This is a genomic window from Enterococcus sp. RIT-PI-f (assembly GCF_001297065.1).
GTDB lineage: Bacteria > Bacillota > Bacilli > Lactobacillales > Enterococcaceae > Enterococcus_D.
On the sequence record NZ_LHOX01000005.1, the window covers coordinates 115,344 to 172,876 of the forward strand.

Annotated in this window: 56 protein-coding genes, 1 tRNA gene, 2 pseudogenes and 1 other annotated feature (1 of these 60 only partly in view); of the genes and pseudogenes, 15 read left to right on the top strand and 44 right to left on the bottom strand. The window is 42.0% G+C overall.

Annotated elements, in window-relative coordinates; genetic code table 11:
* From AEQ18_RS02050 to rplU, 19 genes are all read right to left on the bottom strand, one after another.
* Window positions 1–999: the 5' portion of an anti sigma factor C-terminal domain-containing protein gene (locus tag AEQ18_RS02050; RefSeq protein ID WP_054114710.1), read on the bottom strand. It extends 45 nt beyond the left edge of the window; 999 of the gene's 1,044 nt are visible here — the first part of the coding sequence; it begins with the start codon at window positions 997–999; its stop codon lies beyond the left edge, outside the window.
* Window positions 983–1,489: an RNA polymerase sigma factor gene (locus AEQ18_RS02055; RefSeq protein ID WP_054114711.1), complete on the bottom strand. Its 507-nt coding sequence runs from the start codon at window positions 1,487–1,489 to the stop codon at window positions 983–985. Before AEQ18_RS02055 ends, AEQ18_RS02050 begins: the two co-directional genes overlap by 17 nt.
* 103 nt (window positions 1,490–1,592) lie before the next feature.
* On the bottom strand, window positions 1,593–1,832 hold the full coding sequence (locus AEQ18_RS02060) for a GlsB/YeaQ/YmgE family stress response membrane protein (RefSeq protein WP_054114712.1): 240 nt from the start codon (window positions 1,830–1,832) through the stop codon (window positions 1,593–1,595).
* Window positions 1,833–1,906: 74 nt separating this feature from the next.
* Window positions 1,907–2,272 carry a DUF956 family protein gene (locus tag AEQ18_RS02065; protein WP_054114713.1) on the bottom strand — a complete coding sequence of 122 codons (366 nt, stop codon included), beginning with the start codon at window positions 2,270–2,272 and terminating at the stop codon, window positions 1,907–1,909.
* Window positions 2,273–2,382: 110 nt separating this feature from the next.
* Window positions 2,383–3,294 carry a PTS system mannose/fructose/sorbose family transporter subunit IID gene (locus AEQ18_RS02070; RefSeq protein ID WP_054114714.1) on the bottom strand — a complete coding sequence of 304 codons (912 nt, stop codon included), beginning with the start codon at window positions 3,292–3,294 and terminating at the stop codon, window positions 2,383–2,385.
* A gap of 20 nt (window positions 3,295–3,314) precedes the next feature.
* Window positions 3,315–4,118 carry a PTS mannose/fructose/sorbose transporter subunit IIC gene (locus AEQ18_RS02075; protein WP_054114715.1) on the bottom strand — a complete coding sequence of 268 codons (804 nt, stop codon included), beginning with the start codon at window positions 4,116–4,118 and terminating at the stop codon, window positions 3,315–3,317.
* Between the two features lie 30 nt (window positions 4,119–4,148).
* Window positions 4,149–5,141 (bottom strand): mannose/fructose/sorbose PTS transporter subunit IIA, encoded by a 993-nt coding sequence (locus tag AEQ18_RS02080; protein ID WP_054114716.1) that lies wholly within the window; start codon window positions 5,139–5,141, stop codon window positions 4,149–4,151.
* A 68-nt stretch (window positions 5,142–5,209) separates the two neighbouring features.
* Window positions 5,210–5,704, bottom strand: coding sequence for a PTS system mannose/fructose/N-acetylgalactosamine-transporter subunit IIB (locus AEQ18_RS02085; RefSeq protein ID WP_200908888.1), 495 nt, complete (start codon window positions 5,702–5,704; stop codon window positions 5,210–5,212).
* Window positions 5,705–5,922: 218 nt separating this feature from the next.
* Window positions 5,923–8,697, bottom strand: coding sequence for a sigma-54-dependent transcriptional regulator (locus AEQ18_RS02090; protein WP_054114761.1), 2,775 nt, complete (start codon window positions 8,695–8,697; stop codon window positions 5,923–5,925).
* 210 nt (window positions 8,698–8,907) lie between these two features.
* Complete coding sequence (locus tag AEQ18_RS02095) at window positions 8,908–9,453, bottom strand: GNAT family N-acetyltransferase (protein WP_054114718.1); 546 nt, start codon at window positions 9,451–9,453, stop codon at window positions 8,908–8,910.
* Between the two features lie 92 nt (window positions 9,454–9,545).
* On the bottom strand, window positions 9,546–10,460 hold the full coding sequence (locus tag AEQ18_RS02100) for a diacylglycerol/lipid kinase family protein (protein ID WP_054114719.1): 915 nt from the start codon (window positions 10,458–10,460) through the stop codon (window positions 9,546–9,548).
* Window positions 10,461–10,580: 120 nt separating this feature from the next.
* Window positions 10,581–11,372 (bottom strand): phosphonate ABC transporter, permease protein PhnE, encoded by a 792-nt coding sequence (gene phnE / locus AEQ18_RS02105; protein WP_200908887.1) that lies wholly within the window; start codon window positions 11,370–11,372, stop codon window positions 10,581–10,583.
* Complete coding sequence (gene phnE / locus AEQ18_RS02110; protein WP_054114720.1) at window positions 11,369–12,151, bottom strand: phosphonate ABC transporter, permease protein PhnE; 783 nt, start codon at window positions 12,149–12,151, stop codon at window positions 11,369–11,371. The genes phnE (AEQ18_RS02105) and phnE (AEQ18_RS02110) overlap by 4 nt, the downstream gene beginning before the upstream one ends.
* Window positions 12,148–12,936, bottom strand: a complete 789-nt coding sequence (gene phnC / locus AEQ18_RS02115) for a phosphonate ABC transporter ATP-binding protein (RefSeq protein WP_054114721.1) — start codon at window positions 12,934–12,936, stop codon at window positions 12,148–12,150. Before phnC ends, phnE (AEQ18_RS02110) begins: the two co-directional genes overlap by 4 nt.
* A gap of 88 nt (window positions 12,937–13,024) precedes the next feature.
* Window positions 13,025–13,957 carry a phosphate/phosphite/phosphonate ABC transporter substrate-binding protein gene (locus tag AEQ18_RS02120; RefSeq protein WP_054114722.1) on the bottom strand — a complete coding sequence of 311 codons (933 nt, stop codon included), beginning with the start codon at window positions 13,955–13,957 and terminating at the stop codon, window positions 13,025–13,027.
* A 333-nt stretch (window positions 13,958–14,290) separates the two neighbouring features.
* The gene (locus tag AEQ18_RS02125) at window positions 14,291–14,740 is read right to left on the bottom strand and encodes a GNAT family N-acetyltransferase (RefSeq protein WP_054114723.1); all 450 of its coding nucleotides are present in this window, start codon (window positions 14,738–14,740) and stop codon (window positions 14,291–14,293) included.
* A 95-nt stretch (window positions 14,741–14,835) separates the two neighbouring features.
* Entirely contained in the window at window positions 14,836–15,129 is a 294-nt protein-coding gene (gene rpmA, locus AEQ18_RS02130; protein ID WP_003126181.1) for a 50S ribosomal protein L27, read from the bottom strand.
* A gap of 12 nt (window positions 15,130–15,141) precedes the next feature.
* A complete protein-coding gene (locus AEQ18_RS02135) occupies window positions 15,142–15,486 on the bottom strand; it encodes a ribosomal-processing cysteine protease Prp (protein WP_054114724.1) in 345 nt (114 codons plus the stop codon).
* Between the two features lie 26 nt (window positions 15,487–15,512).
* A complete protein-coding gene (gene rplU / locus AEQ18_RS02140) occupies window positions 15,513–15,821 on the bottom strand; it encodes a 50S ribosomal protein L21 (protein WP_054114725.1) in 309 nt (102 codons plus the stop codon).
* A 19-nt stretch (window positions 15,822–15,840) separates the two neighbouring features.
* Window positions 15,841–15,911 (bottom strand) — a sequence feature (ribosomal protein L21 leader region).
* Window positions 15,912–16,051: 140 nt separating this feature from the next.
* On the opposite strand from rplU, the gene AEQ18_RS02145 reads away from it, so the two are divergent.
* Window positions 16,052–16,732: a uracil-DNA glycosylase gene (locus tag AEQ18_RS02145; protein WP_054114726.1), complete on the top strand. Its 681-nt coding sequence runs from the start codon at window positions 16,052–16,054 to the stop codon at window positions 16,730–16,732.
* On the opposite strand, the gene leuD is transcribed toward AEQ18_RS02145, so the two are convergent.
* From leuD to AEQ18_RS02165, 4 genes are read right to left on the bottom strand one after another with little or no spacing between them, the layout of a single operon-like run.
* Complete coding sequence (gene leuD / locus AEQ18_RS02150) at window positions 16,692–17,279, bottom strand: 3-isopropylmalate dehydratase small subunit (RefSeq protein WP_054114727.1); 588 nt, start codon at window positions 17,277–17,279, stop codon at window positions 16,692–16,694. The genes AEQ18_RS02145 and leuD overlap by 41 nt on opposite strands.
* A complete protein-coding gene (leuC, locus tag AEQ18_RS02155) occupies window positions 17,257–18,660 on the bottom strand; it encodes a 3-isopropylmalate dehydratase large subunit (protein WP_054114728.1) in 1,404 nt (467 codons plus the stop codon). The genes leuD and leuC overlap by 23 nt, the downstream gene beginning before the upstream one ends.
* Window positions 18,641–19,705 carry a 3-isopropylmalate dehydrogenase gene (gene leuB / locus AEQ18_RS02160; protein ID WP_054114729.1) on the bottom strand — a complete coding sequence of 355 codons (1,065 nt, stop codon included), beginning with the start codon at window positions 19,703–19,705 and terminating at the stop codon, window positions 18,641–18,643. The genes leuC and leuB overlap by 20 nt, the downstream gene beginning before the upstream one ends.
* Entirely contained in the window at window positions 19,702–21,219 is a 1,518-nt protein-coding gene (locus AEQ18_RS02165; RefSeq protein WP_054114730.1) for a 2-isopropylmalate synthase, read from the bottom strand. The genes leuB and AEQ18_RS02165 overlap by 4 nt, the downstream gene beginning before the upstream one ends.
* 584 nt (window positions 21,220–21,803) lie before the next feature.
* On the opposite strand from AEQ18_RS02165, the gene AEQ18_RS02170 reads away from it, so the two are divergent.
* The 3 genes from AEQ18_RS02170 to AEQ18_RS02180 all read left to right on the top strand — a co-directional run bounded on the left by AEQ18_RS02170 (window position 21,804) and on the right by AEQ18_RS02180 (window position 24,886).
* Window positions 21,804–22,505 (top strand): O-methyltransferase, encoded by a 702-nt coding sequence (locus AEQ18_RS02170; protein WP_054114731.1) that lies wholly within the window; start codon window positions 21,804–21,806, stop codon window positions 22,503–22,505.
* Between the two features lie 96 nt (window positions 22,506–22,601).
* A tRNA-Arg gene (locus AEQ18_RS02175) sits at window positions 22,602–22,675 on the top strand.
* A 759-nt stretch (window positions 22,676–23,434) separates the two neighbouring features.
* Window positions 23,435–24,886: a helix-turn-helix domain-containing protein gene (locus tag AEQ18_RS02180; RefSeq protein ID WP_054114732.1), complete on the top strand. Its 1,452-nt coding sequence runs from the start codon at window positions 23,435–23,437 to the stop codon at window positions 24,884–24,886.
* A 33-nt stretch (window positions 24,887–24,919) separates the two neighbouring features.
* Here AEQ18_RS02180 and AEQ18_RS02185 read toward each other — a convergent pair.
* Window positions 24,920–27,488, bottom strand: a pseudogene (locus AEQ18_RS02185) (HAD-IC family P-type ATPase).
* A 213-nt stretch (window positions 27,489–27,701) separates the two neighbouring features.
* On the opposite strand from AEQ18_RS02185, the gene AEQ18_RS02190 reads away from it, so the two are divergent.
* On the top strand, window positions 27,702–28,043 hold the full coding sequence (locus AEQ18_RS02190) for a RidA family protein (protein ID WP_268760908.1): 342 nt from the start codon (window positions 27,702–27,704) through the stop codon (window positions 28,041–28,043).
* Window positions 28,044–28,113: 70 nt separating this feature from the next.
* Here AEQ18_RS02190 and AEQ18_RS02195 read toward each other — a convergent pair whose 3' ends face one another.
* The 5 genes from AEQ18_RS02195 to AEQ18_RS02215 form a co-directional block, all read right to left on the bottom strand.
* A complete protein-coding gene (locus AEQ18_RS02195; protein ID WP_054114734.1) occupies window positions 28,114–29,238 on the bottom strand; it encodes a glycerate kinase family protein in 1,125 nt (374 codons plus the stop codon).
* 218 nt (window positions 29,239–29,456) lie between these two features.
* Window positions 29,457–30,092, bottom strand: coding sequence for a YitT family protein (locus tag AEQ18_RS02200; protein ID WP_054114735.1), 636 nt, complete (start codon window positions 30,090–30,092; stop codon window positions 29,457–29,459).
* Between the two features lie 123 nt (window positions 30,093–30,215).
* A complete protein-coding gene (locus AEQ18_RS02205) occupies window positions 30,216–30,755 on the bottom strand; it encodes a hypothetical protein (protein ID WP_054114736.1) in 540 nt (179 codons plus the stop codon).
* On the bottom strand, window positions 30,756–31,172 hold the full coding sequence (locus AEQ18_RS02210; RefSeq protein ID WP_054114737.1) for a MerR family transcriptional regulator: 417 nt from the start codon (window positions 31,170–31,172) through the stop codon (window positions 30,756–30,758).
* A gap of 53 nt (window positions 31,173–31,225) precedes the next feature.
* Window positions 31,226–32,206 (bottom strand): aldo/keto reductase, encoded by a 981-nt coding sequence (locus tag AEQ18_RS02215; protein ID WP_054114738.1) that lies wholly within the window; start codon window positions 32,204–32,206, stop codon window positions 31,226–31,228.
* 160 nt (window positions 32,207–32,366) lie between these two features.
* On the opposite strand from AEQ18_RS02215, the gene AEQ18_RS02220 reads away from it, so the two are divergent.
* Window positions 32,367–32,741: an HIT family protein gene (locus AEQ18_RS02220; RefSeq protein ID WP_054114739.1), complete on the top strand. Its 375-nt coding sequence runs from the start codon at window positions 32,367–32,369 to the stop codon at window positions 32,739–32,741.
* Window positions 32,742–32,827: 86 nt separating this feature from the next.
* Here AEQ18_RS02220 and AEQ18_RS02225 read toward each other — a convergent pair whose 3' ends face one another.
* Genes AEQ18_RS02225 through AEQ18_RS02235 form a run of 3 tightly spaced genes read right to left on the bottom strand, consistent with a single transcriptional unit; the run spans window position 32,828 to window position 37,032 of the window.
* Complete coding sequence (locus AEQ18_RS02225; protein ID WP_054114740.1) at window positions 32,828–33,676, bottom strand: PRD domain-containing protein; 849 nt, start codon at window positions 33,674–33,676, stop codon at window positions 32,828–32,830.
* Window positions 33,677–33,696: 20 nt separating this feature from the next.
* Window positions 33,697–35,160, bottom strand: a complete 1,464-nt coding sequence (locus AEQ18_RS02230) for a glycoside hydrolase family 1 protein (protein WP_054114741.1) — start codon at window positions 35,158–35,160, stop codon at window positions 33,697–33,699.
* Between the two features lie 45 nt (window positions 35,161–35,205).
* Window positions 35,206–37,032, bottom strand: a complete 1,827-nt coding sequence (locus AEQ18_RS02235; RefSeq protein ID WP_054114742.1) for a beta-glucoside-specific PTS transporter subunit IIABC — start codon at window positions 37,030–37,032, stop codon at window positions 35,206–35,208.
* A 231-nt stretch (window positions 37,033–37,263) separates the two neighbouring features.
* Here AEQ18_RS02235 and AEQ18_RS02240 point away from each other — a divergent pair, with 231 nt between their 5' ends.
* Window positions 37,264–38,166, top strand: coding sequence for a dihydrodipicolinate synthase family protein (locus tag AEQ18_RS02240; RefSeq protein ID WP_235505466.1), 903 nt, complete (start codon window positions 37,264–37,266; stop codon window positions 38,164–38,166).
* Window positions 38,163–38,849 (top strand): HD domain-containing protein, encoded by a 687-nt coding sequence (locus tag AEQ18_RS02245; protein ID WP_082348576.1) that lies wholly within the window; start codon window positions 38,163–38,165, stop codon window positions 38,847–38,849. The genes AEQ18_RS02240 and AEQ18_RS02245 overlap by 4 nt, the downstream gene beginning before the upstream one ends.
* A 122-nt stretch (window positions 38,850–38,971) precedes the next feature.
* On the opposite strand, the gene AEQ18_RS02250 is transcribed toward AEQ18_RS02245, so the two are convergent.
* Window positions 38,972–39,670, bottom strand: a complete 699-nt coding sequence (locus AEQ18_RS02250; protein WP_054114744.1) for a sunset domain-containing protein — start codon at window positions 39,668–39,670, stop codon at window positions 38,972–38,974.
* Window positions 39,671–39,854: 184 nt separating this feature from the next.
* Here AEQ18_RS02250 and AEQ18_RS02255 point away from each other — a divergent pair, with 184 nt between their 5' ends.
* The 6 genes and pseudogenes from AEQ18_RS02255 to AEQ18_RS02280 all read left to right on the top strand — a co-directional run bounded on the left by AEQ18_RS02255 (window position 39,855) and on the right by AEQ18_RS02280 (window position 45,240).
* Complete coding sequence (locus AEQ18_RS02255) at window positions 39,855–40,919, top strand: ABC transporter permease (RefSeq protein ID WP_054114745.1); 1,065 nt, start codon at window positions 39,855–39,857, stop codon at window positions 40,917–40,919.
* A gap of 10 nt (window positions 40,920–40,929) precedes the next feature.
* Window positions 40,930–41,646 (top strand): ABC transporter ATP-binding protein, encoded by a 717-nt coding sequence (locus AEQ18_RS02260; protein WP_054114746.1) that lies wholly within the window; start codon window positions 40,930–40,932, stop codon window positions 41,644–41,646.
* On the top strand, window positions 41,643–43,130 hold the full coding sequence (locus tag AEQ18_RS02265) for a phytoene desaturase family protein (protein ID WP_054114747.1): 1,488 nt from the start codon (window positions 41,643–41,645) through the stop codon (window positions 43,128–43,130). The genes AEQ18_RS02260 and AEQ18_RS02265 overlap by 4 nt, the downstream gene beginning before the upstream one ends.
* The gene (locus AEQ18_RS02270; protein ID WP_054114748.1) at window positions 43,120–44,043 is read left to right on the top strand and encodes a phytoene/squalene synthase family protein; all 924 of its coding nucleotides are present in this window, start codon (window positions 43,120–43,122) and stop codon (window positions 44,041–44,043) included. The genes AEQ18_RS02265 and AEQ18_RS02270 overlap by 11 nt, the downstream gene beginning before the upstream one ends.
* Window positions 44,043–44,600, top strand: coding sequence for a TetR/AcrR family transcriptional regulator (locus AEQ18_RS02275; RefSeq protein WP_082348577.1), 558 nt, complete (start codon window positions 44,043–44,045; stop codon window positions 44,598–44,600). The genes AEQ18_RS02270 and AEQ18_RS02275 overlap by 1 nt, the downstream gene beginning before the upstream one ends.
* Window positions 44,601–44,673: 73 nt before the next feature.
* A pseudogene (locus AEQ18_RS02280) lies at window positions 44,674–45,240 on the top strand (TMEM175 family protein).
* A gap of 57 nt (window positions 45,241–45,297) precedes the next feature.
* On the opposite strand, the gene AEQ18_RS02285 reads toward AEQ18_RS02280, so the two are convergent.
* The 8 genes from AEQ18_RS02285 to AEQ18_RS02320 form a co-directional block, all read right to left on the bottom strand.
* On the bottom strand, window positions 45,298–46,299 hold the full coding sequence (locus AEQ18_RS02285) for a sugar kinase (protein WP_152911863.1): 1,002 nt from the start codon (window positions 46,297–46,299) through the stop codon (window positions 45,298–45,300).
* A gap of 2 nt (window positions 46,300–46,301) precedes the next feature.
* Window positions 46,302–47,063, bottom strand: a complete 762-nt coding sequence (dagF, locus tag AEQ18_RS02290) for a 2-dehydro-3-deoxy-phosphogluconate aldolase (RefSeq protein ID WP_054114750.1) — start codon at window positions 47,061–47,063, stop codon at window positions 46,302–46,304.
* Window positions 47,060–48,166, bottom strand: coding sequence for a DgaE family pyridoxal phosphate-dependent ammonia lyase (locus AEQ18_RS02295; protein ID WP_054114751.1), 1,107 nt, complete (start codon window positions 48,164–48,166; stop codon window positions 47,060–47,062). The genes dagF and AEQ18_RS02295 overlap by 4 nt, the downstream gene beginning before the upstream one ends.
* On the bottom strand, window positions 48,150–49,262 hold the full coding sequence (locus AEQ18_RS02300) for an amidohydrolase/deacetylase family metallohydrolase (protein WP_054114752.1): 1,113 nt from the start codon (window positions 49,260–49,262) through the stop codon (window positions 48,150–48,152). Before AEQ18_RS02300 ends, AEQ18_RS02295 begins: the two co-directional genes overlap by 17 nt.
* Window positions 49,255–50,364: a DUF871 domain-containing protein gene (locus AEQ18_RS02305; protein ID WP_054114753.1), complete on the bottom strand. Its 1,110-nt coding sequence runs from the start codon at window positions 50,362–50,364 to the stop codon at window positions 49,255–49,257. The genes AEQ18_RS02300 and AEQ18_RS02305 overlap by 8 nt, the downstream gene beginning before the upstream one ends.
* Before the next feature lie 73 nt (window positions 50,365–50,437).
* A complete protein-coding gene (locus AEQ18_RS02310) occupies window positions 50,438–51,739 on the bottom strand; it encodes a PTS sugar transporter subunit IIC (RefSeq protein ID WP_054114754.1) in 1,302 nt (433 codons plus the stop codon).
* Between the two features lie 393 nt (window positions 51,740–52,132).
* Window positions 52,133–53,443 (bottom strand): PTS sugar transporter subunit IIC, encoded by a 1,311-nt coding sequence (locus tag AEQ18_RS02315; RefSeq protein WP_054114755.1) that lies wholly within the window; start codon window positions 53,441–53,443, stop codon window positions 52,133–52,135.
* A gap of 17 nt (window positions 53,444–53,460) precedes the next feature.
* Window positions 53,461–54,846 carry a glycoside hydrolase family 1 protein gene (locus tag AEQ18_RS02320; protein ID WP_054114756.1) on the bottom strand — a complete coding sequence of 462 codons (1,386 nt, stop codon included), beginning with the start codon at window positions 54,844–54,846 and terminating at the stop codon, window positions 53,461–53,463.
* Window positions 54,847–54,996: 150 nt separating this feature from the next.
* On the opposite strand from AEQ18_RS02320, the gene AEQ18_RS02325 reads away from it, so the two are divergent.
* Entirely contained in the window at window positions 54,997–55,767 is a 771-nt protein-coding gene (locus AEQ18_RS02325) for a MurR/RpiR family transcriptional regulator (RefSeq protein ID WP_054114757.1), read from the top strand.
* A gap of 13 nt (window positions 55,768–55,780) precedes the next feature.
* On the opposite strand, the gene AEQ18_RS02330 is transcribed toward AEQ18_RS02325, so the two are convergent.
* The 3 genes from AEQ18_RS02330 to AEQ18_RS15325 form a co-directional block, all read right to left on the bottom strand.
* The gene (locus AEQ18_RS02330; protein ID WP_054114758.1) at window positions 55,781–56,509 is read right to left on the bottom strand and encodes a MurR/RpiR family transcriptional regulator; all 729 of its coding nucleotides are present in this window, start codon (window positions 56,507–56,509) and stop codon (window positions 55,781–55,783) included.
* Window positions 56,510–56,606: 97 nt separating this feature from the next.
* Window positions 56,607–57,089: a GNAT family N-acetyltransferase gene (locus tag AEQ18_RS02335; RefSeq protein ID WP_054114759.1), complete on the bottom strand. Its 483-nt coding sequence runs from the start codon at window positions 57,087–57,089 to the stop codon at window positions 56,607–56,609.
* Window positions 57,090–57,407: 318 nt separating this feature from the next.
* On the bottom strand, window positions 57,408–57,533 hold a 126-nt coding region (locus AEQ18_RS15325), incomplete at its 5' end, for a zinc ribbon domain-containing protein (RefSeq protein ID WP_152911862.1).

The window sequence follows — 57,533 nt, forward strand, 5'->3', positions numbered from 1 at the left end:
CAACACATTCTCTCCGGTTTCCAACAAAGCGATCAGTTGATCCACATTGATACGTACAGATACCCCATATGTATTGACTCCGTGTTCTCCTACGTATGAAAGTGTGTCAGCAATCTGTTCGGAAGATATGATTTCTCGATCATAGGCTGGTTCAAGTGCCAGAAAGTCAGTTTGCGTCTGTAGAAAATGCAGCATCGATGTGAAATGAGCTGCTTGCTGTTCGGTTTCTGAATAGTTCATTCCTTGTGCATTGGTGGCATTCCCATGTGTGAGAAAGGGAAATTCCTCCAAATAAGATTGGTCAATCTGTCGTTCACTCGGTAAAACGCTGCTATAAACACTGGCAAAACCTAATGGCTGATAATCTTGATTGCTTGTCGGTACTTCGCTGCGTACAGCGGTCCATAACACTTCTCCTTGACCCAAGTTGTACGTTTGCCACTCTGCTAATTCATCTAATGACAAATCGTCGTCAAAAATGACCGTCGCTATGATATCGGTACTTTTTGGCAGTTCTTTGACTTTCGCCAATAGCAGTTCTTTATGTAACTCACTTTCAGTAAACACATCAGATGATGAATCCCGGAAACGCTGCTCAAATAAATAATCAGTCATTTCTGGTATTGATAATTGCGTTTCTTTTAGCTGATTTCGATTGATTGTATAGGTTTTCGTATTTGTTTGATTCTGAGCAAAATTTCGATAAATTTCAGTCACCGCATATTTGCCATACCCTTCTGCGTTGATCTCATAGCGGCTTAGACTTTGATTTTGTGTTGTCAGTTCATTATTGATTTGTCGATTGATAATATAACTATCAACATCCGACAGCTGATTACCGCTTTTGGGATTATAGAAAAAAGAATCGACAAGTCTGGGCGCACCAAAAATAACCGACAAAACGATCAAGGTGATCACACAGACTAGCCCTAAATTGCGGTGCCGCTGTTGTTTTTTGACTTGCAGTTGGATTTCCTTGAAATCAAATGGTTGATTCATGTAATAGTTCCTCCTTTAGTAATCGCCGTCCGCGATATAGCCGATTCTTGGTTTGCGTATAGGTCCATTCTTTATAGCTAGCGATCTCATCAATGGACAATTCCATAAAATAAAAGAGCAGAATCACTTCTCGTGTATCTTCTGGCAAACGATCAATGGATCGAAACAATGACCTTCTTTCTTCTTCTTTGATCATAACGTCCAATTGTGTTCCCTCCGTTTCTGATGCCAGATGTGTGCGTGCTGATCGTTGCCATAACTGATGCCGTTTGTCCTTTCGCTGACCATCAATAAATCGATTTTTGATCGTCTTGAATAAATAATATTTGATTTGATCTTCACGTAAAAAGGGAAGAGCATTAAGGATCGCTAAATAGGCCTGGCTGACTAAGTCTTCTGCTTGGAGAGTGTCTTTAGTGAAATAGAGGGCATACAAATAGCACTCTCTCCCATACAAGTTGTAGATCCCCTCGAATTGATCCAATTTCACCCTACACGCCCCTTCCCTTTTACATTTACTATACGTGCCAGGTGAAAAAAAGTCACAAAAAAAAAGCATTTCATCTTCAAAGATAAAATGCTCTTGCATCAAATTATTTTTTTCGTCCAAAGAAAAATGAAACCACTGCGACGAAAATAACCGCGCCGATAATAGCAGGTACAATGGCCATGTCAGCCACTTGGGGACCCCAATTACCAAATAATGCTTGACCAATAGAAGCCCCTACCAATCCAGCTACGATGTCAAAAATACAGCCGCGTTTTTCACCAGCGATCGCACCACCGACTGAACCGATGACCGCACCGACGATCAATGTCCATAAAAAGTGCATCGGAACACCTCCTTCATTTATACACTCTTAGCGTACCATAGGAAGCGATGATTGAAAAAAATTATGCTTACGTGTTATTTTCTACGTACAAATGCCCGTTTCAGCACATCGAAAAAGCCAAGAGAATGCACCATATGATCCGGATCAACATACACGCGAATGGCACGCAGGACTTTTTTTGGTTCTTTGGAAGAAAAGGTGTAGGTACCGTTTTTCTTCGTTTTTACGGCATAGCGAGGAATCCACCGCCCTTTGAACATGACAGACGCAATCACGTAGTCTACATCTTCCCAAGGGATTTGGATAAATTTTCGTTTGTCACGATCGTTATAAAATTCAAAGGCATTATCACCGATCATGATTTTGCCATATTCATTGATACCTAAAAACGAGGTCGCATTGATTGTCAAATCAACTTTTGTATTCAAAGATTGTACCATCTGTTGTCTGCTCCATTTCTTTGTTTGGCTATATTATACGTGTTTTTGCGTCATTTGGCGAATATGTAAAAAAGTGCTTGGGTCACCCCAAGCACTTCGTTTTGAAAAGATTATAGCAATCCGATCAAGTGTCCACCAATACCGACTAAGAACAAGCCAATGATGATGATGATTGGAGAAACTTTTTTCTTCAATAACCACATGCATAGAAGTGTCAATAGCAAGGCAGCCAAACCAGGAATCAATTGATCCAAGTTATTTTGCAGTGTAGTCACTTTAACATCAGACAACGCGCGACCTTCGGCCACTTGTTCTAAGGCAGTTTTTATGCCTTCTGAACCAGAAGGTAGGTTTGCCCAATCGATGTAGGCACCTTCATCAAGAGGGACTCTTGAAACAACTGGTGCAAAGGATACAGACACCCAACGTTGTACAAGTGAACCTAAGACGAACATCCCTAAAATAGACGCGCCTTTTGTTACATCTTGCAACAATCCGCCTGAAAGGTCATCAGTGATTTTAGAACCGGCACGATAACCGAATTCTTGGGTATACCACATAAATGCCCAACGGATGATATTCCATGCCAAGAAGAAGATGATTGGGCCTAAGATGTTTCCGCCTAAAGCCAGAGAAGCACCTAATGCACCTAACATCGGACGAACTGTAAACCAGAATACTGGGTCACCGACACCGGCTAAAGGACCCATCATCCCAACTTTAACCCCTTGGATCGCTACGTCATCGACTGGCGCACCATTGGCACGTTCTTCTTCTAACGCTAATGTTACACCTAAAATAGGTGAAGCAATATATGGGTGGGTATTAAAGAATTCCAAGTGACGTTTTAATGCAGCGGCACGGTCTTCTTTTGTTTTGTATAATTTTTTGATTGCTGGAATCATTGAGAATGCCCAACCACCATTTTGCATACGTTCATAGTTCCATGAACCTTGAATGAAGGTAGAGCGCCATGCTACGGCTAAACGATCTTTTTTATTTAATTGAATTTTTTCTGCCATTTTTTTCTCCTCCTTCGGTTCTAATAGTCATTCAAGATATCGCCTAGAGGGTCGCCAGTGTTTCCGCCGCCGCCTCCATTAGATGATCCGCCCATTTTGGTAATGTTCAAGTAGATCAATGCGATAGCTACTGCCAATGCACCGATAGCGATCAATGTCAATTGAGAGATTGCCGCAATCACAAAACCAATAATGAAGAATGGCCATACTTCACGAGTTGCCATCATGTTGATAACCATTGCATAACCTACGGCAACGACCATACCACCACCGATAGCCATACCATCAGTTAACCATGCAGGCATAGATTCTAGGAATGTTTGTACTGTTTGTGCAGGGATTGCTAACAATGCTGCTGCAGGAATCGCGATACGTACCCCTTGCATAGCAACTGCAGCGATATGCCACATTTCAATTTTACGGATATTGCCTTCTTCAGCTGCAGCATCCATAAAGTGAACGATTGGCACAGCCAAAGTACGAACGATCATTGTTAAGAACAAACCAGCTACTGCTAAAGGAATCGCAACAGCAATTGCTGTATCAACGCCGGCAGTACCTTGTCCGCCTAATACCAAAATAATTGCAGATGCCACAGATGCTAAAGCCGCATCCGGTGCAACAGCGGCACCAATGTTTGCCCAACCTAAAGCGATCATTTGTAATGATCCACCCAAGATGATACATGCTTCTAAGTTACCGGTTACTAAACCGATCAATGTACAAGCTACTAGTGGTTGGTGGAATTGGAATTCATCCAAGATTCCTTCCATACCAGCTAAAAAGGCAACGAGTACTACTAATACCATAGATATAATAGTCATGATAGACCTCCTATTTAGTTGAATACAATTCTATTTGTTTGCTAATTCATTTTTTGCTTTGCGTAAGATTTCATCCATGTTGTCTTTTGAGTCATTCGGTACTTTACGTACATCGAATTTAATGCCGCGATTTTTTAATTCTTCAAATGTAGCAACATCTTCAGTTCCCATTGACAATACTTTACTTACAACAACTTTACCGACAGAATGCGCCATCGAACCAACATTGACTTCTTGAATATCAACGCCGCCTTCAACTGCACGCAGAACATCTTCCGGATTTTCAAATAATAGCAAAGCTTTTGTATTCCCAAAACGAGGGTCTTTAGAAACTTCAATCATTTTATCTACCGGAATCACGTTTGCTTTCACGCCTGGAGGCGCTGCTTGTTCAATCAATTTCTTACGCAAATCATCTTTGGCAACTGCGTCAGATACAACGATGATTCGTGAAGGATTGACTGATTTTGTCCAAGCTGTCGCAACTTGGCCGTGCAACAAGCGAGAATCGACACGTGCCAAAACAATTTTGACTTTGCCATCACCTAGAACAGTTCCAGGGGGAAGTGAACCTTTTGGTTGGTCATCTTGGACCGCTTTTGGTGCAGCAGCTTCTGCTGGTTCAAGCGCTTCAGGTTTGACCTTGACCCCTTCTTTCGCTGTTTCAACGATATGCGCCGCAATTTCATGGGCTTTATTCATTGAAAAACGTGATGCATACGCTTCGATCACCATCGGTAAATTCATACCTGCCACGATTGCCCATGTTTCTTTGTGGTCTTCAAACAAACTGTTGGCTTGATTGAATGGTGTACCGCCCCATAAGTCAACTAAGAACAATACTTCTTCTTGGTCATCAAATGTAGCGATCGCTTCTTGCATTTTTGCTTTGATGTCATCTGGTCCTTCACTTGGCATCAATGTAACAGCTTTAACGTTTTCTTGTTCGCCGAAAATCATTGAACCGGATTGCAAAATGCCGTTTGCAAATTCTCCATGACTTGCTAGGATAATTCCTACCATCTTTTTACCTCCTATTTCAAAATTGAACATTGTGACACGAATTTGAAAGAAAAAACAACGACGAAAAATTAAGAGTGACTACTTTCTTTTTCTAAAATATCCTTCAAAAAAATTTTGCGGTCAGCTGGAACTTTACGAATCTCGACTTCGATACCTTGCTTTTGTAAATAGAGCAAAGCGTCAAGATCTTGGTCATTGACAGAAACAAAGTTTGTGATCATGCGTTTTCCCATTGAAAAACTCATTCCACCAATATTCACTGAGTGAATTGGAATGCCACCTTTGACGAGGGTCACGACATCTTGAGGGTTAGTAAATAATAACATGACTTTTTGGGTATTAAATAATGTGTTATGTGCTACCTCAAGCATTTTCGTTACCGTTACGACATTTGATTTGATTCCTGGCGGTGCAGCTTCTTTCAAAAGAAACTTACGCAATTGATCATTGGCTACTTCATCACTGACCACGATGATTCGGTTGATACCCGTCAGTTTCGACCATGCTGTGGCGACTTGACCATGAATCAAACGGTCATCGATCCGGGCAAGACGTATATCCATTCCCATTGTAAAACCTCCTACATCGATCCGCTGAACAATTTGAGGATCCGTTCTTTTTTCGATCACCTCCTGTATCCACTTATATATAAGCAAGTTGCGTGCCAACTTTTAACAATACACTAATCTTGTAAAAAGCTTAAGAATCAACAATAGAACAATACACTAAAAAAGATACACTAGAATAAAGTGTATCTTTTTTAGTGTATCTGTATTCTTTTTTATTTCAAATAAAGTTCTTTTTCTTGATGGTTCTTGATGAGGGCCAACAAATAGTATTCCTCTGCATCGGGAATCGCTAAGTTCATCAAGCGTGCAAAAGATTGAACATGTACATGCAGCTGCTCATATTGTGGATGATGATACATGTCTGCTAACTCCTCGGTTGAAACCGTCAATGGTTGACGCAAGACAATGCGTTCCAACATCCCGGCAGTATGCAAAACGAAATTGATTTGGAATCCTTGGCGGGCATCATTCAGCTCTAAGTCACGAATCAACTCGATACTAAACTGCCACAATGGATCAACCACTTTCTTGGCATTGATATAGGTAAAGTTTTCTTCTAAGTAGCCAATACAAATAGCTTTGGACTGTTGGTCATCCAACTGAACCTCATCTTCATAGCTCAACTCATTGTCTAGAAGGATATCATCTAGCAGCTGATCGACATCTTGATCGATAAAGCGTTCCAAGGAAATGAACGGCGCGTCGATATGCGGATCAACGATTCCTGTAGATGCGATCAATTGGTATCGCTGTTGGATACTTTCTAATTCAGAGCGTAAGTCTGCAACAGCTAGTGTCACAACTTCGACAGATTGATTTTGTCTTTTTGACAATGAACTTTGAATCAATTCCTTGATTCTTTGCGCCGTCCCTTTCCCAGAAGCACAAATGGCTAAAATCGCTTTTGGATGATGATTTTGCTGCGCAGGCTCCTCATTCGTCACAACGCCATAGCCGCGAAACTTCCGCAATGAATCATATAGTTGATCGATATCTGTGCCAATCACTGAAGCTTTACGTACCGTTTCTAAAACAATCGATGTAGTGACCATATCGACCGTACGAACCGCGATTCCTGTTTCTCGTTGGATCTCACTGTTAAAGGTTGCCAGTGAGCCCATATCGACCAACAGCATCACACCGCTGCCATCATTGACTTGTTTCACACTTTCTACGATCTTTTTCAAGGCAACCGCTGGCGGCATATCCAATGGCATATCCACAGCTGTGACTTGATCCACTTCCAGCAATTGCTTCACGACTTGAACCATACTGCTGGCGGTACTATTGCCATGAGCGGCAACGACGACACCGATTTTGCCCGATGAGTGCGTCGTTCTCAGTGAAACAAGCAATACAGCTAAATAGTAAGACTCACTTTCAGGGATCGTTACCCGAAAACTTTCGCCAATAAAGGCCCGCACTTCTTTAGCCGCTGCAAATTCTTCGGGGTAATCGGCCACCATTTGCCGAATATTATCATTGGTTTGTCGCTCTTCACCTAAGTGGATTTTTTTCAAGAATGAACTAATATGCAAACTCATAGCATAAATAAAGTTCTGTTGAAAATCTACCTGCAATCGATTCCGGACCATCTCGTAAATTTGGTTCGTCACTGTGATGACCTTTTGATCGACAAATTCACTGAGTTTATTCACTGAATTGAAGGAGAATCCATGGTCTTTGTAAAAAGATTTTAAATGGACATTGATATCTGTTGAAATAAAATGATTGATTGCTTCTTGGTCTAACCCATCCGCTTTTAACAATGCCGCTTTGTCGCCAATAATATCATATAGGTTATACGGCAGCTCATAGGCATCCGATTGAATGTCGTTCAAATTCTCATTTGGCTGTACACTGACCTTCGGCGCCAATGTTTTCGACAACTCCGCCAATTCGTTGCGTCGATTGCCCAAGACGATCAATCCTGAACGAATGCCTTCAGGCAGATCCATCAACTCGATTTCAATTTCTTCGGCTTGCATATGATTCAAAAAACCGCGGGCACAAACCAGTTGGACATTGGACTTTAGTTGGCCGATATTGCCAAAACTGACACTGCCAATCAACGCTTTGACCACGTCTTCTGTCAGTGTGATACTTCTTTGGATACGGGTTGCTTCTTGACCAACCAGTACGCGGACCAATTCGATTTTTTCTGACGCAGGTCTTTTTTCGAAGAATGGCAACTGAATATTGATGGGGATCCTTCGGGTAAATGTATCCAACAATGTCGAATTGGGATCTTCCGTCGTTGCCCCAACGATCCGCACATTGGCTTGGTGATTTTTGCCAGTTTCCCCTAAACGACTGAACGTGCCATGATCCATAAAATAAAAGATCATTTCCTGTCCTTCTGGGGGCAAACGATGGATTTCGTCCAGAAACAGCATACTTTCATCCGCTTGATCGATAATCCCAACTTTTTCTTGTTCAGCACCAGTAAATGCCCCTTTGACATAACCAAACAGATGGCTCATCAACAACTCTGGATTATTGGCATAATCGGCACAGTTGAAGACAATCAGTTCTTTTTCTTCTGCGATCACTTGATTGGTTTTGGCAAATTGGAACATCGCATGGGCAAAATAGGTCTTCCCTGAACCTGTTGGCCCAGTGATCAAGCAATTCAGCCCTTTAGGCGGATATAGAATCGCTGCTTTGGCTTGCTCGACCGCATTCTTCATACTGCCGTTGGCACCAATGATCGTCGAAAAAATATCGCGATTACTTTTGACCGCAGGTACACGTTGCGGATGCGCTTTCTCTCGTTGCGGGCGATTTTCCATATAACTAGGTACGTAGTTCTCAGGCGCTTTTTCATTGACCATCGCCCAATAACGAACAGGCCGTGTGTCACTTTTTTGGACGCGGCCTTCTTTGACGAGCTGATTTAGATCTTTACTGGCATTGCTGCGTTGAATCGCTAAATGATCAGCGACTTCAGATGTCGACAACCCTTTCTTTTCTCCTAAGCCGCTCATTGTATTTTCAACGATAAATTGATAAATACGCTCAATTCGCTTCCCCAACAGCTTCGCCTCCTTGTTTTTTTCCACTTGACTACTTTAATCATTTTTTCTAAAAAAAGCAAATTTTTATATAAAATAGCACATCTATGCTATCTTTCACACGAACAACAACCAACTTAGCCTAAGAATAATGCATTTCAGAAAAAAAAGACACTCATATGTCTATGGGTGTCCTGGCAACGCATGTATTGGTTGAAACGGAGGCACTTCCTCAGGAAATTCTTGCACTATTTTTTGCATCCAGATCACGTCGTGCCATTGATTGAATTTATAACCGACCTTTTTAAAATCAGCTACCCGTTGATAACCGCGTTTTTGATGAAATCCTTCGCTTTGCTGATTGCCTCCAGTGATACAGGCGGTCAAGTTCACGATGTGCTGCGCTTTAAGTATATTTTCTAAGGCATCATATAAAGCAGTACCAATTCCTTTGGCTTGTGCGGACTGATCCAAATAAACAGTGACTTCCACCGTCCAATCATAGGCTGCCCGCCCTTTATAAGCTGTCGCATAGGCATAACCCAATATACGTCCCGCTTCTTCGGCGACCAAATAAGGATATCTGCTTGAGATTGTACGGATCCTTTCACTGAAATCTTCTATCGTTGGTATCTCCGTTTCAAATGTGATTGGTGTATGCAGTACATAATAAGCATAAATGTCTAATAAGCTTTGGGCGTCTGCTATTGTCGCTGAACGTATATCCATGAGATCCCTCTTTTCGTGAAATTTTCAATAGTATACTCTTTTTGAAACAAAAAAACAATCCGACAAAGGGATTGTTTTTTTTCACGGGATATTTATGACACGGCATTTTTTTCTTTCCCGCAATAAACTTGTAAATGTTGCGGCACTATTCGGATGGTCACTGGCAATTCCGGTCCAGCATCTCCATCAACATTGGTTTCGATCGAGCCACTATCTTTGATTGAGATCGTGGCTTGCTCAAAGGTTTCATACCCTAACACTTCATTTGATTCCGACACCCCTTTGAGCAATTCAGGAATGCTCTTGATCGTTTCCCACAAATTGCTGTCTTTCAAATAAATCAAATGCAGTCTGCCATCTTTGGTACTGGCTTTAGGTAACAAGGATTCAAAACCACCCACACTATTCGATGAGCCGATGATCAAGGTACTACTTTCGATCGATACGTGTTTTGTTTCATTTGCTGCCGTCAGGTCGATCTCAAACTGATGACTTTCATTTTTTCGGACTTCACGTAATCCGGAAACAAAATAGGCCATTTTACCTAATTTCGTTTTTTCTTCGACATCCACCTGATTGATAGCTGCCGGGATCATACCAATCGCCACGACATTCATGAAATAGTCGTCATTGATCTGTCCAATATCGATTTTCCGTGAATGCGCAGCGTCAAAAGAATCAATTGCTTCTTGAGGATCTAAGGGAATCGCTAATGCCCGAGCCAAATCATTGACTGTACCCAGAGGAAAGAACCCGAAAGCCGGTCGATCCTCATGGGGAGCCAAACCACTGATGGCTTCATTCACAGTGCCATCCCCGCCCATTGCAAAGACACTGTCGAAAGCACCAACAGCATCAGAGGCAAACTGCGTGGCATCTCCCGCTTTTTCTGTATGCTTGACTTCAACCTCATCAAAAAAAGAAGCCAGCTTATCTTTGGCTTGTTGTTCATATTCCTTTGCCTGTTCTCCGCCAGAACTAGGATTCACGATCAATAGTGCTTTCATAAAAACAACCTCCTTAGAAATAGTATGTGCTACACCAAGTATAGCAAAATCAGCAGCAGCTTGTCTTTTTTGACACCACGAAAAAAGCACATTGGCAACAGCCAATGTGCAAAGTATCGATCAAACCAACCGTTTCCGCAGACGACCAGAAACAAAATCGATCAAAGTCACAGTCACCACGATACCCAATAATATGATCCCCACACGACTCCATGAACGGGCATTGATGGCGAAAATCATCGGCGTACCGATCCCGCCAGCCCCTACGATCCCTAAAATCGAAGCAGAACGAACGGCCAATTCAAAGCGGTACAAGGTGAAGGACAAGAATTCAGGAATCAACTGCGGCAGTGTGGCAAATCCCAGCACGTCCCAACGATTTCCACCAGCACTGATCACAGATTCAGAAGGACCATTGTCCATATTTTCGATGGCTTCACTGTATAGTTTGGCCAACATTCCAATCGAATGGACACTTACTGCCAACACACCGGCAAAAGAACCTGGACCAACAGCTTTGATAAACATAATAGCCAATACGATCTCTGGGAATGTTCGAAAGGCTGTGAGGACGATTTTTCCAGATCCAGACAACAAACGCGGACTATTTTTGCTTCGCGCAGCCCAAAAGGCAAACGGAATACTCAGCAAAGAGGAAATAAATGTCCCCACAAAGGCAATCGCCACCGTTTGAATCATCAAACTGATCAAATCTTCTCCATCGCCGGTATAGACATAATCCCAGTCCGGATTGATCAACCCTTGAAAAATCGACCCAACGATTTGCCCGGCATTGTCTTTGACACCATTAAACGGAATACCCGAAAATGCCCATATATAAATAAGAATCAACACACCAGCAATCAGCCAATTTCTTACCTTCTTTTGTTTTGGTTCAGCAGGTAACATCATATTAATCGCTCCCTTAATCTATTACTGATCGTATCAATCACCAATACAACCGCAAATATCACCAAAACAATAATCGATGTTTGATCATATCTAAACTGACTCAATGAGCGTTGCAAAAAGACCCCAATCCCGCCAGCACCGATATAGCCTAGGATCGTCGATGCACGAATATTGATTTCAAACGCATAGAGCAAGTAGCTCAAGAAGTGGCTCATCACTTGCGGCATCACCGCATAGCGAATAATATCAAATTTTGACCCGCCGGAAGCAGTGATCGCCTCGATAGGCCCCTCATCAATCGTTTCAATCGATTCGTAAAACAATTTCGCGATCATCCCAAATGAGAACACCGAGATCGAAATCACACCGGCTACCGGACCGATCCCAACAATTGCGACAAACAATGCCGCCATCATCAGATCAGGAATCGTACGAATAATGTTCAAAACAAAACGAAAAATACCGCTAATGAAATCATTGGTCATAATATTTCGCGCAGCAAGCAATGAAAACGGCAGCGCAACAATTGCGCCAAAGGTCGTACCAACGATCGCCATTTGAATCGTCTGCAAAATCGGCTCAACGATCACCGAAGCATATGCCCAATCTGGACGCGCCATTTTTTGCAAAATGATATTCATCTGGCCCATGTTGCCAAAAAAGCGCGGCATATCCACACCAGAGATCGACCCACTGACATAAAGAACCATAAGGAAGATTGCCAGCCATAAGACATTTTTCCATAAACCGTTGCGTTTCGGCAACGTGTTGGTCATCATAAAGCTTCTCCTCCTTGTTCTTCCATGATTTCACTGCCATAGATTTCTTTCAAGCGTTGATCTGTAGCTTCACTGACAGGTCCATCAAAGACCAAACTGCCATCGCGCAGTCCAATGATCCGGGTACCATATTGTCTCGCCAATTGCACCGAGTGCAAGTTGACGACGATCGTAATCCCTAAATCTTGATTGATTCGTTTCAAATCATCCATGACTTTTTCTGTTGTCAAAGGATCTAAAGAGGCCACAGGTTCATCTGCCAAAATGATTTTCGGCTCCTGCGTCAATGCCCGAGCAATGGAAACACGTTGTTGCTGCCCACCGGATAATTCATCAGCACGGGTATACACTTTTTCTGCCAAATTGACCCGTTGCAAGGATTGATAGGCCAATTCTTTGTCCGCTTGCGGAAACAACCCAAATAGCATTTTGATCGTCGGATGATAGGCGACCCTTCCTGTCAACACGTTACGTAAGACACTCGAACGCTTCACCAAATTGAAACTTTGGAAAATCATGCCAATGTCTCGTCGAATCAAACGCAGGGATCTTCCTTTGGCTTTCGTGATTGATTGATTATCGATCAAAATTTCACCGCTTGTGATTTCATGCAGACGATTGATCGAACGCAGCATCGTTGATTTGCCGGCACCTGATAAACCAACGACAATCACAAACTCGCCTTTTTTAATATCAATATTCAGATCTTTCAGCCCCAAAACACCATTTGGATATTGCTTCGTCACGTTTTGGAATGAAATAATCGTTTCTTTCTCTACTGCCATGATTCTCCTACTTTCTTTTGTTAAAAAATCGCCTTACATTCGAAAAGGGTACCTCAAGAACCGGCACCCTTTCCGAGCTATGGATAGATTATTGACCTACTTGTTCGGCATACTCTCTGACGATATCGAAGTTGCTGTCTTGTGAAACGACATAGCCTTCGTGTGAATAAATATCAGAGATGATTTGCTTGCCTTCTTCATCTTGACCAATTGCAATGAAAGCATCTTGAATCTTTTTGTCCCACTCTTCGCTCATATCACTGCGGACACTGATCGTATCGTTAGGGATCGGCTCAGTGAAGTACATTGGTTCGACTTCATCCATGATTTCTGGGTAGTCGCTTTTCACCGTATTACGGGCATCTTCAAACACGAATGCTGCATCCACATCACCGTTCAATACAGAAAGAATTGCTTGATCATGTCCTTTGACTTGAACAGTCGTTACATCAGAATTGATATCGATACCAGCTTTCAGCATCTCAGCTACTGGCCATACGTATCCTGCAGAAGAAGTCACATCTTGGGTTGCGATCGTCTTGCCTTTCAAATCTTCAAGATCTTTGATGCCGCTGTCGCTTTTGACAACGATCATTGAACGATAGCTGTCTACCAATTCATCCGTTGCTTCACCGCCAGGTTGTTTGATCCCGTATCTTTGTGCTTGCAACAATACTTTCACATTGCTTTGTTCGTGCGCCAATACATACGCATTTGGCGGCAAGAAACCAACATCCACCTGTTTTGAAGCCATCGCTTCAACGATCGTATTATAGTCGGTCGACACACTTACCGTTACCGGAATCCCTAACTCATCACTTAATAATTGTTCTAATGGTTTTGCTTTGGCTTCTAAAGTTTCAGCCGCTTGAGATGGGACGAATTGAACAGTCAGCTCCTCAGGTACATAACTTTCTTCACCAGAAGCATCTGTAGCAGAATCTCCTGAGCCGCACGCTGCCAATGTCAATGCTGCTGCCATTCCTAATCCAAGTGTTGCCGCTTTTTTCCAAACTTTCATTACTTTTCCCCTTTTCAACTAAAAATAGAACAAAATGAAATACCGAACTTTCCTATCTGATTATAAGGAAAAAAACACAACAAAACAACCGATTTTTATTTTATATCCGTTATATTTTTTTAATCGTTCGTAAAACACGAACGATAACTCGTGTAGTCTTTCTCAATCAAACAGAATCAAACGACCTGATTTCCCATTCGCCCTCACTGAAAATCCTATCAGAGCAATTTGCATTTTAGGTTAGCAACGTGTAAAGGTTCTGTTAAATTCAATTTTTACATTGTGAATAAAAAAACATTCGCGATGATAAATAAACGCGAATGCTTGGCAACATTAAAATTTGCGTAGAAGAACAGTTTCGCCACTTACCTGTTCTCCAGTTTTGACAAAACCATGTTTCTCATACAGTTGTTCTGCAATGATATTACCTGGAACTGAAGAAATACGCAGTTCTTTGGCTTGCACTTGGTCAAGGAACCACTTGATCGAGGCAGTTAACCCTTGGGTGCCAAAACCTTGGTTTTGATACGTTTGACCAATCATAAACCTTTCGATCCACCAAGAATCTTTCGGATAATCTTCATCGGCAGCATAATAACTAAACAACACAAAACCCACCATTTCGTCTTCATTGTATAGACCAAACGCTTGCCTTTGCGCCTCAAATACAGATTCCAACAGCGAATACCAGTTTGGCGAAACAAAATCCTCTTGTTCCTTTGCTGTTTTCAATGCAATACAGGTTTTATAATTCGACTGATCGATTTCTTTTAACTGGATCATCTACTTTCTCCTTAACGCGCTGTTTTACAGCGCTTTCATTGTTTTACTTTTAAAAAAACGCCCGGTTACATGAAAGTATCCGGGCGTTCTGATTATTAAGCTTCTTGCGCTACTGGGTAAACTGAAACTTGTTTTTTGTCGCGGCCTTTACGTTCGAAACGAACAACGCCGTCAACTTTAGCAAACAAAGTATCATCTCCACCGATACCGACATTTACACCTGGGTAAATTTTCGTACCGCGTTGGCGATAAAGGATAGATCCGCCTGAAACAGTTTGACCGTCAGCACGTTTCGCACCTAAACGTTTTGATTGAGAGTCACGTCCGTTAGACGTAGAACCCCCACCTTTTTTGTGAGCGAAGAATTGCAAATTCATTTTCATCAACATGAGATGCACCTCCTATTTTTCTTTAGTAGTTTTGATTTGGATATAATCGTTGTACTCTTCTTGAACTGATTGCAAGCCGATCAGCAAATTCTCCAAAAGAATTTGTGAGATATTCGACTGCTCTTGGGTCAAACGAGCCGGTAATGTTACCAAAAGATAACCACCCTGTTCATTATCCGCTTCAACTTTAGGCGCAATGCCTGCTAAAGCGTCGATCCCATTTACTGCACTGATTGCCAATGCCGAGGCTGCAGCACAGACGATGTCTTTGCCGTATTCTCCTGCTTGGGCATGTCCAGCAAGTTCAAAAGAAACAATCCGACCAGAGTCATTGCGTTTGAATGTCCCTTTGATCATATTCGTTACCCTGCTTTTCGTCAGAATTAAGCGTTGATCGCGTCAATAACAACTTTTGTGTATGGTTGACGGTGACCTTGTTTACGGTGTGAATGTTTTTTAGGTTTGTATTTGAAAGTCACGACTTTCTTTTGTTTGCCGTGTTTTTCAACAGTACCTTCAACAGTTGCACCAGCAACGATTGGGGCACCTACTTTTGTTGATTCGCCACCTACTAAGATGACTTCGTCAAAAGTAATTTTTTGTCCAGCTTCAACGTCTAATTTTTCAACGTAGATTGCTTGACCCACTTCAACTTTCACTTGTTTCCCACCAGTTTTGATAATTGCGTACATGCTCTACAGCACCTCCTTATGATATACTTAGACTCGCCATCCCAAGTGACTTTCGTACTTAATACTTGTTCTGTGCGGTTGTAGCTGTGGAGTCCACAATTACAACAGTCTAACTTTATCAAAATACCGTGGCATTGTCAATGCAGAAAAATAAAAAATACAGAATCTTTTCTTTCATGACTTGAATGATTAAAAGATTTCTTCTATAAGAAAGGAAGTCGAGACAGCCTATGAACTACCCAAAAGAATTGGCCTATCCGATCCAAGAATCATCTAAAGCCTTTCCTCTGGAAGGTTTTGTGCCTGGCCAAGGCCCCCTTGATCCTCAGATCATGATCGTGGGTGAAGCGCCAGGGCGAACCGAAGTCGAAAACTTCATCCCTTTCAGCGGCCAAGCTGGAAAAGAGTTGATCAAATCGCTAGCATTAGCCGGGTTGACCAGAGAAGACGTCTATATCACCAGTGCCGTGCGCAGCCGACCTTATCATACAAAAGAACGGATCAACAAACGAACAGGTGCCCATGAGATCGTACATCCCAACCGCACGCCGACAAAAAAAGAAGTCATGCTCCATGCGCCGCTTTTGGATTATGAGATTGAACAAATTGATCCACCGATCATTGTTACTGTCGGCAACATCGGTCTGCAACGCCTATTAGGCAATCAAATCGTCATCAAAAACTATCATGGCCAATTGATCCAATCACCGATCCAACAAAGCGATAGCGAAGGGTCTGGTTATCATTGGACAAATAAACCCTATCAGATCGTACCTATGTATCACCCGGCAGCCATTTTCTACAATCGTACTCTTGCCGAAACAATTGAAAAAGACTGGCGTGGGCTTAAAAAGTTTTTGATGCCTTCCACTACGCACGATAAGCCGGGATCGTCTGCTCGTAAGCAGTGATCTTGTCCGCTTCTTGCAATGTTATGCCAATCTCATCCAGGCCATTGACTAGTTTATGTTTCCATGAAGCATCGATCTCAAAGGGATACACGTTCTCCTCGATGGTCACCTGTTGTAATGGCAGATCCACAGAAATAGCAGTCGTTGGGGGCAAAGCTGCCAGCTGTTCTCTCACTGCCAATGGTAGAACGATTGGCAAAAGCCCATTTTTGGTGGCATTCATATAGAAAATATCGCCAAAGCTGCCAGCAATGACAACACTAAACCCATAATCCAATAGTGCCCATGCCGCGTGCTCTCTAGAAGAACCCGAACCGAAGTTATCACCAGCGATCAAAATCGAGGCTGTTTGATATTCGGGAAAATTGAGCACAAAGTCCGGATTGGGCTTCCGCTTCGCTAAGTATCGCCAATCATCAAATAAAAACTCGCCAAAACCAGTCTTTTCCACTCGTTTGAGATAATTCTTCGGCAAAATTTGATCAGTATCAATATTGTCATTCATCAAAGGCATCGTGGTACCTTTAAATTGCGTAAAAGCCTTCATCTTCCCGCCTCCCTACGATTTCTCTCACATCGATAAAGTGCCCATGGATAGCTGCAGCAGCAGCCATGGCCGGACTGCACAAATGCGTCCGCGCATTCTTCCCTTGCCGCCCAACAAAATTACGATTCGAGGTCGATGCACAATGAACGCCTTCAGGTACTTTATCTGGATTCATACCTAAACACATAGAACAACCAGGTTCACGCCATTCGAACCCCGCTTCTATAAATACTTGATCCAATCCAATGGCTTCAGCGGCTTTCCTCACCGGACGGGAACCTGGTACGACGATACCTGTCACGCCTTCTTTGATCCGATGTCCTTTTAAGATCGAAGCAGCTTCTTGCAAATCAGATAAACGGCCATTGGTACATGAACCGATAAAAATGTATTCAATTGGAATCTCAGAAGGATGTTGTCCAGGCTGCAGTGCCATGTAATCATAGGCTTGTTGATCGTTGTGGTCTTGTATCTCCGGAAAAACACCTGTGACAGGCACCCCCATCTCAGGGTTGGTGCCCCACGTCACATAAGGCGCCAATTGTGACGCATCCAACGTAAGCAAAGCATCGTAGGTGGCATCTTCATCGGTATAAAGCGAACGCCAATCTGCCACTGCCGCATCAAAGTCGTCAGGAGCATACGTCCGCCCTTTCACATAGGCAAAAGTCGTGTCATCCGGTGCGATCAACCCCATTTTGGCGCCACCTTCGATTGACATATTGCAAATCGTCATCCGCTCTTCCATCGTTAGCGACCGAACTGTGTCCCCAAAATACTCCACCGCATACCCTACACCAAAATCCGTCCCATAAGCAGCAATCAATGCCAAAATAATATCTTTGGCGTACACCCCCGGTTGCAGCGCACCCGTGATCTGGACGCCCATTCTTTTGGGCTTCATTTGCCACAAAGTTTGCGTCGCAAATACATGCTCGACTTCACTCGTCCCGATCCCAAAAGCAATTGCACCAAACGCGCCATGAGTGGCAGTATGAGAATCACCGCAAACGATGGTTTTACCGGGTTGGGTCAAACCAACCTCTGGCCCAACCATATGCACGATCCCTTGACTTGCAGAGCCATTGTCACAAAGTTGTACATCAAAGTCGCGGCAATTTCTACGCAAGGTATCCATTTGTTTTTTGGCCACCAGATCCGAAATCGTAAAAATATCTTGTGTCGGCACATTATGATCCATCGTGGCAAAGGTTTTCTCAGGACAACGCAGCGGACGATCAGCTTCCCGCAATCCTTCGAATGCTTGCGGCGATGTCACTTCATGGATCATGTGCAAATCAATATAAAGCAGTTGCGCTTCACCTTCTTCACCAGTCACGACATGGCGTTCCCACAATTTATCAAATAGCGTTTTTCCCATCTTGCTTTCCTCCTAGCCGCGCGATCACCGCTGCAGTAAAACGATCCGTCGTTGCATCGCCGCCCAAATCTTGTGTCAAAATGCCTGCATTCATCGTAGCAAAACAAGCAGTTTCGATTGTTGCGGCCAACGCCTCCATCTGAAAAGATTCTCGCAACATCATAACGACCGATAAAATCATCGAAACGGGGTTGGCTATATTTTTCCCTGCAATATCCGGTGCCGATCCATGAATCGGTTCATACAAAGAAACCCCAGTAACGCCATGACTCGCACTTGGTAAGACACCTAACGATCCGGGTAAAACCGAAGCCTCATCACTCAAAATATCACCAAACAGATTCTCCGTCACGATCACATCAAAGGCAGTTGGTTGTTGCATGATCTTCATCGCTGCTGAGTCGACATATTGATGTGTGAGCTGACAATCTGGAAATTCCTTGGCGACTTCCTCAGCAATCCGTCGCCACAGCCGGCTAGTGGCCAATACATTGGCTTTATCGACGGAGAGCACCTTTTTCTGACGTGATTGGGCAATCGTAAACGCTTGACGGATGATCCGCTCAATCTCAACCCGTGCATAGCGGTTGATATCATAGGCAATATCTTCTTCTTCGGCTTTTTCACCGAAGTAAATGCCACTGGTCAATTCCCGCACGATCACAAAGTCCGTACCTTTGACGATTGATTCTTTGATCGGTGACAAGTGCAGCACAGCATCCACGACTTTGATGGGGCGAATATTGGCATACAATCCTAATGCTTTCCTTAGGGCCAACAGGCCTTGTTCAGGCGTATAGGCTGCTTTCTCCCAACGGGGATCGCCAATTGCGCCTAGCAAGATCGCATCGGCTTCCTGACATGCTTGCAGGGTCTTCGCTGGCAGTGGTGTATCGCCTATCGCCAATGCTGCGCCGCCAAAAGGCTGAGGATCGAATGAAAATGCGGCTCCGTCCGTACCGGCCGCTGCGTTCAAGACGCGCAATGCACTGTCCATGATCTCAGGGCCAATACCATCTCCTGCTAAAACAACGATCTTTTTCACACCAGAACACCTCGGTTCTTCAGCGAAGCACTGGCTTGCACATATGCCTTTGCCGAAGCTTGCAGCACATCAAAATCCAATCCGATCCCGCTGATTTTCTCGTGGCTCTCATCATCTTCGATCAAGACATGGACTTCTGCTTGGGCATCTTCACCACTTGTCAGCGCCGTAATTTCATAATTCAACAACGTTGGCCGCTGTGCAAAAATTTGATCGATGGAGTTATAGATCGCCTGAATGCTCCCGGAGCCGATGGCTGAAGCAACATAGGTTTCTTCCTCTTTTTTGATGGAAACCACGGCACCTTGATGGCCGTTGGACACATATTGCAATTGAACAGCGTCCAATTCGTATCCATTAGCCCCCCGACCTTGGTCAGCAACAAGGGCAATCAAATCTTGTTCAGTGACTTGCTTTTTCTTATCCGCCAATTCTTTGAACCGTTTGAACAATGCATCACTTTCCTTTTGCTCAAATTGATAGCCCAGATGCGTCATTTTATCGATGAACGCATGGCGACCCGACAATTTACCCAATGGCAATGAATTGGTCTTGACGCCAACCAATTGCGGTGTGATGATTTCATACGTTTCTGGATTCTTGAGGACACCATCTTGATGGATCCCCGACTCATGGGCATAGGCGTTGCCCCCAACGATGGCTTTATTTTTCGGTACAGCAATACCGGACAAACGCGCGATCAAGTCGCTGGTACGTTTCGTTTCTGCCAATTTGATGTTGCTCTGGCAGTGATAGAAGTCATTGCGAATATGCAATGCCAATGCAACTTCTTCTAGTGCTGTATTTCCAGCACGTTCGCCGATCCCATTGATTGTTCCTTCAACCCTGTCAGCACCATTTTCAATTGCCGCCAATGCATTGGCCGTCGCCATGCCCAGATCGTCGTGACAATGAGAGGAAAAAGTGATTTTCTCGTCACTGCTGATATTGTTGATCAGATAAGCAAAAATCTCGCCATATTCTGTCGGATTGCTATACCCAACTGTATCTGGCACATTGATGATCGTTGCCCCCGCATCGATTGCTGTTTGTACAGCTGCCAATAAGAAGTCCTTATCCGTTCTAGTCGCATCTTCAGGAGAAAATTGAACTTTAGCAAAACGCGCGCGTGCATAGCTCACATGTTCTTTGATCGATGCAATGACTTCTTCTTTGGTCATATGCAATTTAAATTCACGGTGCACCGCACTAGTGGCCAAAAATACATGGATCTGAGGATCAACAGCATGTTGCAAGGCTTCATACGCACGGTCGATATCCTTCTTTTGACAACGTGCCAACCCAGCAACTGTCATCTTCGTGACAGCTTTGGCGATCGCTTCGACTGCTTCAAAATCACCGTCAGAGGCGATAGGAAATCCTGCTTCAATCACATCAATGCCCCATTTTTCCAATTGTAATGCCAGTTGCACCTTTTCTTTCGTATTAAAATTGACGCCAGGCGTTTGTTCGCCATCCCTCAATGATGTATCAAAAAATTGAATCTTTCTCATAAAACTTCTCCTCCTTCACAATTCTTAGACTGAACATGGGAAACGGTTGGTGATCTGTGGGCGAAAAAGGTATAAAAAAAGCACTCCATAAAGGGCTGACCTTCATGCAATGCGAATAGGACTCTTCAAATAATGCCTGAGAATGGTTGGCAAAATGAATGAGTCCTTACGATAATAATAATAAAAATGCTGCTGCGTTTTTCGTCTGTTTGATCATAACCGTCACCTGTCCGTTTTTCTTGTAATGACCATACCAAGCTTCCATCAAACTGTCAAGTCTTTTTACCGAATTTTCTGAATATTATGATTAAAAGAGATCATGCGACACATATTTGGGCCCTTTTTGATTTCTAAGCATCAACTGCGGAAAAATTTAGTATTTACTGTTGATATCTTCACACTATCTTAACCGAATTTAAACAATCATCAGTTATGATATATGTATCCCAAAAATATTTTTCACCCCTTTATCCTGCCAGTCGAATGACTGGTATTTTTTTTACCCTTGCGAAACGTGAGAAAAGATTGAACTTCCTGTTGGTTCTTCGTATAATGAAGAGCAGCAATATTTGAGGAGGATGAAGATGCGTAATGAAATGATGCATCGTCCAGTAGTCAAACCCGAACTAGTGGAATACATGCGTAACAACCAAAAACAATTACCCGGGGAACTGGGAAAAATAGAACAAGATGCCCATGAAAAAGAAGTGCCGATCATCCCCCACGAAACCGTGGTCTTTATGCAATTTCTTTTGGGTCAACTCCAGCCAAAAGAAATATTAGAAATCGGTACCGCCATTGGTTTTTCTTCCAGTTTAATGGCCAACATCGTCGAAAACAGCCATGTCACAACGATCGATCGTTTTGATGTGATGATCCGCAAGGCCAAAGAAACCTATGCACGATTAGACAACGAGGCACAGATCACCTTATTGGAAGGTCAAGCTGCAGATATCTTGCCTTCTTTGAGCGGTCCCTATGATTTTATCTTTATGGACAGTGCAAAATCAAAGTATATTGAATTTCTTCCGGCCTGTTTGCGCCTCTTGCGCAAAGGTGGCGTCTTGATGGTGGATGATATCTTTCAAGCAGGAACGATCCTACAACCAATCGAAGAGATCCCTCGCGGCCAGCGGGCGATTCATCGCAAATTAAATCTGTTTTTAGATACCGTGATGACCCATCCGCAATTAACTTCGACTTTAGTTCCTTTAGGCGATGGTGTCATTTTGATCACCAAAGAATCTGAAGTGGTCGATTTAACAGATATCGAAGAAACCAAATAGACGAAAACAAGCTTTTTTGGAGAAAATCAGAAAAAAGGGCGAAAAGCATTTGACATTGCCTCGCCCTTTTTCTATAATGTTATTTGTTGCTGAATTGTCATAGTAGCTCAGCCGGATAGAGCATCCGCCTTCTAAGCGGACGGTCGGGGGTTCGAATCCCTCCTGTGACGTTATTTTAATTTACAAACCATATGCAAACCGCTAGGAATATTGATTTCTAGCGGTTTTTGTTTGCATTTTGGATACAAAACAAGGCATTCTTTTCGTCACATTCTATCCACTTGTTAGACTTGCTGTAAGGCACGGTATGAAAGATTCGCAACTATAAGTTGTCAATTATTAATTGCATAAGTCCCATAAATTATAAAGCCGATTTTTGAACGCCTTATTTTTTGTTTTTTTATCAAAAAATCAGTAATCTGTTTCACTCATACGCATTATATATGCAAATTCACATAAAACTTAATAGACATTTCTTCTATATTACAATATATATTATATAAGAATAATGCTAAAATAAAAAAGAGGGGCGCTATCAGGATGCACGTAAAGACTTCCCCAATAACTCTCCTGATAGCGCGCCTTCTTTGCAGCTGAAAGCTGCTTAATTTATGGTATGATATCATTCTAGATATTGCAAGCAACTGACATTAACCGTTACCAAAAGCACGCCTACCAGCATGAAAAATCACCTATGGACATGAACAAAAATGGACGTATCACCTAATCGCCAAATTCAACCTTCACCGTTGGATTTTTTTGTGTTCTTCATCGATTCATCCTGCATTTTCCTAGCTCAGATCCAAATAAATGAAAAAAATGTTCAAATTTATTGCCATAGAAATAGCATTCATCGTTCTTTTCGGCTAAAATCAGGTTAAGATATCAGCGAACACGCAAGGACTTGTACTAGAGAGAGGAAGAGCATCATGGATGAGATGATGAAAAAATGCATTACCGAAAAAGATTTGTTGCGTCAAATTTTGCTTTTAGAGACATTGGCAAATTACCAGCAAATCACTGCCAAAGAATTGGCTGCCCTGCTTCATACAACGGAACGTACGATTTTTTCTGACATCATTTCCATTCGTCAGCAGTTGCCTGACAATTGGTCATTGGCTGCCGACAACAATGGACTGTCCCTGCAAGCCACCGATTCATTACCGGTCAGTCAGCTATGGGAAATTTTCTTTCCTCAATCGATTGGGATTTCTTTACTTAAAGCGCTATTGTTCGCAAAAGAAATTGGCACACAAGCCTTTACCCAAGAAAATGGCATTTCTCTCGAAACATTACGACGTCATACGTTGAAAATCAATCAAACCTTAGTCGATTTCTCCATACGGATTCGCGTGACTGCTAGCAAAATCTATGTTGACGGCAGCGAAATCAATTTGCGGCTTTTCTATCACCGGCTGCTGCTGCCTTATACCCATAACAATTATTTCTTTTCTGAATATACGATTCATGAAAGCCATTATTACGATTTTTTGGCCGTGTTAGGCAAACAAGCGATTGAGATTGATGTGGAACAAGTCTTTGGTACCTGTTGGTTTTTTATCAACACGATTCGGATCAAAGCAAGTTGCCGCATTGATGACTTTCCTTTTGATACATCCGATCGTTTTTTTGGACTGTTCCAACAGCCTTTGCTCTCTTTATATGAGAAAGAAGGTGTCTATCTTGAAACGAGTGAACATTTTTTCAGTTTTTATTGCTTTTTGGAAAGCTGGAACTATAACAATCTTTGGTCACCACTGATCCAAGAAGCGCTTTTGTCCTACACACCGATCTATGCGCAAGCAAAAGATTTTGTTGATTCGATCGATGATGCTTTGCAACTCGCATTGATCCAGCAGACAAGATTGGTTGATAATCTGACGTTATTGTTGATCAAAGTGCAAGAATCGGGCAAACTATCGGTCAAATTTCAACTAGAATATCAGGATATTCGCGATTTTAATTATCCGCAACTGGCTGCCATCGACACATTGATCCAAAGCTTCATTGATACACACTTTACGAAAACAGCGAATTTACAGCAATCCATCGCACTGACGATTCGTTTGTTGATTCAGCAAGCCCGCTTACAGGCTGATCCAATCATTGCGAAAGGTCTATTTGTTTTTCAAGGAGAACCAGCATGGAAAGTCTACCTTTTACATGAATTAAAAGATTTTCTCGGTCGTCGCATAGCATTAGAAACGGTTGAACCTGGTCAGCTGGATGCCACATCTTCAGTGGATGCAGACTTTATTTTATCTAATTTTCCTATTGAAGCAGCGGATTGTCCTATTTACTATCTTTCAATGGTGCCCACCAAAAATGAGCTCAGTCAAGTGACTGAACTCATTCAAAGCTACTACTTGAATTATCGTTGAGCAATTAAATAATCACTGATCCCGCTCTTTAGATCAACTTAGGTTGGCAGGAGCGGGTTTTTGCCGCCTTTGATATTTGGCAGACAGCCATTTCTCCCCCTCAACTACCGTGAACAAGAGCAAGCCGTTCGCAAAGATCGTGACATGCTGCCCACAAGCTCAGTTGTTGCACACCTAATATTTGCTGCCCAAAAGGCGTCGCAAGTGCGATGACCTGCAAGACGATCAGTGCTGCAAATGACAGGAGCAGTGCGCGATTTTTCAGCATGCCGCGATTAAGTGCCGGCGCCAACAATTCACGGCAATTGATCAAATACACGGCCTGTGCAATCACAATGTTTTGCAGCAAAATACTTTGTTGTAAGACTGCCCCGTCAAATTGGATCGCTAACCAGTAAGCTGGAATCATGATTAGTAATGACACATACGCGATCCGGAAAAAACTATACGCAGACAAGATGCCTTCTTCAATCCCGCGGGGCGGACGATGCATGACATCTTTACTTGCTTGTTCAAAGCCCAATGCATAAGAAAGCGTGATTGTCGTTACCATATTGACCCAAAGTATCTGGACAGATGTCAATGGCAAAGGACGGTTGAGCAGCATGGCAATAATCACGATCAATCCCTGTGCAAATGCCGTTGGCAAGAAAAACAGAATCGTTTTCTTTAAATTGTCATAGATCCTGCGTCCTTCTTTGACTGCATGGGCGATCGTTCGGAAATTATCATCTGCCAAGACCATATCGGCGGCTTGTTTTGTCACTTCACTGCCTTTGATCCCCATTGCGATCCCGATATCGGCTTTTTTCAATGCTGGCGCATCATTGACACCATCTCCGGTCATGCCGACGATCTCACCATTTTTTTGTAAAGCAGTCACGATCTTAAGTTTATGTTCCGGTGTCGTACGGGCAAAAATATCCACATGATTGACCTTTTTTTGCAATGCGGCTTCTGACATATGATCGATATCGATCCCTTGCAAAACTTGATCTGTGTGTTTCAATCCGATTTGCTTGCCAATCGCTTGCGCTGTATCTGCATGATCACCAGTGATCATCTTGACTTGGATCCCAGCTTGTAAGCAATCCTTGACTGCTTGGATCGCACTTTCCTTCGGAGGATCAATGATACCGGCAATACCTGTAAAAGTCAGATCACTGATAGAGGCATGGGTCAAATCATGGTCAGTCGCAACTTCTTTGTAAGCAAAACCGATCAGCCGTTGGCCTTTGCTGGCTAATGCTGTACCGCGCTCGAGCCAACTTTGCTTTTCTTGATCCGTCAGTGTGGTTTGATCTAGTAAGACTTCAGGCGCACCTTTGACAAAGAGCAGCGCTTTTTGCTGCTGATCTTGTATCGGATGCAAGGTCGCCATATATTTGTATGCTGAATTGAAAGGCAGTTGGCTGATCGTTGGCTGTAATGGACGATCAAAAGATTCTGCATATTGCAAAAGCGCTTTTTCTGTCGGATTCCCTACCAAGTCTTTTGCCGTTTGTGTTTGTGTTTGTTTGATGTCTTGGCAATTTGTCATGATATCGATCATTCGCTCAAGACTGTCTGCCTCAGCACTGAGAATGTCAACGACTGTCATTTGATTTTTTGTCAAGGTGCCTGTTTTGTCCGAACAAATCACAGTCATCGCCCCTAACGTTTCCACTGAAGGCATTGATTTGATGATTGCCTGTTGTTCAGACATCTCTTTGACCCCCATCGACAAAATCATCGTGAGTACGGCAGGCAATCCTTCTGGAATCATGGCCACGATCAAGGCAATCACCGATGAGAACAATCCACTGAAGGCAAAACCATAGCGGAACGTTGTAAAGAAAATCAAGAAGAGCACCAAAGCGATGATACAGCGGAATAACTGATGATTCAATTGTTTCATTTTTTTTATTAATGGCGTTTCTTGACTTTCAACAGATTGAAGTGCTTGATTGATTTGACCAATTTGTGTGCGATCGCCAGTTTCAACCACAATACCTGTCGCTGATCCACTCTCAACGTGGGTACCGGAAAAAGCCATATTGTACTGATCGCCAATGATGGTCTCCCCGTCGATCATGTGGTGCTGCTTTTGGACTGGCTCTGACTCCCCCGTCAAAATCGACTCCTCGATCACTAAGTCGTGGGTCGCCATCAACCGTAGATCGGCTGGCACAACATCTCCTGGGCCTAAGACCACCAGATCACCTGCTACCAAAGAAGCAACGGGGACTTTTTTGCGGCGGCCATGGAGATAGATCGTAGTTTCCTTCCCCATCATTTGCTTTAAGCCATTCAGAGAAGCCTCCGCTTTTCTTTCCTGCCAGTACCCGACGATCCCATTGATGACCACGACGGCAAAAATGATCCCACTCTCAGCAAAATCGCCTGAAATAGCTTTGAGTATTGCTGCTACCATTAGGACCACCATCAGTAAGTCAGTGAAATGTTTGCTGATTTTGCGCCACTTCGGCAATTGTTGTTTCTCACTGATGACATTTTCACCTTGTTCAGCCAAACGATGATCACGTTCAACTAGCGTTAGCCCATTTTGATTCGTTTGCAATGCTTCTATAATTTCAAGAGTCGTTTTTTTATACCACGTCATATTGTTTCCTCCTTATCGATTGCTCTAACTTGATAAAAGTATACGACAGGAATGAAAAAATATATTGGCGATAATTTCATGAAAGACTGAAATTCATGGGACATGGGCAATCACACAAATCTCGCAAGTTTCTTTCTTGTCTCATTCTGAAAAATCCAGTACAATTGAGAAAATTCATGTTCATTTTACAAAAAAGGAGCTGTTCGTATCGCTATCTATTCAGACACACGCATTGCCCACGGGCCTATACTATTTATATCGGGGCAAACACCACAACAAGAAGCTGAAACACCTGCCGATATCTATACCCAAACGAAAATTGTGTTGCACAAAATTCAAATCATCTTGCAGCAATATGAGATCAATTGGTCTGCCATTGCAAAAATGACGGTTTTCATCACTGATGCCGCAGATTTAAGCGGATTAAGAGAAGCATTTACTGACATATTAGGTGAGACAAAGCCAGCGATGAGTCTAGTCGTGGTCGCTGGGTTGATTGATCCTTCTTTTAAAGTGGAGATCGACGCGCAAGCCGAATTGCCATTTAAACGATAGAACAATTGTAAAAAAACGACAGCACCTGCTTTACGTATACAAACAGGTGCTGTCGTCTATTTTTGTGTATCTATTTGGCTTCAGTCATGCCCTCGAGGATACCGGCAATACCACGTCCAGTCAAATAAGCATTCTTCAACGTTTCCTCATGGTCCATTGCAGCTTTCAATGAGATTGGTCCTTGCTGAATACTCAAAACGGCCAATGCGAGTTGATCCATTTCCCCAATGTTACTTTGCCTTGATCCGCATATGACGATCACTGGGATACCCAACTCATGGGCCGTCGTGGCCACGCCAAAGGGCACCTTCCCTCGCTCTGTCTGCTGGTCGATACGCCCTTCACCAGTTATGACCATGTCTGCTTGTGCGATTTTGTCTTTGAAACCAATCATCGCAGCAATCGTTTGAAAACCAGACTGCAGTTGACCTCCAGAAAGTAAAATGGCGCCACCCAATCCTCCAGCTGCGCCTGAACCAGATTTAGCCAAATTCAGCCTCTTTCTGTCATCTAGTTGTGCAACCAGCTTTTCTGCTCGTTGATTCAATCGTTGAATGGTTGCGGCTGATGCGCCTTTTTGGGGGCCAAAAACGTTGGCAAATCCATTATCTCCCAAATATGGATTGGTCACATCGGCTAAGCCAATCATGTCAACAGATGAGAGGCTGGCATCAAGTCCTGTAAAATCGATCGTATCCGCCCAAAGCAATGGATTTGCTTCAACTTGCTGCTTTGGTTGAAGCACTGCACCGATTGCTTGCAGAAAGCCTAAGCCGCCATCGGAAGTAGCTGTTCCACCTAGTGTCAGATAGATTTGCTGTACATTTCTATTTAAAGCTGCTCGAACCATGATTCCTAAGCCATATGAAGTAGCATTCAATGTAGTATCATCTGTTTGTTCCACAAGATTGATCCCAATCACTGCTGCTGATTCAATCACGGCAATTTTTCTTCCATTGAACTTCGTCAGTAAAAAAGCAGCGGTTATCTCTTTGCCTAACGGATCTTGCGTTGTGACTTCGATGTATTCACCGCCCAAACTGGCATGAATTGCCGCCATTGTGCCCTCTCCGCCATCAGCGATTGGCAGATTAATTTTGTCAACCTCATCAGAAAATCCTTGCAATACAGCTGTATTCAGTTCTTCTGATGTGGCACTCCCTTTGAAAGAATCTATTGCTGCCACTATTTTCATCCTTGATTCTCTTCCTTTCCATTGAATCCTTCAGCCTGAAAACAACCACAAGTTGACTATTACTCGTAAAAGTTAACAAATCATCTATTGTATAACCTCCGCTATCAAGGTACCATTTTATTATATCAAACAAATGTATTGGAGGTACTTTATAGAACTACCGATTGAACATCAAATTGACCGCAGAGTAAAAAACCGCAAAAACGGCATTGTCCTGCTTATTCCACAGGCAATGTCGTTTTTGCGGTTCTCTTGCTCGCAGCTGGCAAAGATTTTTGCTGTCGTTGTTCGATCTTCAACAACGTACGCATGAAGAAGGCGATCAGGTAAATGGAGATGGCGGAAATCAGCGCTTCTTTCCATGAAAATATCAGAAGATTCAACAATACGATGACCGCATTCGTCAACATCACACCTGTGGACTTGCGGATGCGATAGTACTTTTCCAACAACAATGGCGGAATCGTGACACCTCCGTTTGATGCACCGATGCGATATAGCGAGTAAATACCTAAGCTAAAAAAGAAACTGCCCAAGACCAGTGATACGCCGTAAAAGCGAATCAACATCAATTCAGGCAATAGTGCCAGCATCACTGGGAAACTCAAACTGCCAATCAGCGTATTGACAAAGACGCGACGTGCCAATAAGAAATAAGTCAAAAGAAGCATGATGAGATTGATGGACCAAACGACCAGATGTCGGTTGATGCCCCAGCCCGTTTCGATCAAATAGCCAATCGATCCGACACCAGCAGATGCGATACTATGCGGTAGTAGGAATAAATTCAATGCCAGACAGATCCAAAAGACACCTAATAAGATCAGACTTTGTTTTTTGAGTAATGCATTCATCCAGAGCGCCTCCGATTCATCTATGATCAAGCAATATTAATGCTTCCCATCATTCTATCAAAAATGCAACAAAGAAAAGAATCAAATTTTTCATACTTCATTGAAAAATTTGATTCTTGTGTTTTATTCAGATGATACCTCTAACAATCCCATGATTTCTGCGATAAATCGTTGACTGATCAAAGAGATCAGTCTATCGTTGCCTACTTGTTCGTCATAAGAAGGAGGATCGATGCATTCAACCAATAAATCAGACGCCTTTAACAATTGGACGGACATCTCTATATTTCTTTTCCATGCCTGATTCATCGGCACATGATGAGATGGCTGGCTCATGGCAATCTGAACGTATTGAATATCTGGTGTGATCGTGACTAACTGTTGTTTATCTAACAAGGTCATCGCTTCGATGATCCGCAACGTTGCTCTGGGATCTTGAATATCCAGCAAGACGACGCCAACACATTGACGCAAACATTTGACTAAGGGTTGCAGTGCAATCAATTGTCCTTGATACAGTGCTACCTGTTCAAGTTCACTTGCTGGACCAGTAATTGGCTGGGCATCATACAAGACAAGATCCGTCATACAGATATCTTGCGCCTGCTGCCGAATCTCACGACCTAATCTGCTGGCTGCACCTATAATCGCTATCTTACCCATTTAAGTCCTTTCTGTTTTCGACAGTTTAGTGACTGGCTCTCGTTGGCGCAAGCGCTCTTCTGTTGGCAAAATATGTTCATCATAATGTGCCAATTTAAATTCAAGACGTTCGACAGCTTCTGTCATGTCGGTGATTTTTTCTCTTAGAACGGCGATTTGATCCGCTAGTAATTGCTTCCGTTCAGGAACTGTCTGTCGCCCTTCACTGAACAACGCCAGATAGTGTGTCAATCCGTCAATCGATAAACCAGCATTGCGCATTTGTCTGGTAAATTTGATCCACTTTAAATCTTCTTCATCGAAGGTCCGCACACCATTCTTATTACGCTTGACTGGCGGGATCAGGGCTATTTTTTCATAGTAGCGAATGGTGTCTGCGGATACACCTGTCAATTCACTCACTTGTTTGATATTCATTCAAATCCCTCCGGTTCCTTAACATCATTTGAGATCGTCTATCATCCTCTTGATTATACCGCACCAACCACCGCGTGGGGAAGATAAGGTGCTTCCAAGTACATGATTTCATCCGCTGTCAGTTGCAGTTCCAAAGCAGGCAGTGCATCCAACAAATGGCTTTCTTTTGTCGCGCCGATGATTGGTGCAGCCACTTGTTCTTTTTGCAAGAGCCATGCCAGGGCAACTTGTGCCCGCTTGACTTGATGTTTCTCTGCCACTTCTGCGACACGACGGACGATCTCTTTGTCTTGATCCTGCGTATGGTCGTATTTCTCATGGGCTGTTTTGTCTGTCAAGAAGCGCTTCGTTTCAGCATCCCAATCTCTGGTCAACCGTCCAGCTGCCAGCGGGCTATATGGTGTAACTGCGACCTTTTGATCAGCGCATAGCGGCATCATTTCTCTTTCTTCTTCCCGATACAATAAGTTCAAATGATTCTGCATCGAAATGAATTTGGTCCATCCATGCTTGTCAGCCACCGCTTGTGCCTTGGCAAATTGCCATGCATACATTGCAGAAGCCCCAATATAACGAACTTTGCCCGATTGCACTAGCTCATGTAATGCTTGCATCGTTTCTTCAATAGGTGTGTGATAATCCCAACGATGAATGATATACAGATCGATATAATCCATTTGCAGCCGTTGCAAACTTTGTTCCACTTCATAGAAAATCGCTTTTCTTGATAAACCGCCACTGTTTGGCGCCTGTTTCATTTTTGAAAACAATTTAGTCGCTACCACGATTTCATCACGGGGCGCAAAATCATTCAATGCTTTGCCGACGATTTTTTCACTGGCACCATAAGAATAAATATTGGCAGTATCAAAAAAATTGATGCCTAAGTCAAGGGCTTTCTTGATGACTTTCCGACTCTCCTCTTCTTCTAAAACCCACTCATGAAACCCACTGTTGGGATCACCAAACCCCATTGTCCCTAAGCATAAACGTGATACATCCAATCCAGTGTTGCCTAATTTGATATAATCCATTGATATGACCCTCCTTTAGTGTTAACTTCAGCATACAGCTTGGAGTGGACTCTAAGTCAAGAGAAAGCGGATTATTTTTTCTAATTGGTTGCTTTTAATCACGATGCTTTTGCTATACTATCATCAGAAGTGTGCCAAAATTTATTGAAAGGAGGCTATTATGACTTGCCCATTTTGTACCAACCAATCTTCGTTGCTTGAATCTGAGACTTTTTTCGTCATGTTCGATCGTTATCCTGTTTCTGAAGGACACTTATTATTGATCCCTAAAGCACATCGTACCGATTATTTTGCATTAAGCATAGAAGAAAAAGATAGTCTCAGCCGGCTTCTTGAAGAGGCGAAATTGTTGCTGGACGATCTTTATCAACCAAGCGGTTACAATATTGGCTTCAATTGCGGTGCAGCTGCCGGACAAACTATTTTTCATTGTCACTGCCATCTGATCCCACGTTATGATGGCGACGTCCCTCAACCACGGGGCGGTGTACGCGGGGTCATCCCGGCACATAAAGAATACCCCTTCAACGATTGATTCAGGTGGAATTAGCTCATTTGATATCAATGTGGCATGAGTCGAAAAACAAAACAGACCAGTATCGACGGATACTGGTCTGTTGCTTACTTATCAATGGCTGAATGATTCATCAAGCGATTGATATGCACACCTAAAAAGACAATTTCATTTTCAGGTATCTTTGTTTCGAACTCTTGGTCTAAGAATGCTTTGACCTTGGTTGCTACATCCATTGCATTGGGATATAAAGCCCACATTTGTCTATATAGCCCTTCGTCTGTTTCATGAGTGAGATCATCCAGAAAGAAGCGATCTGCAAAAAAGCGCACATGTGTGATAAACCGGCTATAATGGATCGAATTCGTGTTGACATCTTGCTGAATGGCATAGCGCACCAAATTGACAATGGTACTGATCAACTTGGCTTTACGCAATCCATCCTTGTTTTCTTCGTTTCCAGATTGCGCATTGATCAAGTGAAAAGCAATGTTGGATGCTTCTTCTGCCGGAAGTACAATCTGATAGTTTTCTGCCAATAGCGCCATCGCTTTTTCAGCAACTTCAAATTCTGCCGCATAATAATTTTTGATTTCCCAGTACAAGCGATTGGTCACGCTTAATCCTTTTTGTTGTCGTTCCACTGCAAAATGCAAGTGATCTGATAACGTCAAGTAAATCGTGGAGTTCAGCGTATACGGCAAGTAGCTTTCCGCAAGTTGAACAATGTCTTTCGTCATTTCGAAATAACGCAATGGAATTTCATCCACCAAAGCAGCAAACTGGCTAGATTTTGTTTCGGTGATTGGCAGAAAAACCTGATCAATGTCTGAATCATCGATTTTTTCTCCAGCTTTTTTGCCAAAACCGATTCCTTTGCCTAAAGCAATCATCTCTTGCCCCTGATTATCTATCAGAACGACACTTGAATTTAAAACTTTTTTGATTTGGATCATGCCGCTACGCTCCTCACCGATTAATCTGCCAAATTAGCACCATTTGTTGCAATTACTGCTTTGTACCAGTCGAATGAATCTTTTTTGATACGGTCATAAGAACCATTTCCTTCATCATCCGCATCAACATAGATAAATCCATAACGCTTGGACACTTGGGATGTGCCTGCACTGACCAAATCGATTGGTGCCCAACTCGTATACCCAATCAAATCTACGCCTTCATCAATCGCTTCTTTCATTTGTTGAAAATGCGCTTTGAAGTAGTCCATACGATAAGGATCATGTACTTGTCCATCTTCCAGCACATCTACTGCACCCATTCCATTCTCTACGATCATCAAAGGAACTTGATACCGATCATACAATTCAATCAATGAAATTTTCAATCCCTTGGGATCAATTTGCCAGCCCCATTCCGTAGAAGGCAAGTTGGGATTTTTGACACCTAGAACGGTATTGCCAGGCGTGCGTTCAGCATTAGGATCTCCCGATTCAGCCATTGACATATAGTAACTAAACGAAAGAAAATCAACCGTATGCGCTTTTAACATAGTGCGATCCTCAGGCGCCATCGCAATATGGATCCCTCTTTTTTCTAAATCACGTTCAATCAAGCGAGGATATTCGCCTTTCACTTGGACATCTGCGTAAAAGTCATTCTCTAAGTTTTTCTTTAATGTCAGTTCAACATCTAATGGCGCACAGGTCAAGGGATAGGTCATCAATTTTGTCATCATACAGCCTACTTGATTATCAGGGTTGATCTCATGGGCTGCTTTTGTCACCAAAGCACTTGCAACAAATTGATGGTGCAGTGCTTGATAAATATCTTGTTCTTCTTGTCCTGGGATACTCTGCTCTGGTATGATCCCAGCTGTGGTAAATGGATGACGATGAATACTATCGATTTCATTGAACGTCAGCCAGTAGGTCACGTAGTCTTTGTATGCTTCAAAACAAACTTTGGCGAAACGAGCAAAATCATCGATCACAGATCGTTCAACCCAACCATTGTACTTTAAACTAAGCGCTAATGGCATCTCATAATGAGACAAGGTCACAATGGGTTGGATCCCTAAGCGTTTCATTTCTTTGAAGACGTCTCGATAAAAAGCAACGCCTTCTTCATTCGGTGTCTGCTCTTCTCCAGTCGGGAATAATCGCGTCCACGCAATGGATAAGCGTAGAACTTTGAAACCCATCTCTGCAAAAAGCGCCAAATCTTCTTTATAACGATGATAGAAATCGATACCTCTGCGCTTTGGATAAATGGTATCCGTTTTATCGGCTATCGCTTCTTTGACTGCCGCCACAGTAACGCCCATATGCGCTGCAAAATTTTTGACATCTACAGTAGGTTTATACGTGGCAATATCAGCGACTGATAACCCTTTGCCATCCACATTCCACCCACCTTCTACTTGATTAGCGGCTATAGCCCCGCCCCATAGAAAGTCTTTTGGAAATTCACTATTCGTCATATTTGTAGTTCTCCTTTTTGTATCATTTTCGATTTACGTTGTTCATCATAGAACTGGTGCAATGGAAAGCACACCTTCTTCAGGACTTCCAGTCGAAGGATCAATTGGTTCAATGACAAAATTTTCCTTATTGGTCAACACACAGATGACGGTTGTATCATAGCCTAGATCTTTAATGGCTTGAAGATCAAAATGAATCAAAGGTTGTCCTTTTTCCACGAAATCACCGGTGCTAACTGCAGCAGAAAAATATTTTCCTTCCAATTGAACCGTATCTATCCCAATATGGAATAACAATTCCGCCCCATTGTTTGTTTTTAAGCCAATTGCATGATTCGTTTCAAACAACATCGTGATCTCACCATCTTCTGGCGCTACCAACTCCCCATGATCAGGAATGATTCCGAATCCTTCCCCGATCATACCACTGGAGAAGACATCATCTTTTACTTCTGCTAATGAAATAACTTGTCCAGAAACTGGTTTGGCTAATACTTCTGATTTTGTATAGACATTTGCTTCTTGTTCAATGACCTTATCTTTAAATAAGAACAATACGAAAACAAAAGAAGCAACAAATGATACCCCTAGTGTAACGAAAGCCCAAATTAAATTCATAGGATTTGCTTCGTCAACGAACATCGTGATACTTGCAAGTCCTGGGCCAACTAATGCGAAACCTTTAATCGCAAAAATACCCGCAGTTGTACCACCAATCAAACTAGCAGCCATCACACCGTATAACACCCGCTTGTGTAATATCGTGACGCCATATAAAGCTGGTTCTGTGATACCAAAAAGTGCTGAAATACCAGCTGAGATTGCTGTTGAGCGGAGTTTTTGATCTTTGGTTCTGATCGCTACTGCAAAACAAGCACCTGATTCGGCAATATTGTGCGCCAGTGAAGCCGGCAAGTACAACAGTTCCGCACCAAGTTCACTCATGGATGATACGGCATATGGAATCATCGCTTTATGCATACCAGTCACCACCATCAAAGGCAATACAGCAGCCAGCAACCCAGTTGCAACCCAACCTAGTTGCTCATATAGCCAGATAATGATCGCAGAAAAAACGGTCCCGACTTGAAAACCCAATGGGCCTAAGATCAATAAAGCAATCGGCACGGTAATCAGCAAACTCATCATTGGCACAAAGAAAATACGAATCGGTTTTGGCGAAAACTTCGTAAACCATTTTTCAATCTGCGCATAAAACAAGACCGTCAAAATCGCTGGAAATACTTGTGATGCATAAGCAATATTTTGCAAACCAAAGCCCATAAAAGATGCACCGTCAGTCAGCATTGCTGTCATATCTGGTAATATCAAGGCACCAACGGCAGAAACTGCCACCAATTGATTGACCTTCAACTTATTCGCCGTAGTCATTGCCACCAATATCGGTAAGAAATACAAAGGGGCCCCACCAATCAAATTCAGCACTTGATAGGTCTGACTTTGATTGTCTAAAATACCAAGCAATGAAGCCAACAATAACATTGATTTCAATACACCGCCCCCAGCAACTGCTGGAATCAAAGGTTGAAAGATCGAGATGATAAAATCAAGTAAGATTGCACTCCATGATTGTTTTTTGCCTTTTATTTCATCACTATTATCTAATTGATGACCCAAAATATGCATCACTTCATCATAGACTTCAACAACGTCATTGCCAATGATCACTTGGCACTGAACATTTTGACGTACGCCGATCACGCCATCAACTTTTTCTAATTGCTCTTTTTCCACCAATCCATCATCTTTCAATGTGAAGCGCAACCGAGTTGAGCAATGTTCCAAGTGTGCAATATTTTCTTTCCCGCCAACCAACGCAACGACGGATTTTGCCGTTTCCTTTTTATCCATGTTTCATTCTCCTTTTCTTTCATTTTTTTCTTTGTCGGCCCAACAAAGAAAAAAACAGACAGCACCTAATAAAACAATCGAAAAACCCAGCGGTTCTTCTTGCTTTATAGGTCCTGCCTGCATTACCAGTCACATGCCTGTTTATTAAATGCATAATAACACGTATCAATTGAAACCGCAATCATATTTTTTTATTTTCTTTTAGAAACATTCAATATTTGATACATTGGCATGAAGATACAAACTGACTTATGGAAGGTGATTTTAATGAACCCATTGACACACACGTTACACGTTGCCGTTCCTACTGCTTTTAACAAAAATGAAGGGCTAGACAGCCAAAAGACTATCGCGCATATGCTTCATTTACAAGACCAAGGGATCCGCTCTTTCTTGGTTTGCGGATCGACTGGTGAACAACATAGCCTATCTTTAGAAGAAAAAAATGATTTGGTCGATGCGCTTGCATCTGAAACGATGTTTGCCCATGATACTGAACTACTTTTTGGCGTAGCTGGAATTCGATACCAAGATACGCAAAAACTTGCTGAACATATTGCTCAGATACCAAAGATTGCCGGCATCGTTCTTGGTTTTCCTCCTTATCTTTGTCCAACCCAGCCAGAAGCGCTTGCTTATGCGAAGGGAGTCATCCATACCGCAAACAAGCCCGTCATCTTGTATAACAATCCCCGTCGCACAGGTTTCGACTTGCATGATGACAGTCTGTTTGACTTAGCAAAAGAGCCATTGGTGGTAGGTTTGAAAGAAGCAGGAGATATCCAACGTATCCCGACGATCAAACCTCATCTCTCCCCTGATTTTCGCTTTTACGCTGGCGGTGAGCAAGGCTTGATCGAAAAGGTTCAACTAGGCTTTGGCGGTTTGTCCTCAATGGCAGGCAATCTCTGCCCACAGGAGATCATCGATTGCTGGCAAGAACTTGCGGAAAGCAAAACCCTCGATCCTCACACTCCTGCTTGGTTACGCATCACAGCGGCAGCCGCGGGAGATCCGACCCATATGATCAGTTATTTGCCCTGGCTGAAACAACAATTATCATCTCCTGGATCCGACTTCGGTGTTTGCCGTGCACCATTAGGGATGACCAGCTCAGAGGGTGTTGATTTATGATCGATCTAAAATTAAAAACGTACATCGAACAGACGATTATCCCAATCTACCTCAAGTTTGATTCCAGCCATTCTCCAGCGCACGTGTATCAAGTAATCGAAAACAGCTTCGCTATTGCAGCGGATTTAACTGTCGATTTAGAGATGGTATATACGGTTGCCGCGTATCACGATATCGGACTGTGTAACGGGCGAAAAAATCACGAAACAACATCAAAAGGAATCGTGCTGGCAGATGCTTTTTTATGCCGCTATTTTTCTGATAGCCAATTACAGATGCTTGGCGAAGCGGTGGAAGACCACCGTGCCTCTCTGACAACTGAGCCAAGATCTATCTATGGGAAGATCATCGCTGAAGCAGACCGTGATTTAGATTTCAAGCGCATTTTGACCCGCACCCTAACGTATGCAATCAGCGTGAAAAAGCTAGACCATGTGGATGATTTGATGCAAGAAGCCTATCAGTATATCGCCGACAAATATGTCGTAAATCGTCGATTCCAACTTTGGCTACCTTACCAAAAAAACAGCGCAGGTTTAGCGGATATCGCCAAACAGATCTATGATCCACAAACATTTGAAACGAGTTTCAGGGAAATCTATCAACAACTCAAAAAAAGCAATCCTTTAGATTTGTCCTTAATAGAACAAACTAAAAGATCACTTGAAATGAATCGCTGGTGACTTATTGGTACCTTCTGAATCACTGATTGCACCAGAAAGCCCTCTTGATTGGCTGTCTGGTTTCTCTCTATATACAAATGAACAAAGAATACACACAAAAACCAGTCCGCAGACTGGTTGAATTATTTTGCTGGTCGATAACCGGCTTTGACAGCTTCTGCTTCGGTTTTAAAATATTTGACCGGTTTGGTGGTCTGCTTATAATATTGACCGCCCGGTAAATGAAAAATTTTGGCAGAGGAACCTTTAATGGTGCCATTTCCTTTGGCATCAACATACTTTTTGGTCCCATTATGAAATGGATTGGTCGTACTCCCGGGTGCCTTGCTGCCTTTTTTGACTAGCTTCACTTGAATGGCTTCAATTTGAAAATTTAAGCCAGAACTACCAGCCTGTGCGCCATTTTTGGTCCACCCTAGCCAGCCATATTGTGGAATATTGACGCGATAGTATACATCATATTTTTTGGCTAGATCTCCAGTTAACCGTATCTGGATGGCTTCCATACGCAAGTTTTTGCCAGTCGTCCCCGCGACTGTCCCATTTGCCCGATAGGTTTTGTCCCAGCCTTGCTTTTGAACATAGGCTTTGTATTCAATTTTGCCGCTGACTGTTGTATTGCTGATCCTCAACTTAATTGCTTCTAGGCGCTTATTTTGACTAGTTGTACCTGAAGTTGTTCCATTTGATTTCCAACTTTGCCACCCCGTTTTTTGCAAAGAACTTTGGTAATCTACTGTAGGATTTGAAGCAGCTTGACCAGTGATCGGTGTAACGAAGAAAACAAACAACATTGAGAGAACCAACCATGATTTTTTCATTTAAACCCCTCCTTTTTTTAAATTTATTATCTCAGCTTCATAGCAAAAAAACAATCTATATTTAATGAATGACACAAATAAATCGGTCGCCGTCTTTTTGATTTTTCAAGCAAATTATTTCTCATAGATTGGCGGACATGCTATGGTGATTTTATCACTTGATAAAATTTTAGGAGGAATGTGTATGTTTTTGGCCATCAATGAAATTCGTCACTCGAAATTACGCTATGCCCTGGTTGCTGGGGTCATGTTTTTAATTGCTTATCTCGTCTTTTTTCTGACAGGATTGGCCTATGGGCTGGCACAAGACAATCGGACGGCTGTTGATCAATGGGATGCCTCGCAAATCGTTTTGACGGAGGAAGCCAATGATAATCTGAATATGTCCATGATCCCCCGAAGCACCTTTGATGAGATCAAAGCCGATGAAAAAGCCATACTGGCCCAAACTGCTGGCGTCGTGACCAAAGAAGACAGTAATGAAAAAATCAATGTCAGTTTCTTCGGCATTGACCCAGATCAATTTTTGACACCAACGATCACTGAGGGAAATCTATTTTCCTCAGATGATGAAGCAGTCGCCGATCATAGTGTGGCCGATGAGTATGGACTTGCTATTGGCGATATTGTTCAATTGGCCGGCAGTGATAAAGAACTAAAAATCGTGGGCTTTACCGAAGATGCCCGTTTCAATGTGGCGCCTGTCTTTTATACCTCGATTGGTGCGTATCAGGAAATCCGGTTTGAAACGCAAGACGATAGTGACCAAGCCAGAATCAATGCCATTGTGATTCGCGGGAATATCGATGCACTCCCAGACGACCTCGTCGCAACCTCGATCACTGATTTCATCAATGAATTACCTGGATATAGTGCCCAAGTCTTGACCTTCGGCTTTATGATTGGTTTCTTGATCGTGATTGCAGCGATCGTGATTGGTATTTTTGTCTATGTCTTAACGATGCAAAAAGCCGACATCTTTGGTGTCATGAAAGCCCAAGGCATTTCTAGCCGCTATATTTCATTTTCTGTTATCGCGCAAACCTTCTTACTAGCGGCTTGCGGTGTGCTTGCAGGTGTCTTGGTCACAGTCGGCACATCCCTAGTGCTCCCTGCATCGGTGCCCTTTCAAATCAATTGGTTGTTTTATCTCATATTAAGTATGCTAATGATCGTGATCGCTATGATCGGTGCCTTCTTTTCTGTACGCACCATCGTCAAAATTGATCCGTTGAAAGCCATTGGATAGGAGGAAGCATATGAGCGCAATCGAATTCAAACAAGTAGAAAAATCATTTAAAGATGGAGATACTCAGATCGAAGCATTAAAAGAAACCAATTTTTCCGTTGAAAAAGGTGAATTTATTGCTATTATCGGGCCTTCCGGTTCAGGTAAAAGCACCTTTTTGACCATTGCTGGCGGGTTGCAAGCACCTTCCAAAGGACAAGTCTTGATCAATAATGAATCCTTTAGTGACCAGAAAGAAAAACAGCGCGCCCAAACCCGTTTTAAAGAAATTGGCTTTATTTTGCAAGCTTCAAACCTTGTGCCTTTCCTTACAGTCAAAAAACAATTACAATTAGTCAATAAAGTCAGCAAAAATACGCAAACCCAGAGTAGTGATGCGTTATTCGCACAATTAGGGATCGCTGATTTGGTCAATAAATATCCCGAAGAATTATCTGGTGGTGAGCGTCAACGCGTAGCCATCGCACGGGCACTCTATCATGATCCTACGATCATTTTGGCCGATGAACCCACAGCGAGCTTAGATTCTAAAAAAGCCATTGAAGTTGTTGAGATCCTTGCCAAAGAAACCAAAGAAAAAGAAAAAGCCACCATCATGGTTACCCACGATACACGCCTGATCGATTATTGTGATCGCGTGCTCGTCATGGAGGATGGTGTGCTGACAGAACAGACGCATCAAAAAAAAGCTGTTGATTCAAAGAATCAATCAAAGGAGTTCGAATGAAAAAGATTATTGTTGTCGGTGCGGGTGTCGCCAGCTTATCTGCCGCCGTCCGTTTGCAAAAATTAGGCTATCAAGTCACCTTATATGAAAAAGAAAGCCGTCCGGGCGGCAAAATGAATCAAATCCAAGCCCAAGGGTTTACTTTTGATGTTGGTCCCACGATCGTCATGATGCCAGAGATTTACCGAGAAGTGTTCACATTTGCTGGTGTCGATCCAGATGATTACATCCCTATGGAAAAAGTCGATCCGATGCTGGACTTGCATTTTTCAGACCAGGAATCACTTTCTTTTTCCAATGATTTGGTTGAACTCACCAAATCACTTGAAGCAATCTCAGAAGAAGATGCCCAAGGGTATTTCGCCTTCTTAGCCGATATTTATAAACGCTATGTGATTGCCAAAGAGATGTTCATCACCAAATCATTTCGCACATGGCGGGATTTTTACAATCCGAAGTCTTTGTGGGCAGGGTTGAAACTAAAGACCTTTAGTGATGCCTATTCCTCGATTTCAAAATTTGTCAAAGATGATCGTTTGCGCAAGTCATTGGCGTTCCAAACCTTATATATCGGCGTATCCCCTTATCAAGGGCCATCACTGTATACCATTATTCCCATGATCGAATTGATGTATGGCGTCTACTTTATCAAGGGCGGTATGTACACACTGGCGGACAGCCTGGCGCGGTTATTCGAAGAACTTGGTGGTACGATCCATTATGACAGTCCAATAGAAGAAATCGTGATTGAAAACAAGCAAACCAAAGGCATTCGACTTGCCGGCAAGATGATTGATGCTGATGCTGTTGTATGTGGGGCTGATTTTCCTTATGCCATGTCTAGCCTGCTTCCTGATGAGAGAAAACGCGGAAAATATACGGATAAAAAAATTGCCGCGATGGATTATTCCTGTTCTTGCTTCTTGCTCTATCTTGGATTGGACAAAACCTATGACCAAACCGCTTTGCATAATATTTATTTTGCCGATGATTTCAAGAAAAATGTCGATGATCTTTTCGAAGCTGGGCAACTGCCGCAAGATCCTTCCTTCTATTTATACCGGCCAAGTTTAATGGATCCGTCTTTGGCACCTGAAGGTCAAGAAGGATTATATGTCTTGGTGCCTGTACCTGAATTGTCAAAATTCAATGATTGGTCGGATACAGTCATTCAAGCCTATCGTCGACAAGTGATTGATTTGATCAAAGAGAAGACACCTTATCACGATATCGAAGACCATATCGTATTTGAAGACATCTATACACCAGAAACGTTCAAAGGTCGCTTCAATGCCTTTAACGGTGCTACCTTTGGTCTAAAGCCAACTTTGGCTCAAAGCAATTATTATCGCCCGCATAACAAATTTGACTATGCAGAGGGACTCTATTTTTGCGGCAGCAGCACCCACCCTGGCGCAGGGGTGCCGATCGTGATGCAAAGTGCCAAACTAGCTGTAGAGGAGCTGTTGAAAGATGACCGCTAACATGCCCATCGATTTTGATGACTACCAGCAAGACTTTGCCTATTGCGAAGCGATCATCAAGAAACATTCGAAAAATTTTCATACTGCCTTTTCGCAACTGCCAAAAAACAAAGCCCGTAGCGTATATGCAGTTTACGCCTTTTGCCGTCGTGCCGATGATGCCGTGGATGAGTGTCATGATCCGCAATTGTTGGCGAACATGTCGCAACAGCTGCAACGGTTAAAAGATGCTGGCTCCGATCAGGACCGTTTATCCTTGTATCTTGATGACGCTGATCCTGATCAAGCAATTTGGCGCGCTTTAGCTGTTACTTTCATAACCTATGATTTGGCGTATCAGCCTTTCTTTGATTTATTGACTGGTCAAGAACAGGATCTCTCCTTTCAACAACCCGTATCAGAAGCAGAGCTGTCTGACTACAGTTATTATGTAGCCGGCAGTGTCGGATTGATGCTGCTGCCTATTTTATCTAGTCAGGCCAATGCTATTCAAGCACCTGCCAAGCAATTAGGAGAAGCGATGCAACGCACGAATATTTTACGAGATATCGGTGAAGATCTCCGTATGGGCAGGGTTTATCTGCCCAAAGAAACATTGGCGATGTTTCATGTCAGAGAAAATGATTTGTCTCTGGGAAATCAACTTGCTTCTTTTATCGATCTATGGGAATATGAAGCGACGATTGCTGAATCACTATATGATGCTTCCTTTGCAATGATGCCTTTGATCGATCAAGATTGTCGAGAATCATTGCTGGCTGCGGCCCTGATCTACAAAGAGATTCTCCAAGTGATACGCAAGCAGCACTATCAAGTCATCGACAAAAAGCAAGTTGTGCCTAAGCAACGCAAATTACAATTATTGTTTTCAGCAAAAAAAATGCTGCGACAAGCTGATCTGGAGGTCAATTGATGTACGAACAAATTTTACAAGTCGCGGAATCATTTTTTATGCAGCAAGGATATCACGGTACTTCTACCAGACAAATCGCTGATGCACTAGGCATCAAACAACCCAATATCTATTATCATTTCAAAGGCAAGGAAGCCATCTATTTTGAAGTGATGGTAACTTTATCAGAAGAAGTCTCGGTCAATCTTTGGCGTATCTCAAAAGATCCGAACCTCACACTCGCAGAGAAAATCTATGACATGTTTGCTTTTTTGAAAAGGCGTCATCCTGTCAATTTTTATATGATGATGAATGATATTCAGCATTCCGTATCTAAAGAAACCTCATTCAAACTGTATCATTTATGGAAAGAAAATTATCAAAAACCCATCGTCACCTTATTTGAATCTAGCGAAACCAAGATTCGCGGCGGCGTCAGTCCAGAATTTGCCACGAGTCAATTGTTTATTTTGTTGGCTGCGCATTTGGATGTCAATCAAGCCCATGATCAAATGGCGCCGGCGATCGATTTGTTTCTATATGGATTGATCAACGATCAGCCAGAGGCTTCACGCTAACTGAAAACAACTAGACACCTGTATCTATTTGATGTAAAATCTGACGGTATATGTAATGAGAGGAAGTCCTTTTATGTCTAAAAACCGCATCGAAGCTTTTACTGATGCAGTCATCGTCATTGTGATGACGTTGCTGGTGCTCGAACTTCACCAACCTGAAGGGGATACTTTTGCTGCTTTTCTTGGCGTCGAACATTAATTTATTATCTATTTGATCAGTTTCATTATGCTAGCAACTTATTGGAACAACCACCACCATTTATTTCAAATCGTGCATAAAATCAATGGCTGGACTTTATGGACCAATCACCTGCTGATTCAAGCGTTGACCTTGTTTCCATTTGTTACCTCTTGGGTCAGTCAGTACCCCACGGCACTTGCGCCGCAAATGCTGTATGGCTGAGTGATCTTGTTGACAGACTTCAGTTTTTTTCTTTTGGGGCGTTCATTAGTCGAAGCCAATCCTGAGAATCAGGGACTCTTACACTTGTTTCAAGGATACCGCAAACTTTATTTCACTTTGTTCATCAACTGCCTCGCCTTGCTTATGGGCTGGTTGATCCATCCACTCTCTGTGATCATCATGGATAGTCTTGTTTTGATTTTATGGGTGATCCCTGAAAAAAAGTTGAAACGTTGATTAAATAAACATGCAGCAAAGTACTGATAGAACCAGTAGGCTTTGCTGCATGTTTTTTTATCTAATCAAATCTGTTCCTGGTGCGTGCATGACTTGCTCCACTTGCTCGACAGTCGTCAAACAGACATCACCTAACATCGTATGCGCCAAGACAGCATTGTTAATGGCAAATGTGGCGGTTTTTTCGATGGTCCATTTTTGGTTATATCCATAGAGGATACCTGCTGCATACGCATCGCCGGCCCCGATTCTGTCAAGAACTTGCAGCAATTGTGCTTCTGATTCGTACGCTTCGGTTTGTGTAATAAGCTTGCCACTGATCAATTGTTGATCAGCAACTGCCATTCGATTCGTGCCACAGAACCATTTGATGTCATACTGCTGCATAAAAGATTGAACCAACTGCTCATCTGTTTCGTCAGTAAAAGCTTTGCGATAATCTAATAATTCAGCAAGGTCCCGTGTCGAACCAAACACAATATCACAATATGGCAAAATCGTTTCGTACCTTTTTTTCAATTTAGCCCGATCGGCTTCGTCATTCAAGCTGGGGCGGAAATTAAAATCAAAACAAACAGCCACTTGCTGCTGTTTTGCCGCTTGGACCAATGCCAAAGCGGTTTGCCAAGTAGATTTTGTTAGGCTCAAAGAGATACCGCAGATGTGCAGCAAATCAATTTGTGCTAAAAATGCTTCCACATCATAGCTATCCGGGCCCGAAACACCAAATGAACTATTGTGGCGATTTTGATAGGTGACATAAGTTGGCCTAGCGCCATACCCTACTTCTGCAAAATAACTGCCGATGTGGTTATGTCGTTTGCCGACAAATGTGGTTTGGATGCCATAAGTTTGTAAATTGGCTTTTGCTGTATCACCTAAACGATTGTCTGGAACTTGTGTCAACAGTGCGGTATCTAAGCCAAAATGCGCCAAGTTTCCCAATAGATTGACGCCAGTTCCAGTAAAGTCCATACGCAATGAATGGGTTTGTTCCAATGTTCGATATTCAGGTGGTGTCAAACGCATCATCACTTCACCATACGCACCTATTCGCATCATTACCCCTCCATTTGTCCAGACGCTGCTAACACTTTTTTGGTTATTGCTAAGAGCGTTTTGACATCTTCAGGTCTTGTATCGCCCGTATGTGCGTCAATGATCGAGCTATAAATATGAGGAATGATTTTTTTGACCCCCGCATTCACGGCAATTTGCAGAATTTCTTCATAGTTGTCAAGGTCAATACCACCGGTGGGTTCCAAATAAAAATCGTTCGCTCCACAGGCTTTTGCTACTGCTTCGAATTCGTCCTTATGCGCCAAACCTTTCATCGGAAAGTACTTCACAGAACTTGCGCCCATATCCTTAAGCAAAGCAATTGCCGTTTCAACCGGAACATCCGCAGCAACTTGTTGGCTGCTCAAGGGACCAGTTGCTATATTGACGAATCCGACTTTTCCTGTTGGCGAAACCAACGCATTGATCACTGTTTCTGACTGGCCTAAAAGTGCTCTCGAAGCTGCAGCGCCAGTAAAGACTTGGTTGACATGTTGCGGTTGCAATACAGCTGAGATACGCGTGACCATCGCGCTTTGATTTGGATCACCTGCGCCTAATCCTACTGAGAGCGCATTGTTTGTTACGGCTTGATAGCGTTTCATGTCTTCGATAGCCGCTTCATCCGTAGGATAATTCTTGGATAGCACCCCTAAAACAACATGTCCCTCTGCTGCTTCATAACAAGCTTCTGCATTTTCAACCGAATTCGCCAAGACATTCAGGCAAACGCGTTGATTTAAATAATTTGGTGTTACATTCATTGGTTTGACTCTCCTATCATAATTTGTTGCAATCTTTTGATGATGGTGCGCATTTCATCGCCATCTACAGCCCGAATATCAAATTCAATGATCCCATTGTTGGCTTGATATTCTCTGGTATAAATTGCTGGATCAGCCGCCTTTAAGGCTGTGATCACATTCACTGCCGATCCATTGATCACTTTCACGCTGGCTCTATAGATATCCCGACCCGCGCCATCTTGCACTATGGTTCCTTCTAATCCTGTAATTTGATTGACCGCGTCAATAAAAGGCTGAAGCCGTTGTATCATGGATGCGCCTGATTCAGTTCCCTCTGCTAGATAGCTGACCACCGCTTCAGTAAAACCAAGCATATTGTCCTTGCCAATCTTCATTGATCGTCCAATGCCTTTAGACTGTAGACGTACCCATTCGATATATTGCGCTTTACCGATCACTAAGCCAGCACTCGGACCCGATAGGGCTTTGGCACCAGAGTAAATCACTAAATCGGCACCAGCTTCGCTGTAGGCAAACAAGTCTTCTTCGGCAGCAGCATCCACGATCAATGGTAGATGGTACGCTTGTGCAACTTCCGCTGCTTGTGCAACAGTCAGCATGCTTTTTTGCACAGTGTGGTGACTTTTGATATATAAAATCGCTGCTGTTTCTGGTGTGATCATTTGGGCAATATGCGCCGCCGTACACATATTGGCGTAGCCAGCTTCTACTACTGTTCCGCCACCTTGTTCCACCATGACTTCAACAGGTGTCCCATAGTCTACGTTATGGCCTTTAGGTAGAATGATGTCTCGCTTGGTGATTTTCGAACTATAAGGATGATAGAGGTGATACATATCTCCTTGTCCAATTACAGCAGCGACAGACTGGGCAATCCCTGCCGAAGCTGAAGATACGATCTGGGCATCTTCTACCTTTAGTGACTTGGCTAAGTAGGCACCCGTTTTCACAGCCAAATCAGCCATGTCGAAAAAATGTTCCCCGCCATATCTCTGCGCTTCTAAAACCCCGCTGCTTACTTTAGATACACCTAATACCGTCATTTTTCCAGAGGCATTGATCACTTCTTTCAAGTCAAGATCGTCAATCGTTAGTTTCAAAAAGTTCTCCTCCAATCACCGCTATTGTTGGAATGATCTGCACCGATGTCGTCCTCGTGTTGCCGTTTGAATCAGTCAACACTTTGTCTTCTTCTTTAAAAGAAAAAATCGTCAAATCTGCATCATATCCTACAGCAATTTTGCCTTTATTATTTAGACGAAATTGCGCTGCAGGTGCTGCAGTTACTTTCTCAATGATCTCTTTCCAATCATATCCTATAACAGCTAATTTTTCCATTGTCGTTGCTAGGTCATAAACTGGTCCGTTGGTTCGATTACGAATATAAATATCTGAACTGATTGATGAAGCTTTGATTCCTGCGGCTAAGGCATGTTCAGCTACGTCAAAGTTAAAACTGTCCGTACCATGACCAATATCAAAGGCAATGCCTTTATGGTACGCATCAAAGACAAAGGATTTGATTGATTGGTTCTCTTGGTTCAAGATCCCATTTTCTTTCCCATTGAAACAATGGGTCAAGACATCTCCTTGTTCCATGTGCGCTAAGATTGTTTCGAGAGAAGGTGGTGCGGAACCAATATGGACCATCAAAGGCAAACTTTGATTGGCATTTTGGATCTCCTTTGCAAGCACTAATGGCTTGATGCCATTCTCGCCAATCACCGTCTTACTCATTCTGGCTTTCAATCCAACGATGAAATCAGGACATGTGCGCAAAGCTTGCGCTACTAAGTCAAATTTGATTTTTGATAAATCAGCTAGTTCATCTTGCGCCACGATTCCCCACTTCGATATATTGACTAATGCATAAACATTGGTCGTCGCTTCTTTTGCCAAGTCATAGAACCGATGAATGTTTTCAGCACCCGTTGTTCCTGCATCAATGACCGTTGTCACGCCCTGTTTATACCCAATCTCGTCTGGGTAATCATAATATAAGCTCATTTCTTCAAAGCAATGCACATGATCATCGATCCAGCCTGCCGAAATAAATGCGCCTTCTTCCAAGTGATACTCATTGACAGCGGAATCTTTGATCTGAGATTCAATTTTGACAATTTTTCCATCTTTGATCGCAATATCCATCTTCTTATGATCGATCGTCTGCGCATCACGAATAATCAAATCAAACATCCAGTTTCGTTCCTTTCTTTTCACTAAACGTGAATTTAGACCATGGGTGAATAAAGTCTAACAACAATCGATCTGATTCAGCGATTTGACCGACTTTGTTTTTGCGTTCATCCGTATGCGGTTCTAAAACGATTTGCAACTCGTTTTTATACTTGCCAAAGCCATCGTTTCCGATAACGACATCGCCTCTTTGAAACATATTCAGATGGTCGTGGGCAGGATTGGCTTCGTTTTTATACTTTTTGCGTACTTCTGTAGAACGGATCATGCGAGCGGTAATATCGCCGCGACGATAATGTTGTTCCTTCAATGCGATTTGTCGTTCAAGGACGGAAACTTCTGGTTCAAACGCAAGCGCAAAGGCAATTTGATAACGATCAATGGCGCCCATTGCCGCCAACTCTGCTTCTGAAGCATAGGCATTCCCAATGATCACATCATCAATCACACCCGTAGCAAATAAGTGTTTGGCAGCTGCTTCTGCTGGCAAATGGCGGTGCATTTCTAACGTAGGTAGACCATCATTGATATCCCAAGGACCGATTTTACCGCTATGCGCGGTAACAAAAGCAGCTGTACGAATGCCCTTGTCTTTAAAGCGCCGACTGCATTGCATAAAGAAATCATAAGGCAACCCTGTGCCTTCTTGCGGATAGAAATTGTGGCAGCCATAAAGGAAAGGAACATTGGCCTGATAAGTCAAAATATTATCTAAATAAGCCACATCATTGCTCATATTGAGTTCAATCGCTAAACCAAATGGATTATATGTCAACATCGCTTCTTTATTGCCATCAAAACCAAGATCTAAACGAATCCCATCTGCGCCAAGCTCGTGGAAGAACGTCAAATCGTCATAAGAGATCTCCAGTTCTTCAAAAATACTTGGTGCCACGTCTAAAATCGTTTCAAATCCAAGTGATTTGCCATAATCAATCAGCTCTTTAAACTTTCGTTTGACTTTTTCTTTGCCCTCAGTCACTTCCAGCATACTCATAAAAATACGGCTAAACCCATAACGGTGCGCCAATGCTAGGTAGGCTTTGTCATCCTCAAGATTGCTGTGGTCTGGGTAGACCGAGATCCCTAATTGTCTTTTCAAAATTGATTCAACCTCATTTCTTCCTAAAAAATTATCAATAGCAGCAACCTGATTGATTGCTGTATATCAGGTGTTATTCCTCTGTCGTTTCTTCAGCTAACTCTCGTTCAATTTGTTGTTTTTCAAATACCTTAAAGAAAGGATAATAAATGGCTAACGTGATCAAAAAGTTGACGATTACCAGCACACCCGCAGCAATACTCCAGTTGGTACTCATCCATGCGGCTATCGGCGCAGGAATGGCAAAACCCAATCTCGCTGCCATCATGGGTACAATCCCAGTCGTCGTTGCAAAGTAAGAAATCGTTGTCGTGATCAGTGGTGCCACTAAAAACGGAATGCCCAAAATGGGATTCATCACGATTGGTGCCCCAAAGATCACTGGTTCATTGATATTGAATAACCCTGGTAAGAGTGATAAGCGACCCAATTGCTTCAAATATTTTGACTTCGAGAATACGAATAAAACCACCAGCGCAAGTGTCGTCCCTGCCCCACCAATCCAGACAAACCATTGTAAAAATTGCTCAGTGAAGATGTTGGGCAAATCATGGGCATTACCTGAAAGTTGAAAGGCATCCATATTTTCTGCAATAGAGATATCCCAAAATGGACGAATAACCGGCCCCATGATCGCTGGACCGTGGATACCTAAAACCCAGAAGAAACAAATCAAGAAAACAGTCAATAAACCGCCAAACAAACTGTTCCCCGCCAATACATCTTTCAGAGGCATCAGTAAATTACTTAAGAAGGCATTGATATCAAACCCGATGATGTGACGAATCACCCAGAATAACACTAATATTGCGCCACCAGGAATCAAAGCCATAAATGAATTTGTGACCTCTGGTGGTACACCGTCCGGCATTTTGATGGTAATGTTTTTAACAATAAAGAAGCGATAAATTTCTACCGAGAGAATAGCGGTAACGATTGCACCGAACAAAGAGCCCGAGCCTAAATTTGCGACATTGATATATCGTCCCGTATCAATGACACCTTCCACTGATTCAAGTACACGGATCGGCGGGGCAGCGGTTACAAGAAAGGCCATCGTAGCTAAAATACCTGCTGTCAAAGCGTCTAATTTGTAACTTTTTGCCAAAGAAGATGCAATCCCAAAAGTAGCGTATAATGCCAATAATCCTACCGTATAGCGAAATGGAATATCTAATACTTCACGATATGGCTCAATCAGTGCAGCCACAGATTCAATCGGAAAATTCAGTAATATCGTAAAGAATGATCCCACGATCGTTAACGGCAAAGTTGCAATGATCCCTTTCCGTATGGCCACCATGTGTCGTTGCATGCCCACTTTATTCGCAACTGGCATCAATTTTTCTTCAATAAATGCGACAAACCCGTTCATATAACTCCTCCTAATTATAACATTATAATGTTTACGAAGGAAATGATAACATAAGAATATGAAACAGTAAATATAATTTTTTCACTAAAAAGACGTTTAGTTGAACTGAAACGTCTTTTTCATTCATATAGCAAATCATTTTTTAATGTTTTTTTCTCGCTTCTTTAGGTCTATATTGATACATAAATCTATTTTGAATAATCGTACAAGAGATAAGCAGAATCATAATGAACACCAATTGATAAGATGTATGAACTAGTAAGAAAAAGAAAAAAGATATGCAAGCTAGCCCGATGACCAAAAATACCCAAAAAGATACACAGATGGAAGCATTCAGTCTTTCCATTAAAATATTGCTACCTAAAATAAGGACAAAAGCCAATAGTAAGAAGCTCAATCTTGATCACTTTCTTTCATACTTTCTAGTTCTTGTGCAACTTGAATTTTTTCGAAGGCTTTAAAAAATGGATAGTAAATAGCTAAAGAAACAAAGAAGCAAACAAAGACCATTACACAGGCAACCCAATTCCAATTAGATGTGATCAAAGCACCCAAAGGAGCTGGGATTGAAAATGGCGGTTTTACCATCATTTTTGGCATCCAGTTCAATGCTGTAACGATATAAACAATAATTGTATTCGCGATTGGTACTAAAATAAATGGAATAGCTAATAATGGATTCATCACGATTGGTGTTCCAAAAATCATCGGTTCATTAATATTAAATATTCCAGGTAAAATAGATAATCTACCTAATTGTTTTAAATATTTTGAGCGAGAGAACATGAAAAGAACGACTAAGGCAAGAGTTGCACCTGTTCCACCCATTTGTGCATACCATTGATAGAATTGCTCTGTAAATAAATTAGGTAAATCAAATGCAGAGGTTCCATTTTGGAATAACTCGGCATTTTCAAGGATAGCTTGATCCCAGAATGGACGAATAATAGGTCCTAATACAGCATGTCCATGAATACCAAGAACCCAGAAAACACAAATGACAAACTGCGTGATCACGCCGCCTATCAGGTTATTCCCTGTTAAAAAGCCTTTCAATGGTGATATAGCAATTGTTAATAGCCCATTCAAATCAAAATTAAAGAAGTGTCTTGGAATCCAAAAAACCAAAATAACTAATAACGTAGGTAGAAGTGCGGCAAACGATTCACCAACTACCGGTGGGACTCCATCTGGCATAGATATTTCTAATTTCTTTGCTTTAGTGAAATGATAAATTTCAACTGATAACAATGCAGCAATAATGGCACCGAATAGTCCCTGAGAACCTAGCGCTGCAATAGGCAGATATCTTCCTGATGCAACTGCTTCTCCTGTCGTACTGATACCTTCAGCTAAGTTAATTGGAACAACCATCAAGACTGTAGCAAGCATAGATAAAAAGCCACTTGTTATCCGGTCTAGTTTATAGCTCGCTCCGAGATTTGACCCAATAGTGAAAGAAGCGTATAGCGACATTAACCCAACTGTAAAACGAAACGGAACATCTAACGCCGCCAGATAAGGTGCAACCCAATCCGTATAACCTGGAATAGGTAAGTTTAGAATAATTGTAAAAAATGATCCTACGATCGTTAGTGGTAAAATGGAAATCAATCCATTTCTCACTGCTTGCAAATGACGTTGCTGACCGATAGCATTTGCTATCGGTAAAAGCTTCATTGCAACTGAATCTAACACTTTCATTGATATAACCCCCTATGTTATAATGAAAAACCTTGATTTAAAATGACATTTTTGAACCATAAACCTGACTTCTTTATTGTTTTCTTACCTGTATGCAAATCCATTCGATAAAATCCATACCGATTTTTGAAGGCATTTTGCCAACTCCAACAGTCTACAAATGTCCACATATGATAACCTAAGCAATTGCTGCCTTCCTCTATCGCTTGATGCAAAGCAATTAAGTGTTCTTCCAAAAATTTGATTCTATAATCATCTTCTACAATACCATTATTAATAAACGCCTCCTCTCCCTCAATACCAATCCCATTTTCTGAAACAAACCAATCAATGTTGCCATATTCATTTTGAATTTTCTTAGCGATATCATACAGTCCGTTCGGGTAAATCTCTATGCCTCTAGAAGTATTCATTCTTCTACCTGGCATTTCGTAATTATCATAAAACCATTCAGGTGAGAATACGCCATTTGTATTTGGTAATGAATCTCTGGCTTTTACTCTTCGAGGTCGATAATAATTTATACCTAAGATATCTATTCTAGTTTGGGCTATCAATGACAAATCGTCCGTTGATACTTCTGGCATTTGATCATATTGGTTCAAAATCACTTTCAATTTTTCTGGATAGTGTCCTTTCAAAATTGCGTCATTTAAAGATCGAGTATAAAATAAATCTGCCATCTCAGCGGCTTTTAGATCGGCCGGATTCTGACTTCTTGGATAGACTGGAATGACATCCATTATAATCCCTATTTTTCCAGAATATTGTCCTTCTCTAAATACTTTCACTGCACCGCAATGTGCTAAAACAATATGATGGAGTACTTGTGCAGCTCTTTTGAAATCTACAATATACGGATAATGACGATCATGAAGGTAGCCCGCTTCCGCTGGAATCATTGGTTCATTAAAAGTAAACCAATAGGAAACTTTATCGCCGAATAGATCAAAGCAAGTTTTCGCATAGTCACAATATGCTTTGATAACTGCTTTGTTTTCGAATCCTCCTATTTCTTGCATTTTCATTGGCATGTCAAAGTGATACAAATTGATAAACGGTTTAATTCCTCTCTTATTCAAACCATCTAACACATTATGATAAAATTGGACTGCTTCTGGATTCACTTGACCAACCCCTTCAGGTATCAAACGTGACCAAGAAATGGATGTCCTGAATGAATTGAAGGATAGATCAGCTAACCTATCCAAATCTCCTTGATAATCTTCATAAAATCTTGATGTACTCGCTGTTGTCACACCTTCATAGAATCGATCATTGAATTTTTTTGATGCATAATCCCAAATATTTTCACCCTTTCCATCTGTTGTAGTTCTACCCTCAGATTGTGTCGCACTTGTTGCAGCACCCCAAAAAAAATCTTTAGAAAATGTGTATTTCATTTAATCTCCTCCAAAAGCATACGCTTACATTTTTAACATCGAAAGTATAACACGTACTACACTAGATAAACTGGTATAATAAATTCCAGCATGGTATTTCATCATTTGTCATTTGTTTCAAAAAAAAAACGATTTGTTACGGAGGTTGACATGTTATTTTTAGACTATAATCCCGCGTTAACACAACTAGAATATGAAATATATCATTATATTTCCCAACACCTCTCATCTGTATCAAAAATGAAAATCAAAGATTTGGCTTTAGCCACACATACAAGTACAGCTAGCATAAGCCGTTTTTGTAAAAAATTTGATTGTGACACTTATACAGAATTCAAAGTAAATCTCAAGATGTATGTTGCGTCCCTAGTTAAATCTAAAACACTAGATAGCGACGAATCGCAAACAATCGATTTTTTACAACGTATGAGTCAGCCTTTTCTAAAAACAAGAATTGATGCTGCAACTGCTATTTTAAAAGAAAAAAGCTTAGTTCTTTTTATTGGATCTGGACTATCTGAAACAATCGCTGAATACGGTGCTCTGTATTTTACTGACCTAGGTAAAGCAGCATTAAAAGTAGATGATCCATCAAATTATCCAATCGATTGGTTTCCAGAGGATATTTTAGAGAAAACATGCATTATTGTACTATCAATATCCGGTGAAACGCAGGAGATGATTCGATATTTACAGAAACTAAATCAAAAGAAATGTCAGATTATAGCCATTACCAATTCTGAAAATTCAACAATTAGTCAATTATCCAGCCTCACTGTGCCATATTATATCGAACGTGAAACTATCTATAAAACAAGCAATAAAAAAGATAAAACCATTGAACTGACGTCCCAACTGCCAGCCATTTACTTAATAGAAAAAATAGCCAAAAGAATACGTCTGTCAGAAGAAATTTTCTGATAGACGTATTCTTTTAACCAACTAGATAGTCAAATATCAATTCAATTATATATAAAAATGGCATCTGTGATAAGGCAAGATCCGAACTTTTGCCTTCTGCATAATAATAAGACAAAGAATAATCCGCCAAACTTGAAATAGTCGAAAGTGATTTGTTTGTTATTGAAATTGTTTGAATGAGCGTTTCTTTACATGCGAGCAATAAATTTTCAATCCTTTGATCTTGTCCTGAATTAGAGAGTACTAAAAAACAAGCTGATTGCTTCATATGGCTAAAAATTGGTTGCAGTATTTCTATATTATCTTGGATTGGCACAATTATTTTGTTCAGAAGACTCAATTTTTTTAGTGCATATGAGACTGCAATATCAGCTTCTTGATCCCCCAAAACAAAAATAATCTCCGATTGCCTTAATTTTTTTGCAATATCATTTAACTGTTGTTTGTAGCTATCTTCTTCCATGCGCTCATAAAAGTATCTCATAGATTTGAATGTACTCGATAGTGTTTTATCAAAAGATTTACTTTGATTCCGAGTAGTTTTGAGCTTAATTTTGAACTCAGAAAATCCATCACAATCAAATTTTCTACAGAATCGTATAATCGAAGTTGTACTTGTGTGATTGGATGCGGCAAGTTGCCTTATGGTCATCTTAGAAACTTCCTCCTGGTGATTCACAACAAAATTAAATAGTTGGCTTTCTTTCTGACTAAAGTTCTTACCATACGGTGTCAATTCCAAAATTAGCGTCTCCTTTACTTTTCATAAAATTCCTACATAAGCTAAAAATATTATAGAAAAATTTCCGTATTCATTCTAATTTCCACGTAATATCGCCTCAACAACGCTTCTCAAAAATATAATCATCCATCACAAAACCCGCTCCTATATCTGCCACACGTTCCCCGACTTTCACAAATCCTCGATGTTCGTATACAGCAATAGCTTGTTGATTGTCTTTATTAACATTCAGATGCAGCGTCTTTCCTGCAGCCAAAGTTTCATACCAGTCAAAGACAGCACTGGCATAGCCTTTTCCTCTTGTCGTGTGATCTAAATACAATTTGCTTAAATAGAGTTGTGCATCGGTTTCTTCATATGCCGTATAGCCCACCGATCGCCCTTCTTCTTCTAAAATCAAGTAAACTGCACCTGCTTGGATCTCTTTTGTGATCACTTCTAATGATTGATAATGTGCCAGCATATAATTGACCTGTGCTGCGCCAATGATTGGTTCAAATACTTCTGGCCAAATCCGTTGGATCAAATTTATTAAAGTTTGATAATCCTGATCAGATTGCACGATTGTTTTATTTAGCACGGATGTATCGCCTCTCTTTATACTTTTTAGTCTAGTATACGCAATAAAATCATTTAGTATAACTATATTTTTATGTCTAACAGGTTAAACATTCGACACAGAACACAAGAATCAGCAGATGACCATGTACATGACTGAAACTACTTTACTTATAGCGTCTTGTGAACTACTCACCACTTAGCTAAACCTAACGGTTCTTAACGCTTGAAGTGGGAGCTTCTTGGGAAGAGAGCATACTTGATAGCTTATTTCTTTACTAACAGCGGTGTCTCTTATTTACCAAGCTATCTCCGTAGTTCCTACGGTTCTTGATTCTGTCTAAGCTAACGATTTTATTCTTAGACCTTCGGTCAGAATATTGATACTAGCGTTGATGTCTCGGTCATGATGAGCATGACAAATAGGACAAGTCCATTCTCGAATTTCGAGAGATTTCTTGCCATC

Coding starts and splice junctions, on each gene's coding strand:
- AEQ18_RS02060 (WP_054114712.1), bottom strand. CDS start 1,832: ATGCACTTTTTATGGACATTGATCGTCGGTGCGGTCATCGGTTCAGTC.
- AEQ18_RS02065 (WP_054114713.1), bottom strand. CDS start 2,272: ATGGTACAATCTTTGAATACAAAAGTTGATTTGACAATCAATGCGACC.
- AEQ18_RS02070 (WP_054114714.1), bottom strand. CDS start 3,294: ATGGCAGAAAAAATTCAATTAAATAAAAAAGATCGTTTAGCCGTAGCA.
- AEQ18_RS02075 (WP_054114715.1), bottom strand. CDS start 4,118: ATGACTATTATATCTATGGTATTAGTAGTACTCGTTGCCTTTTTAGCT.
- AEQ18_RS02080 (WP_054114716.1), bottom strand. CDS start 5,141: ATGGTAGGAATTATCCTAGCAAGTCATGGAGAATTTGCAAACGGCATT.
- AEQ18_RS02085 (WP_200908888.1), bottom strand. CDS start 5,704: ATGGATATACGTCTTGCCCGGATCGATGACCGTTTGATTCATGGTCAA.
- AEQ18_RS02090 (WP_054114761.1), bottom strand. CDS start 8,697: ATGAGCGGCTTAGGAGAAAAGAAAGGGTTGTCGACATCTGAAGTCGCT.
- AEQ18_RS02095 (WP_054114718.1), bottom strand. CDS start 9,453: ATGGATATACGTTCAGCGACAATAGCAGACGCCCAAAGCTTATTAGAC.
- AEQ18_RS02100 (WP_054114719.1), bottom strand. CDS start 10,460: ATGAAAGCACTATTGATCGTGAATCCTAGTTCTGGCGGAGAACAGGCA.
- phnE (WP_200908887.1), bottom strand. CDS start 11,372: ATGATGTTACCTGCTGAACCAAAACAAAAGAAGGTAAGAAATTGGCTG.
- phnE (WP_054114720.1), bottom strand. CDS start 12,151: ATGATGACCAACACGTTGCCGAAACGCAACGGTTTATGGAAAAATGTC.
- phnC (WP_054114721.1), bottom strand. CDS start 12,936: ATGGCAGTAGAGAAAGAAACGATTATTTCATTCCAAAACGTGACGAAG.
- AEQ18_RS02120 (WP_054114722.1), bottom strand. CDS start 13,957: ATGAAAGTTTGGAAAAAAGCGGCAACACTTGGATTAGGAATGGCAGCA.
- AEQ18_RS02125 (WP_054114723.1), bottom strand. CDS start 14,740: ATGATCCAGTTAAAAGAAATCGATCAGTCGAATTATAAAACCTGTATT.
- rpmA (WP_003126181.1), bottom strand. CDS start 15,129: ATGTTGATGAAAATGAATTTGCAATTCTTCGCTCACAAAAAAGGTGGG.
- AEQ18_RS02135 (WP_054114724.1), bottom strand. CDS start 15,486: ATGATCAAAGGGACATTCAAACGCAATGACTCTGGTCGGATTGTTTCT.
- rplU (WP_054114725.1), bottom strand. CDS start 15,821: ATGTACGCAATTATCAAAACTGGTGGGAAACAAGTGAAAGTTGAAGTG.
- AEQ18_RS02145 (WP_054114726.1), top strand. CDS start 16,052: ATGAACTACCCAAAAGAATTGGCCTATCCGATCCAAGAATCATCTAAA.
- leuD (WP_054114727.1), bottom strand. CDS start 17,279: ATGAAGGCTTTTACGCAATTTAAAGGTACCACGATGCCTTTGATGAAT.
- leuC (WP_054114728.1), bottom strand. CDS start 18,660: ATGGGAAAAACGCTATTTGATAAATTGTGGGAACGCCATGTCGTGACT.
- AEQ18_RS02165 (WP_054114730.1), bottom strand. CDS start 21,219: ATGAGAAAGATTCAATTTTTTGATACATCATTGAGGGATGGCGAACAA.
- AEQ18_RS02170 (WP_054114731.1), top strand. CDS start 21,804: ATGCGTAATGAAATGATGCATCGTCCAGTAGTCAAACCCGAACTAGTG.
- AEQ18_RS02180 (WP_054114732.1), top strand. CDS start 23,435: ATGGATGAGATGATGAAAAAATGCATTACCGAAAAAGATTTGTTGCGT.
- AEQ18_RS02195 (WP_054114734.1), bottom strand. CDS start 29,238: ATGAAAATAGTGGCAGCAATAGATTCTTTCAAAGGGAGTGCCACATCA.
- AEQ18_RS02200 (WP_054114735.1), bottom strand. CDS start 30,092: ATGAATGCATTACTCAAAAAACAAAGTCTGATCTTATTAGGTGTCTTT.
- AEQ18_RS02205 (WP_054114736.1), bottom strand. CDS start 30,755: ATGGGTAAGATAGCGATTATAGGTGCAGCCAGCAGATTAGGTCGTGAG.
- AEQ18_RS02210 (WP_054114737.1), bottom strand. CDS start 31,172: ATGAATATCAAACAAGTGAGTGAATTGACAGGTGTATCCGCAGACACC.
- AEQ18_RS02215 (WP_054114738.1), bottom strand. CDS start 32,206: ATGGATTATATCAAATTAGGCAACACTGGATTGGATGTATCACGTTTA.
- AEQ18_RS02220 (WP_054114739.1), top strand. CDS start 32,367: ATGACTTGCCCATTTTGTACCAACCAATCTTCGTTGCTTGAATCTGAG.
- AEQ18_RS02225 (WP_054114740.1), bottom strand. CDS start 33,676: ATGATCCAAATCAAAAAAGTTTTAAATTCAAGTGTCGTTCTGATAGAT.
- AEQ18_RS02230 (WP_054114741.1), bottom strand. CDS start 35,160: ATGACGAATAGTGAATTTCCAAAAGACTTTCTATGGGGCGGGGCTATA.
- AEQ18_RS02235 (WP_054114742.1), bottom strand. CDS start 37,032: ATGGATAAAAAGGAAACGGCAAAATCCGTCGTTGCGTTGGTTGGCGGG.
- AEQ18_RS02240 (WP_235505466.1), top strand. CDS start 37,264: ATGAAGATACAAACTGACTTATGGAAGGTGATTTTAATGAACCCATTG.
- AEQ18_RS02245 (WP_082348576.1), top strand. CDS start 38,163: ATGATCGATCTAAAATTAAAAACGTACATCGAACAGACGATTATCCCA.
- AEQ18_RS02250 (WP_054114744.1), bottom strand. CDS start 39,670: ATGAAAAAATCATGGTTGGTTCTCTCAATGTTGTTTGTTTTCTTCGTT.
- AEQ18_RS02255 (WP_054114745.1), top strand. CDS start 39,855: ATGTTTTTGGCCATCAATGAAATTCGTCACTCGAAATTACGCTATGCC.
- AEQ18_RS02260 (WP_054114746.1), top strand. CDS start 40,930: ATGAGCGCAATCGAATTCAAACAAGTAGAAAAATCATTTAAAGATGGA.
- AEQ18_RS02265 (WP_054114747.1), top strand. CDS start 41,643: ATGAAAAAGATTATTGTTGTCGGTGCGGGTGTCGCCAGCTTATCTGCC.
- AEQ18_RS02270 (WP_054114748.1), top strand. CDS start 43,120: ATGACCGCTAACATGCCCATCGATTTTGATGACTACCAGCAAGACTTT.
- AEQ18_RS02275 (WP_082348577.1), top strand. CDS start 44,043: ATGTACGAACAAATTTTACAAGTCGCGGAATCATTTTTTATGCAGCAA.
- AEQ18_RS02285 (WP_152911863.1), bottom strand. CDS start 46,299: ATGCGAATAGGTGCGTATGGTGAAGTGATGATGCGTTTGACACCACCT.
- dagF (WP_054114750.1), bottom strand. CDS start 47,063: ATGAATGTAACACCAAATTATTTAAATCAACGCGTTTGCCTGAATGTC.
- AEQ18_RS02300 (WP_054114752.1), bottom strand. CDS start 49,262: ATGTTTGATTTGATTATTCGTGATGCGCAGACGATCGATCATAAGAAG.
- AEQ18_RS02310 (WP_054114754.1), bottom strand. CDS start 51,739: ATGAACGGGTTTGTCGCATTTATTGAAGAAAAATTGATGCCAGTTGCG.
- AEQ18_RS02315 (WP_054114755.1), bottom strand. CDS start 53,443: ATGAAAGTGTTAGATTCAGTTGCAATGAAGCTTTTACCGATAGCAAAT.
- AEQ18_RS02320 (WP_054114756.1), bottom strand. CDS start 54,846: ATGAAATACACATTTTCTAAAGATTTTTTTTGGGGTGCTGCAACAAGT.
- AEQ18_RS02325 (WP_054114757.1), top strand. CDS start 54,997: ATGTTATTTTTAGACTATAATCCCGCGTTAACACAACTAGAATATGAA.